This is a genomic window from Saccharopolyspora sp. NPDC045941, from assembly GCF_056431445.1.
In genome coordinates this window covers 35,848-93,518 of the sequence record NZ_JBWKKU010000024.1, presented here as the reverse complement: position 1 = coordinate 93,518, position 57,671 = coordinate 35,848, and the positions used below count along the sequence as shown (strand labels likewise).

The following is a 57,671-nucleotide window of genomic DNA, read 5'->3' as shown; positions in this document are numbered from 1 at the left end:
TTGTCGTCGCTGACCAGCACCAGGCTGCGGCGGCCGTCCGGGAGCCGCGGGCCCCAGGTCATGCCCTCGACGTTGTCGATCGTGCTCAGCCCCAGGTCGGCGAGGTCGGCCACCAGCTCCTTGCGGACCGGGCGCACCTCCGCGTCCGGCAGCGACGAGACGTGCTGCACGTCCGTCGCGCCGCGGGTGGTGATCCGGTAGATCCGGATCGAGTTGCCGACGCCGGTCACGAACGAGCGCTCCACCACCAGGTACCCGTCGCGGTCGGCCAGCAGCGCGCTGACGCCGTTGTTGGCGAAACCGCCGGTGGGGGACTCGGCGAACACCGGGTCCAGCGGGTAGGCGTACTGGCCCTGCACCCGGCCGGACCGGGACTGCACGGTGATCCGGGACAGCGCGCCGTGCTCGACGGTCGGCGACTCGCCGTCCTGCAGCAGCGGCCCCTCCATCGCGGTGACCACCCGGCTGCCGCCGGCGGCGAACGTCAGGCCCTCCAGCACCTCGTTCTGCTTCGGCCCGGCGGCCGGCTCCATCCGCAGGTTCGCCGGCAGCGGCAGTTCGTGGGAGGAGTGGCCGCCCGCGCCGACGCTGGAGATCGACGGGTCGATCAGCTGCGCGGCCCGCTCGCCCTCGCTGGTCCACCAGATCGTGCCGGACCACGGATCCCAGCGGACGTCCTCCGGATCCACGGTGCCCTTCGGGTAGGTCGTGCCGTCCGGCCGCAGCAACGGCTTGGTGGCGGTCAGACGGAAGCCGCCGCCGTCGAAGCGCGCGGTGTAGAACCGCGCGGGCTGCCGATCGGAGCGATCGTCGCTGATCAGCACCCATTCGCCGGTGCACGGGTCGTAGTCGATGCCGGAGAGGCCGCCGACCGTGGTGCCGTCGAACTCAATCGCGTGCGGCAGTGTCAGCTCGCCCACCAGGGCGACCTCGTCGGTCTTCGCCGCCGCCGGTGCCGCCGCGGCGACCAGCAGTGAAACGGCCAGCAGACCGGCCGGGACAATCTTCTTCGCCATGTGGGTCAGCACACCTGACCAGGGTGTCCGGCAGGTAGCGATGAGGTGGCGGCTTACGCTGTCGGGGTGTTCGCTGTTCAGGTGATCCTCTGCGCGCTCTTGGTCCTCGGCGGGGCGGCGCTGCTGTTCCTCGGCTTCCGCGGGCTGCGGGGCCAACTGGTCCGCAACCGCTACATCGGTGTCCGCACCCCCGCCGCCATGCGCAGCGAGGACGCTTTCGAGCTCGCCAACCGGGCCGCCGGGCCCGCGATGCTGGCGGGCGGCGCGATCGCGGTGCTCGCCGGTGTCTCGATGCCGATGCTGGCCGCCACCTCCAGCGTCGTGATGGTCGCGGTGTTCGGGCTGGTCGGTGCCTTCGCGCTGATGACCGTCGGCGGTGTCGTCGGCAACCGCGCCGCCGAGACGATGCCCGCGCCGGCGCCCGCCGCCGGCTGCGGTGGCTGTGCGGGCGGCTGCTGCGGCGTGCCCAAGCAGAGCTGACTCGCCGGCGAACACGGGCCACGGCTGCGCCGCGTCACGGCGAAGCCGTGGCAACGTGACCCCCATGCTGAGGTGCACCCGCTTCCGCGACGGCCGCCCCGAGGACATCCCGGGCGGCGAGGCTCTCGACGCGCTGCGCGACGTGCCGGCGGACGCCTTCGTCTGGCTAGAGGTGCCGCCGGAGCGGTTCGACCTGCTGCACGAGGCGGCGCGGCTGCTGGACCTGCCCGCGCTGGCCGTCGAGGACGCCGTGCGCGCCCACCAGCGCGCCAAGTTCGAGCGGTACCCGGGCTGCGAGTTCATCGTCCTCAAGGTCCTCGGATACGCCGAGGAGAGCTCGGCGGTCAGCACCTCGGAGCTGATGATGTTCCTGACCGAGCGGGTGCTGATCACGGTGCGGCACGGCGACCAGGACCCGGCCACCGAGGCCCACCGGCGGGCCGCCGACCGGCGAGACCTCGTCGCCATGGGCACGCGGGCGATGGTGTACCTGCTCACGGACTCGGTCGTGGACTCCTACCTGGTCATCGCGGCGGAACTCGGCGAGGACCTCATCGCGCTGGAGCAGCGGGTGTTCGCCCCGAACCGGGACGACCCGACCGAGGACCTGTACTCGCTGAAGCGCGAGGTGCTGGAGTTCCGCGACGCCGTCGAGCCGCTGCTGCCGGTGGCGCACCAGCTGATCCGGCAGGACAACGGCGTGCCCGGGCTGCTCGGCCAGCACTTCCGCAACGTGGCCGACCACGTGATCCGGGCCGAACGCCAGATCGTTTCCTGCGACGAGCTGCTCAACTCGGTGCTCGCCGCCCAGTTCTCCCGGGCCGGGCTGTGGCAGAACGAGGACATGCGCAAGATCTCCGCGTGGGCGGCGATCGCGCTGATCCCGACCATCGTCGGCGCGATCTACGGGATGAACTTCGAGAGCATGCCGGAGCTGCACTGGGCCTTCGGCTACCCGCTGGCGCTGCTGGTGATCGTCTGCCTGTGCTGCGTCCTCTACGTGATGCTCCGCCGGAACCGCTGGCTCTGACTTGTCCACAGGAAGCTGTCCACAACTCTGTGGATAACTTCGAGATCTGGGGATAACTCACCCATCAATCCACAGGCCCGGGGACGGGCGACGGCGATTCCGCGCGAAATCGCCGCCTTGCGGAGCTAGTTGAGCTTGACGTCGCCGGGGTGGGTGGCGAGGAAGGCCAGCGGCGGGCCCTGGCGACGGAGGACCCGGCCCCAGAGCTCGGTGCCCGGGTCGGCGATGACGTCGTCCGGCAGGGCCGGCACGACGATCCAGTCGCCGCGGTCGATCTCCCCGGCGAGCTGGCCGGGCTCCCAGCCGGCGTAGCCGGCGAAGAAACGGAGGCCGCGGGCCCGGGGGACCAGCTCGGCGGGATCGCCGTCGAGGTCGACCAGGCCGACCGGTCCGCGGACGCCGACCATGCCCGCGACCGCCCCGACGTCCTGGCCCGCGTGGAGCGTGGCCAGGCAGATCGCCGTGCGCTGCTCCACCGGCCCGCCGACGAACAGCGACTGCGGTTCGCTCGCGTGCTCGCCCCACTTCGGCAGCACGTCGTGCACCGCCACCTCGCTCGGCCGGTTCAGCACGACGCCCAGGGTGCCCTCGGCGCGGTGGTGGATCACGTAGACCACCGTCCGCCGGAAGTTCCGGTCCAGCAGCTGTGGGGCAGCGACGAGCAGCGTCCCCGGTTCCACGTCCGCGTCTGATCCCACCATCGCATGATCTCACTGGTTGCCCGTGCACGAACCACCCTGACCGAAACCGGGCCCGCCGGCACCGCCCGGAGAGCCCGGATTCCGGCAACAACGACTGATCAGCAATCAGCGATCGCAGGGAGATTTATTCATCACTAATATTAAAACACTCTGACCTGCGGAGATTTCTTCACGGGTCCGGCCAGCGGGGGCCGGGCACCGATGGCTCAGGGAACCTCGATGCCCTGTTCGCGGGCCCAGTTGAACAGCTCCTCGACGGCCTCGTCGTGGGACATCGGGCCGCGGTCCAGGCGTAGCTCTTTCAGGTGCTTCCATGCCTGGCCCACGACCGGTCCGGGCTCGACTCCGAGCAGCCGGATGATCTCGTTGCCGTCCAGGTCCGGGCGGACCTTCGCCAGGTCCTCCGCCGCGGCGATCCGCGCGATCCGCTCCTCCAGGTCGTCGTACGCCCGCTGCAGCGCCGACGCCTTGCGCTTGTTCCGGGTCGTGCAGTCCGCGCGCACCAGCTTGTGCAGCCGGGGCAGCAGCGGGCCGGCGTCGTTGACGTAGCGGCGCACCGCCGAGTCGGTCCACTGGCCGTCGCTGTAGCCGTGGAAGCGCAGGTGCAGGAACACGAGGTCGGCGACGTCCTTGATGACGTCCTTCGGGTAGCGCAGCGCGCGCAGCCGCTTGCGGACCATCTTCGCGCCGACGACCTCGTGGTGGTGGAAGCTCACGCCGCCGCCCGACTCGAACCGGCGGGTGGCCGGCTTGCCGATGTCATGCAGCAGCGCCGCCAGCCGCAGCACCAGGTCCGGCGCGCCGCCCGGATCGTCCGCCTGCTCCAGGTCGATCGCCTGGTCCAGCACGGTCAGCGAGTGCCGGTAGACGTCCTTGTGCTGGTGGTGCTCGTCGATCTCCAGCTTCATGGCCGGCAGCTCGGGCAGCACGTGGTCGGCCAGCCCGGTCTCCACCAGCAGCTCGATGCCGCGCCGCGGGTGCTCGCCGCACAGCAGCTTGGACAGCTCGACCTGAACCCGCTCCGGGGTGATCCGGGTGATCTGGATGGCCATGTCGGTCATCGCCGTCACCACCCGGTCGGCCGCGGTGAAGCCGAGCTGGGAGACGAAGCGGGCGGCGCGCAGCATCCGCAGCGGGTCGTCGGCGAAGGAGTCCTCCGGCGCGGCCGGGGTGTCCAGCCGCCGCTCGGCCAGGTCGGCCATCCCGCCGTGCAGGTCGACGAACGTGCGGGCCGGCAGCTCGATGGCCATCGCGTTCACGGTGAAGTCGCGGCGCACCAGGTCGCCCTCGATGGTGTCGCCGAAGGCGACGTCGGGATTGCGGCTGACCCGGTCGTAGGTGTCGGCGCGGAACGTCGTGATCTCCACGGTCGTGCCGTGCCGGTACGCGCCGAGCGTGCCGAACTGGATCCCGGTGTCCCAGATCGTCTCCGCCCAGCCGGTCAGCAGCTCGCGGACCTGCTCCGGGTGCGCGTCGGTGGTGAAGTCCAGGTCGGTGCCCAGCCGGCCCAGCATCGCGTCCCGCACGCTGCCGCCGACCAGGTACAGCCGGTGGCCCGCGGCGGCGAAGCGCTGCGCGAGCTCCTCGGCGATCGGTGCGACCTTCACCAGCTCCACGACGGCGTTGCGCTGCGCTTGGCGCTCCCGAGCCTGCAGCTCGGCGGGCGTGGCGGAGTCGTGGTGCGGCGAGGAAGGGGACACGATGTACCAGGGTATCGGCTGCTCAGGAGGTCCCCACCGGCTACCTGCGGCATGCGCGCATGCGCACTCGGCCACCCCGGCGCCGGACGAGCGGAGCAGCCGGTTGACCCGGCCGCGCGAACGGGATCGCGGGAGGTCGCCGGGCGGCCGTTCGCCGAGCGACCAGCTCCACTCGGAGGCGCTGATCGCACTACCATCGGCGGCATGCCCCCGTCGCCCGGCCGCTCCGGCGGTACCCAGCCGGGGCGTCGGAACCGGCGCCGGCGACGCAGGCTGCGGACCGTCGACGAGACCTCGGCCGGTGGGCTGGTGGTGAACGGCGTCGAAGGCCGCGCTGCGATCATCGGGAGGCTGGACCGCAAGGGACGACTGCTCTGGTCGCTGCCGAAGGGCCACATCGAGGCGGGCGAGACCGCGGAACAGACCGCGGTGCGCGAGGTCGCCGAGGAGACCGGCATCATCGGCCGGGTGGTGGCCCCGATAGGCACGATCGACTACTGGTTCGTCGCGGGCAACCGGCGCATACACAAGACCGTGCACCACTTCCTGCTGGATGCGGTGGGCGGAGAGCTTTCCGACGAGGACGTGGAGGTCACCGAGGTGGCGTGGGTGCCGCTTGGTGAACTGGACGAGGTACTGGCCTACGCCGACGAACGTCGGCTGGTGCGCCGCGCGCTGAGCTTGCGCGACGGCGAAGCGAACGAGGCGGGCGAGCGGCTCGGGGCCCGGCCGGCACGAGGTAGCGGAACGGAGCCGGGGTGAGGTTTCTGCTTGCCGCGCTGGTCGCGGTGTTGCTGTGCGCGTTGGTTCCGCTGGTCCCGGGCCCGCAGGCGGCCGCGCAGGGCGAGTCTCCGACCGTGCTCGACGTGACCAAGATCACGCCATCCGTGGTGAGCGCCGGTTCGCCCGGCGAGGTCGTCATCACCGGCCGGCTGACCAACACCAGCGATCACCAGATCAACAACGTCGAGGCCCGCGTCCAGCGCGGCAACGCGACCACCACCGAGCCCGCGGTCCAGCGCGCGTTGCGCGACGACCCGGCCACCGTCACCGAGCCCGCGTTCACCTCGGTCGCCGGCCGGCTCGCGCCCGGTCAGCAAATCCCCGTCGAGCTCCGCATCCCCCTGACCGGACCCAACTCCCTGCAGCTCAGCCAGCCCGGCGTGTACCCGCTGCTGATCAACGTCAACGGCGCGCCCAGCGGCGGCGGCCGCGCCCGCATCGCCCAGGCCCAGTTCCTGCTGCCGGTGCTCGCCACCCCGGGCGGCGAGCAGGCACGCCCGGAACGGCCGACCGAGACCAGCATGCTGGTGCCGATCGTCGACTTCCCGCGGCTGGAGCGGGAGGCCATCGGCGGCATGCGCGCGGTGCTGGTGGACGACCAGCTCTCCGCCTCGCTGGCGCCCGGCGGCCGGCTCTACGACCTGGTGCAGGCGGTGACCGACCGCGCGGGCCCCGGCTCGCCGGTGGGCAACGCCCTGTGCTTCGCGATCGACCCGGACCTGCTGATCACCGCCCGCGCCATGAAGGACGGCTACCTGGTGCGCCAGCCCGACAACTCGCTGGTCGAGGGCATCGGCGCCGGCGCCGCCGGCCTGTGGCTGAGCAAGCTGCGCGAGGCCACCAACGGGCGCTGCGTGATGGCGCTGCCCTACGCCGACGCCGACATCGTGGCGCTCGGCCGCGCCGGGCTCCCCGACCTGGTCAAGGGCGCGCTGGACGGCGCCAGCCTGTTGCGCGACCCCAACATCCTGGGCGTCGAACCGCGCGGCCTGCTCTGGCCGGCCGAGGGCGCGCTGGCCGATCCGGCGATCGCCGATCTGCCCCGCACCGCGCTGCTGGAGCCGCGGGCGCTGAACCTCCCCGCCGGATCGCTGTCGCCGGTCCGGGTGCGCGGCAAGGACATGGCCGCCGTCCCGATCGACCCGCTGCTGACCAGCGCGCTCGACCCGCTGCACGACACGGAGCTGAAGGTCACTTCGCTGTCGCCGCCGGAGAACGGGCTGCTGTCCGCTCAGAACGCACTCGGCGCGCTGGCGTTCCGCGCGACGCAGGGCCAGGTGCCGGGCGCCACCTCGGTGCTGGCGCCGCCGCGTCGCTGGAACCTCCGCGGCGACGACCTGCGCGCCCTGCTCGACGGCATGCAGCAGCTGAACGAGGCCGGGCTGATCCGGCTCACCCCGGTGCCCGAACCGAACCCGGCCACGCTGCCGGAGGCCGATCTCGACTACCCGGTGGACGCCGGTTCAGCGGAGATCCCGCAGCCGGTGCTCGACCAGCTCGCCGCGCAGAACTTCAAGGTCGGCGACCTGTACGTGTCCTCCCAGGAGGAGCGGTCCAGCCCCGTCCAGCGCGGCCAGGTCACCACGCCGCTGCGCAACGGCCTGCTCCGCGGCGCCGCCAGCGCCTGGCGCGGCAAGCCCGACGCCGCGCGCCAGTGGGTGGACCGGGCGACCGTCGCGATCAACGACGTGCTCGGGCAGGTCAGCGTCGAGTACTTCGAAGGCCAGCTCATGCGGACGGACTCGGCCGACAGCCCGATCCCGGTGACCGTGGTCAACGACCTGCCGATCACCGTGCACGTGGTGTTCCGGATCCCGCCGGTGCCCGGTGTCGAGATCCAGCAGGACTTCGGCGGCACGCTGTCCATCCCGGCCAACGGGCGGCGCCAGTTCTTGCTGCAGACCAACGCGCAGCGGGCCGGCAAGTTCACCATGGACGTGACCGTCACCACCGAGGCCGGCACCCAGTTCGGCACCACCAAGCGGCTGCAGATCGAGTCCACCAACTACGGCTCGCTGATCCCGATCCTCACCGGGATCGCCGCCGCGTTGCTGGTGCTGATGTCGACGATGCGGATCATCAAGCGGGCCCTGGCCAGGCGCCGCCGGACCGAGGCGGCCGCCTCTGCCGACGGCGCGGAGCCGGCGGAACCCACCGACGCGGCGACGAACGGCGCACCGCAGGACAGCACGGCGGAAACCGCCCACATCGCCACCACCGACGGTGATCGGAACCGGAACTGAGATCCTGAGCGGGGCCACGCCCATCACTCGTAGGTGTGGACCTCGATCGAACGACAGGACCGGTGCGTGCACTCGGTGTGCCGAGGGGCGAAGGATTTGAGGCAGTGAACCGAGACAGGGATGCCGGACGGTTCGGTGGTAATCCCGGGCCGCCCAGGCCCGCGCCGCGCCCGGCACCACGCCCCGATGCCCGCCCGACCGCGCCGATCCGCCGCCCCGGCGCGATGCCCCAAGCGCCGGGAGCACCGCGCGGCTGGCACGTCGCGGAGACCCAGCCGATCCCGGCGGTGCCGCCGGAGCCCGGCATCAGCCAGGCCGCGGAGCAGGCCACCGAGCAAACGCAGGTCATCCGCCCGGTCTCGCCGGGCAAGCCGTCGCTGCTCAAGGCCAGCGGATCGATGGCCATCGCCACCCTGACCAGCCGGATCACCGGCTTCCTGTGGAAGCTGATGCTGGCCGGGACGATCGGCTTCGCGGTCGAGAACGACTCGTTCAACGTGGCCAACACGATGCCGAACATGCTCTTCGAGCTGCTCATCGGCGGCGTGCTGACCAGCGTCGTGGTGCCCGTGCTGGTGCGGGCGAAGAAGTCCGACGCCGACGGCGGTGAGCGGTTCGTCCAGACGCTGATGACGCTGGCCACGGTGGTCCTGGCGCTCGGCACGCTGCTGGCGATGCTCTGCACGCCGATCCTGACCTGGGCGCTGGTCACCGATTCCGACGCCTCCAACCGGGATCTGGTCAGCGCCTTCGCGTACCTGCTGCTGCCGCAGATCTTCTTCTACGGCATCAGCGCGCTGGTCGGCGCGATCCTGCAGGCGAAGCAGATCTTCAGCCCGCCGGCCTGGGCGCCGGTGGTGAACAACCTGGTCGTGATCGCCACCATCGGCGTCTACGTGCTGCTGCCGGGGCGGCTCACGATCGACCCGGTGTCGATGACCGACGCGCACCTGCTCGTGCTGGGCGTCGGCGTCACCCTCGGCGTGGTCTGCCAGGCCGCGGTGCAGGTGCCGGCGCTGCGCAAGACCGGATTCCGGTTCCGCTGGCGGTGGGGCTGGGACCCGCGGTTGTCGGAGTTCGGCGGGCTCGCGCTGTGGATGCTCGGTTACGTGGCGGTCAGCCAGGTGGGGCTCTGGGCGCTCACCCGGGTGGCCACGGGTGCCGCTGGCGGCGCGCTGTCGACCTACACGTACGCGTGGATGCTGCTGCAGCTGCCCTACGGCGTGATCGGCTTCTCGATCATGACCGCGATCCTGCCGCGGATGAGCGCCGCCGCCGCGGACGGCGACAACGCCAAGGTGATCGACGACCTGTCGCTGGGCAACCGACTGTCCACTGTGACCTTGTTGCCGATCAGCGCGGTCATGACCGCGCTCGGCGTCCCGCTGGCGGTGGCCCTCTTCACGACGGCCAAGCCCGACCTGCTCGAACAGGCCAACACCCTCGGGCTCGGCCTGGCCGTCTCCGCGTTCGGCGTGCTGCCCTACGCGCTGACGATGATGCAGATGCGCACGTTCAACGCGTTCAACGACGCGCGCACCCCCACCCTGATCATGGTCGTGATGACCGTCGCGAAGGTGCTGATGGCCTTCGCGCTGCCCTCGGTGCTCGCGCCCGAGCACGTGGTGTTCGGCCTGTGCTTCGTCAACTCGTTCACGTTCGTGGTCGGTTGGCTGGTCGGCGAAGCCTGGCTGCGGCACCGGCTCGGCCCGCTGGGCAGCCGGCGTTTCCTTGTCACACTGGCAAAAACGTTGACGGCCTCGGTGCTGGGTGGGCTCGTCGCCTGGGCGAGCACGCTCGGCGTGGACGCGCTGATCCCCGGAACCGCCGGCGCGGGAACGGGATGGTTGCAGCTGATCGTCGGCGTGCTGGTCGGTTTCGCGGCGATCTTCGGCCTGATGTCCTTGCTGCGAGTGACGGAACTCCAGCCTGCGATCGGGCGGCTCACCGGTTTGCTGCGTCGTCGCTGACTTCCGCGTCACGTACCCTCGTTGGCGAAGTCTCCTTCCGTGGGGGATAGGGGTGGCACGCAACCCCTTGCAGACCGGGAGGAGCGGGAGAGGGAAGGTGACCAGCAAACCCACCGAGCAGATCGCGGCGGAACGCGACGAGTCCGGCGACGAGGGTTCGACCGAGCAGGCGCTGACCCCTGGCCGCGTACTGGATCATGGCCGGTATCGACTCCTTTCCCAGGTCGGCGTCGACGACCGCTGCAACGTGCAGCTGTGGCGGGCCAAGGACGGTGTGCTCGGACGGGATGTCGCGCTCACGGTCCTGGTCGGCGACCGCTCGGACGCCGAGGCGGCGTCGAACGCGCGCCGGACCCTGGAACGCGCGATGCACGCCAGCACCTTCAACCACATCGGCGTCGCGCGGGTGCTCGACGTCGTCACGCAGTCCTCCAGCGATCCGACCGGCGTGCTCGGCATCGTGATCGCCGAGTGGACCCACGGCACCGACCTGCTCGACCTGGTCGCCGAAGGCCCGCTGCCGCCCGGCACCGCGGCCCGGCTGCTGCAGCCGCTGGCCGCCGCGGTCGAGGCGGCGCACCACGCCGGGCTGGTGCTGGGCGCCGACCACCCGCAGCGGATCCGGGTCACGCCGGACGGCGAGATCCGGATGGCCTTCCCCGGCCCGATGGCGCAGGCCACCTCCAGCGACGACGTGCGCGGTCTCGGCTCCGCGCTGTACCTGCTGCTCACTGGCCGCTGGGCGCTCGGCCCCGCGCCGGAGGGCCTACCCGCCGCCCCGACCGGCCCCGACGGCAACCTGGTCGCGCCGCGCACGCTGCGCCCGACCGTACCGCTGGAGCTGTCCACGGTCGCGGTGCGCGCGCTGGGCAACCCCGACTCCACGGGCACCACCGGCGGTGTCCGCACCGGTGCCGCCGTGCTCCGCGTGCTGGAGCAGCACGCGACCTTCGAAACCACCAGCACGGTGGGGCAGAGCGGGCAGTCCACCGAGAGCAACGAGGTCTGGCGGCGCGAGGACCCCAAGCCGGACCAGGAGAAGCGCAAGAAGCTGATGATCAGCGTCGGCGTGCTCGCGGTGGCCACGCTGCTGGTGGTCGGCTGGATCGCGGCGTCCCTGATCGGCATGTTCACCGAGAACAGCGCGACCCGCGGCACGGGCCAGGTCATCGGCGAATCCGGCAACCACCCCGGCGGCCAGCAACCGCCACCCGCTCAGCCGCCGGCGGCCGCGACCCCGGTGAAGATCACCGGCGGCGTGTCGTTCAACACCAGCGGCGACGCCGATGCGCCTGGTCGCATCCCGAACCTGTTCGACGGCAACCCCGGCACCTGGTGGTCGACGTTCAACTACCGGCAGCAGCTCGGCCCGGGCGGCATCAGCAACGGCACCGGCGCGGTGCTGACGCTGGAGCGTGCGGCGGTGCTCCGCGAAGTCGTGATCAACTCGCAGAGCGCGGGAACCAAGGTGGAGATCCGGCAGGTCAACGGCACGCCGAGCATGGACGGCAAGCTGCTCGGGTCCGCGGTGCTCAACGCCGGGGACACCCCGATCCAGATCCAGGCCGATTCGCCCAGCCAGCAGATCCTGGTCGTGATCACCCAGCTGGTGCCCAACAACGGCGAGTTCGCGTCGCAGATCAGCGAGGTCACGGTCAGCGGCAGCGTCGCCTGATCGGTCGGGAGCGCGCGCGGGGTTCCGCCCGGGCGCGCTCGTGATCGTTGACCTGGCCCGATCCGTCACTCGTCAGTGGGGCGGGTGTGCCGGTTCACACGAACAGTAAAGTTCTGTTCCGTGTCTGTCCCCGTCAGCTCGGACGCCGAACTCATAGCGGCGCATACCAACGGAGATCCACATGCGTTCTCCGAGCTCTTCCGCCGACATCGGGATCGGCTGTGGGCGGTTGCGCTGCGGACCATGCGCGATCACGAAGACGCCGCGGATGCGCTTCAGGACGCGATGATCTCGGCCTTCCGCAACGCGTCATCGTTCCGCGCCGAATCCCAGGTGACCACCTGGCTGCACCGGATCGTGGTGAACGCCTGCCTCGACCGGATCCGCCGCCGCCAGGCCCGTCCCACCGTCCCCCTTCCGGAGACAGGCCCCACCGAACCGGCGGTGCCGCGCGACGCGATCGCCGAACAGGACACCAGGATGGCGGTCCAGGAGGCGCTCGCCGAACTCCCCGAAGATCAACGCTCCGCGATCGTCCTGGTGGACGTGGAGGGATACTCCGTGGCTGAGACCGCGGTGGTGCTGGGCGTTGCGGAGGGCACCGTCAAGAGCCGGTGCGCACGTGGTCGGGCCAAACTCGCCAAACTTCTGGGGCACCTGCGGAACCCAAGTGCAGATGCGAACGTCCCAGATGACGCGATGGCCATCCGTCGACGGGAGGGACGATGAGTGGTGAACAACGGCGCACGGGGGCGCCGCAGGGACCACCGTGGCCCCTGGACCTGCTGGCCGATCTGCACGCGGGGGTGCTGGACCAGCAGACCGCCGATCAACTGCGCGTCCAGGTCCAGGATGACCCGGAGGCACGGGAGATCCTGGCGGCGTTGGACGCCACCAGTTCCGATCTGGCGGCACTGCCGCCACTGACGATTCCGGACGACGTCGCGGCACGCATCGACGCCGCGCTGGAGGACGAGGTCCGGGCCTGGGCCCAGGAGCAGAGCGGTGCTGCGGCACCTGCCGAGCCCGTGGCCCCGCAGCCCGCACCAGCCGCCGAGGAAGGCGGCCAGGTGATCGACTTCGCGGCGGCCAAGCGGCGCCGCCGGCGGAAGTTCACGCTGGGCGCCGGACTGGTCGGCGTGGCCGCGGCGGCCGCCGCGGTGGTGTTCTCGGTCCTGCCGAACAGCACGAGCTCCGACAGCAACCAGGCGCAGCCCGGTGCGACGACCGGCAGACCCGCGCCGCTGGCGCTGCAGGGTGATCAGGTCACGCTGAACGGCGAGCAGTTCGGCGAGATCATGAAATCGGAGCAGTACAGCAGCGCGCTGGCCGATCCGCAGCTGCTCATCGGCTGCCTGCAGGCCAACGGCGTCACGGGCGGCAAGCCGCTCGGGGCGCGGGAGATCACGCTCAACGGGAACCCGGCCCAGCTGCTGATCCTGCCCGGGGGCGGCCTCGGCAAGTTCCGCCTCTTAGCGGTCGGACCCGACTGCGGTCCGGGCAACCCGGCCAAGATCTCGGACTCCACCTTCGGCGGCTGAGCCGCCGGAACGCAGCCGCGCCGGCTCCCGGCCCATGGGACGGGAGCCGGCTTCGCTGTGCCCTGCCGCACCGCCTCCCCATGATCGGGAACAGACCCGAATAGGATCGCGTTGAGCCGGATACGGTCGCGCGCCGAGCGCGGCGGAGACGCTACGACGGAAGGGGCGCGGTGACTGACGACGTCCGCAACGTGATCATCGTGGGCTCTGGCCCTGCCGGGTACACCGCTGCGGTGTACGCCGCACGGGCGGAACTCGAACCACTCGTCTTCGAGGGCACCCAGTTCGGTGGCGCGTTGATGACCACCACCGAAGTGGAGAACTTCCCGGGCTTCCGGGAAGGGATCATGGGCCCCGACCTGATGCAGGAGATGCGGTCCCAGGCCGAGCGCTTCGGCGCCGAGCTGCGGGCCGAGGACGTCGAACGCCTCGACCTGACGGGCCAGGTCAAGACCGTGCTGGCCAACGGTGTGGAGTACCGCGCGAAGGCCGTCATCCTGGCGATGGGCGCGGCCGCCCGCTACCTCGGCGTGCCCGGTGAGGAGCGGCTGCTCGGCCGCGGCGTCTCCGCCTGCGCCACCTGCGACGGGTTCTTCTTCCGCGACCAGGACATCGCCGTCATCGGCGGCGGTGACTCGGCGATGGAGGAGGCCACCTTCCTGACCCGCTTCGCGCGGTCGGTGACGATCATCCACCGCCGCGAGGAGTTCCGCGCCTCCAAGATCATGCTGGAGCGGGCCCGGGCCAACGAGAAGATCAAGTGGCTGACCAACAAGGCGGTCACCGAGGTCGTCGGCGACACCACCGTCAGCAGCCTCAAGCTGCGCGACACGGTCACCGGCGAGACCTCCGAGCTGGACGTGAGCGGCATGTTCGTCGCCATCGGCCACGACCCGCGCAGCGAGCTGGTGCGCGACCAGGTCAGCGTGGACGACGAGGGCTACGTGCAGGTCCAGCAGCCCACCACGCACACCGGCCTCCCCGGCGTGTTCGCCGCGGGCGACCTGGTGGACCACACCTACCGGCAGGCGATCACCGCCGCGGGTTCCGGCTGCTCCGCGGCCATGGACGCCGAGCGCTGGCTCGCCGAGCACGACGTGCCCCAGGCCGAGATGGCCGCAGAGCTCGTCGGCGGCGGCTACGGGCCCTCGGCGAACTGACTCCAGGCAGCACCAAACCGATAGGGAGAAGGAACATGGCCGACACCAACACGGTGGTCGTCGACGAGAGCACGTTCAAGGAAAAGGTCCTGGACAGCGACAAGCCGGTCCTGGTCGACTTCTGGGCCACCTGGTGCGGCCCGTGCAAGATGGTCGCCCCGGTGCTCGAGCAGATCGCCGGTGAGCACAAGGACAAGATCGTCGTCGCCAAGCTGGACATCGACGCCAACCCCAGCCTGCAGCGCGACTACCAGGTGATGTCGATCCCGACCCTGCTGCTGTTCGACAAGGGCCAGCCGGTCAAGCAGATCGTCGGCGCCAAGCCGAAGGCGGCGCTCGAGTCCGACCTGTCCGATTACCTGTGAAATCGGACTCCATCTGACGCAACCGAATAACGCGGTCCCGCCGTCTCTCCGATAGGACAGTGACGGCGGGATCGTGTTTTCGCGCACTCAACGAGATCACCCACCCACGGACCGTTGTCGCACGTCCGCCCCGGTGGCCGTGGGCCGCAGCGCCGGGTCCCGGTACACAAGGCACAATGACCCGACGGGTCCGCCTTCCGGACCCTGCACGCAGAACAGGACCCCGGGTATCCCCGGCCATCCTTCGCGTCGGTGCCAAAACCGGCGCCTGAATCGAGCGAGGAGTGCATGCAGCTGCTCCACCGCGGTGACGTCGGTCCGGCCGTTGCCGAGATCAAGAACACTCTTGCGGCGTTGGGTCTACTTCCGTCCAACGGTCGGACGGGACCGGTGATCTACGACGAAGCGGTGGAACAAGCGGTCCGGGTCTTCCAGCAACAACGCGGGTTGATCACCGACGGCGTCGTCGGCCCGGCGACGTACCGGGCGCTGACGGACGCGCGCTGGCGGCTCGGCGACCGCTCGCTGGCCTTCCTGGTGTCCAAGCCGATCAGCGGCGACGACGTCTTCGCGCTGCAGGAACGGCTGCTGGAGCTCGGCTTCGACGCGGGCCGCCCGGACGGCATCTTCGGCCGGGAGACCGAGCAGGCGCTGCGCAGCTTCCAGCGGGACTACGGGCTGAACCCGGACGGCATCTGCGGGCCGGGCACGCTGCGGGCGCTCAAGCAGCTCGCGCCGAAGGTCCGCGGCGGGCGACCGGTGTTCCTGCGGGAGCAGGAGAAGGTCCGGCGTGCTGGACCGCGGCTGCGTGGAAAGCGCATCGTGATCGATCCAGGGCACGGCGGTGCGGACCGCGGCGTCTGCCTGGGCAACGTGCACGAGGCCGACCTGACCTGGGACCTGGCCCGCCGGTTGGAAGGCCGGATGGTCGCCACCGGGATGGAAGCGCTGATCACCCGCGGCCCCAACGCGAGCCCGCCGGACGCCGACCGGGCCGGCTTCGCCAACGAGGCCGGCGCCGACATGTTCCTGTCGCTACACATCGACGCCAACCGCTCGCCGCTGGCGGAGGGCGTCGCCAGCTTCCACTTCGGCACCGGCAACGGCACCACGTCCACCGTGGGGGAGGCCCTGGCGGGCTTCCTGCAGCGCGAGATCGTCGCCCGCACGGGGCTGCGGGACTGCCACACGCACCCGAAGACCTGGGACGTGCTGCGGCTGACCCGGATGCCCGCGGTGCGGATGGAGATCGGCTACCTGACCAACGCCCGGGACCGCAGCCGGCTGCTGGACCCGGCGTTCCGGGACGTCGTGGCGGAGGGCCTGCTGGTCGCGGTGAAGCGGCTGTACCTGCTGGGCAAGGACGACCAGCCCACGGGCACCTTCACCTTCGACGACCTCCTGCGCCACGAGCTCGCCCGCGCCGAAGGCGCCTGACCACTCCTGGTCTCCCCGGTCGACCGCAATTTCAATGGAAATCGAAGGTCCGATTTCCATTGAAATTGCGGCGAACGAAACCCGGGTTCTGCGATGCGGAAGTTTTCGGTGGGGATTTGTCGACTTGGTGACTTGGCGGCTTGGCGGCTTGACCACTCCGGGCGCCGGGGCACCTGGGTCGCCGAGCCTGGGTCCCGGGGCACCTGGGTCGCGGGTGGTCTTGGGGGCGGTCAGGCGCCGCCGACCATCGGTTCCGCCGTTTTGATCGTCACCGAGCTCAGCAGCCGCTCCAGCGCCGCTTCCACGTCTTCCTTCCAGGAGATCGCGGTGCGCAGTTCCAGCCGCATCCGCGGCCACTTGGGGTGCTGGCGGACCGTCTTGAATCCCACCTGCTGCAGGAATCCGGCCGGGATCACGCAGCCCGAGGCCGAGCCCGTCAGGTCACCGAACGCCTCCACGGCCTTCACGCCACGCCGGGTCAGGTCCTTCGCCACGTTCTGCACCAGTACGCGCCCCAGCCCGCCGTGCTCGTACTCAGGCTGCACGCGCAGCGCCGTGAGCAGCACTGCATCGGCGCTCACCGGGGCGGTGGGGAAGGCTCCGCCACGCGGCACGGCCGCGGGAGGGGCGTACATGGCGTAGCCCGCCGGCACCCCGTCCACGTAGATGATGCGGCCGCAGGAACCCCACTCCAGCAGCACGCTGGAGACCCAAGCTTCCTTCTCCAGTTCGGTCTCGCCGAACTCCTCGGCCTGCTCCCGGACGTGCGGCGCCAACTCCCAGAAAACGCATCGGCGACACCGCTGGGGCAGGTGGTCGAGGTTGTCCAGCGTGACGCCGACGACGCGTCGCGACACCTGACCTCCTGGAAACCCGCACGAACCCGCGCACATCCGGCGGGAATGTCGCCAGGATAAGCCGCCGCAGGCCGCGACCGGAAGCGCCAGCGCTCACCGTCAGCACCCCAATGGGGTGAGATGGGTTACCGCCCAGTCGGTTTGGTGCCGGTGACCGGCACGACCATCGGCGCCACCCGCAACCCAACCCCGGAGCCATCTGAACAACCGCCGCCGCGACGCCCGGCGCAGCATGTGCGAGAGCCGCCGCAAGCGGCGCAGCCGCTTAACCCACTCCGCAACTCGCACCGCCGCGGGTTCTCAGACGTCGTCTGGCGAGGACAGCTCCGTGGTCATACGTAAGTCGGGGGATCCCGGAGTCCAGACGGCGGCCGTAACTCCCGCAGGGGGCCGCTACCCGCACCGCCACGCAAAACGAGTTCGGAGAAGGCGAGAGGTGCTGGTTACATGTCGAGGGGGTTGTGGCGATAGGACCTATAGAATCGCCCGATCGTCCCCATGGGACGACCAGAGCGCACAACCGAAACCGGAGCGCGATATGTCGGATCACGGAAGCCAGCCGGCCAAGCCGGAACAGCCCAGCTCGCCCGAGAAGCCCGCACGCAACCTGGACGCGTACCGGGCGCACTACGCCGAGCGGACCGCTGGGATGACCGCCTCCGAGATCCGAGCTCTCTTCGCCGTCGCCAGCCGCCCCGAGGTGGTATCCCTGGCCGGCGGCATGCCGAACCTCGCCGCGCTGCCGCTGGACTCGCTGGCCGCCGAGGTCGCCCGGTTGATCTCCGTCGACGGCCAGGTGGCGCTGCAGTACGGCTCCGCGCACGGCGTTCCGGAGCTGCGCGAGCAGATCTGCGACGTCATGGCGCTGGAGGGGATCTCCGCCCACCCGGACGACGTGATGGTCACCGCGGGCTCCCAGATGGCCCTGGACATGGTCACCCGGATCTTCTGCGACCCGGGCGACGTCATCCTCGCCGAGGGCCCATCCTACGTCGGCGCGCTCGGCTCGTTCGCCGCCTACCAGGCCGAGGTCGTGCACGTCGCGATGGACGACGACGGCCTGCAGCCCGACGCGCTGCGCCAGGCCATCGCCAACGTGAACGCGCAGGGCAAGCGGATCAAGTTCCTCTACACGATCCCGAACTTCCACAACCCGGGCGGCATCACGCTGGCCCTGCCGCGACGCGCCGAGATCCTGGAGATCTGCGCCCAGCACGGCATCCTGGTGGTGGAGGACAACCCGTACGGCCTGCTCGGCTTCGACGGCCAAGCGCTCCCGGCACTGCGCAGCATGGACGCGGACAACGTCGTGTACCTCGGTTCGTTCTCCAAGACCTTCGCCTCGGGCCTGCGGGTCGGCTGGGTGCTGGCGCCGCACGCGATCCGGGAGAAGCTGGTGCTGACCGCGGAGTCGGCCACGCTGTGCCCGCCCACGCTGAACCAGATGATCGTGTCCCGCTACCTGAGCACGCACGACTGGCAGGGGCAGATCAAGATCTTCCAGGAGCAGTACCGCGAGCGTCGCGACGCGATGCTCAGCGCGCTGGAGCAGTACATGCCCCCGGGCTGCACGTGGACGCGCCCGGACGGCGGCTTCTTCGTCTGGCTGACCGTGCCGGAAGGCGTGGACACGAAGGCGATGCTGCCGCGCGCGGTGACCCAGCGCGTCGCGTACGTGTCGGGCACCGGCTTCTACCACGACGGGTTCGGCAGCCGGCAGATGCGGCTGTCGTTCTGCTACCCGACACCGGAACGGATCCGCGAGGGCGTGCGGCGACTGGCCAACACGCTGACCGAGGAGATGGAGCTGGTGCGAACCTTCGGCACGGTGCCCCAGCGCAGCGTCCAAGGCCCGCAGGCTCCGTCGCCCGACACGGCGTAGAGTTTTCGCCGAATCCTGGCAGGAAAAGGGTTCGCTGGCTGATTTGCGCAGGTGGTCCCTCAGCGGAACCTCAGACGCCGTCTCGACTGCGGGATCCCCGACTTGTGCATGACCACGGGGCTGTCCTTGCGAGACGGCGTCTGAGAACCCGCGGGGGTGCCGGTTGCGTGCGTGGCGGCAAGCGGCTTCGCCGCTTGCCCTGCGGTGGGACGGATCTCGCCTGCCAATCCGCGTGATCCGAAACGAGAAAACGGTCCACTGTGCACCAGGAGTCCTCCTGAGCACAGTGGACTACTACTTTCCAGGGGTGTGCTGAGTGTCTGATCGCTGGGTTGCCGTGCTCGCCGGAGGGCTGTCGCACGAGCGCGAGGTGTCGTTGCGCTCCGGGCGCCGATTGTCCGCCGCGCTGCGCTCGGTCGGCTTGACCGTGGCGGAGTGGGATGCGGACGCCCGGCTGCTGTCCCGCATCGAGCAGGAGCGCCCCGATGCGGTCGTGGTCGCCCTCCACGGCGGGGAAGGGGAGAACGGCGCGGTTCAGGCCGTGCTGGACATGATCGGCGTCCCGTACGTCGGCACCGGCCCGCACGCGTGCCGCAGGGCGTGGGACAAACCCACCGCCAAGGCCGAGCTGGCGCGCGCCGGACTGGCCACCCCGGACTGGGTCGCGCTGCCGCACGCCACCTTCCGCGAGCTCGGCGCGCAGGCGGTGCTGGATGCGCTCGTGGCGAAGCTCGGGCTGCCGTTGATGCTCAAGCCGGACCAGGGCGGGTCGGCGCTGGGCGCGCACGTCGTGCGCGCCGCCGCTGAACTCCCGTCGGCGATGGTGGGCGCGCTGTCCTACGGGGACGCGGTGCTCGTCGAGCAGTTCGTGGAGGGCACCGAGGTGGCGATCACCGTCATCGACGGGCCGGACGGTCCGGAGGCGCTGCCCGCGGTGCAGATCGAACCGGCGGACGGGGTTTACGACTACACCGCCCGATACACCGCCGGGCTCACGAGCTACCGCGCACCCGCCGAGGTCTCGCCGGAGGCCGCCGCCGCTGCGGGCGAGTTGGCGATCGCCGCGCACCGACTGCTCGGGCTCCGCGACGTCTCCCGAACCGACGCGATCATCGACCGCAACGAGACGCCGCACTTCCTCGAAGTCAACGTGTCGCCCGGACTGACTGAGACCTCTCTGCTGCCGATGGCGGTCGAGGCCGCCGACCGGTCGCTGGGGGAGGTCTTCGCGACTCTCGTAGAGCGGGCGATCGCGCGATCGCAATGATCCGCCGTTTCACGTGAAACAAGAGGGCCGGTCTCCGATGAGACCGGCCCACTTGTTTTGGTCACCAATAGTGATTTTCAATCACTCAAAGTCATCGTCACCGTGACGAAAGACCCCGGTGTCATTGATCGTCGAGTCCGCGGGCACGTTCACCCAAGATCAACTCCGTGACCCGTTCAAGATCGTCCACGGACCCGAACTCGACGACGATCCGCCCCTTGCGCTTGCCGCGCTCCACCTTGACCCTCGTGTCGAAGTGGTTGGACAGCCGATCGGCCAGCCGCTCGAAGCCAGGGGCCTGGATCGGCTTCTTCGCCGCCGGCTTCTCCTTCGCGGGCGCTGCCGACTTCTGGAGCGTCACCGCTTCCTCCGTCGCGCGGACCGACATGCCCTCCGCGACGATCCGCTTCGCGAGGTCCTCCTGGGCTCCGGCGTCCTCCAGGCTGAGCAGAGCGCGGGCGTGCCCGGCCGAGAGGACCCCGGCCGCCACCCGGCGCTGCACCGCCATCGGCAGCCGCAGCAGACGGATGGTGTTCGAGATGACCGGGCGGCTGCGGCCGATCCGGTCGGCCAGCTCGTCGTGCGTCACGCCGAACTCCTCCAGCAGCTGCTGGTAGGCCGATGCCTCTTCGAGCGGGTTGAGCTGAACCCGGTGGATGTTCTCCAGCAGCGCGTCGCGGAGCAGCTCGTCGTCCTGCGTCTTGCGGACGATGGCCGGGATGAACTCCAGCCCGGCCAGCTGCGAGGCGCGCCACCGGCGCTCGCCCATGATCAGCTCGAACTGATCGGCTTCGAGCTCGCGGACCACGATGGGCTGCATCAGGCCGAACTCGCGGATGGAGTGCTGCAGCTCCTGCAGCGCCTCCTCGTCGAAGACCTGACGCGGCTGCTTGGGGTTCGGCGTGATCGAGGAGATGGCGATCTCGCGGTAGACCGCACCGGCCACGGTGCCGCCGGTTTCACGTGAAACCGGCTCCTCCGCCTGCTCGGTGCTCGGCGCACCGCGGAGCACCGGACTGCGCAGCGCGGCGCCGTCGGCTCCCACTGGGGGAGCGCCGGCCGGGGGACCGCTGGGGATCAGCGCGGCGATGCCACGGCCGAGACCGCCTCGACGCTCGGTCATGCTGTCTTCCTCTCGGCCCCCCGCTCGGCGATCTCCCGAGCGGCGTCCAGGTAGCTCATCGACCCGCGCGAGCCCGGGTCGTACGTCAGCACTGTCTGGCCGAAGCCGGGCGCCTCGGAGATCTTCACGCTGCGCGGGATGACCGTCCGCAGCGCCAGCTCGCCGAAGTGCCCGCGCACCTCGGCGGTCACCTGATCCGCCAGCTTGGTGCGCCCGTCGTACATCGTCAGCAGGATCGTCGAGACCCACAGCGCCGGGTTCAGGTGCGCCTGCACCAGCTCGATGTTGCGGAGCAGTTGCCCCAGGCCCTCCAGCGCGTAGTACTCGCACTGGATCGGGATCAGCACCTCGTGCGCGGCGACCATCGCGTTCACCGTGAGCAGGCCCAGCGACGGCGGGCAGTCGATGAAGACGTAGTCGGGCGCGAGCTGCTCCACCGCATCGGAGCTCAGCGCCTCCTTCAGACGGCCCTCGCGCGCCACCATGGTGACGAGCTCGATCTCCGAGCCCGCTAGGTCGATCGTCGCCGGCACGCACCACAGGTTCTTCGACTGGGTGCTCTGCGCCGCCGCGTCGGCGATGTTGATTTCGCCGAGCAGCACCTCGTACACCGACGGCACGCCGGAGCGGTGTTCGACGCCCAGCGCGGTGCTCGCGTTGCCCTGCGGGTCGAGGTCGATGACCAACACCTTGAGCCCGTGCAGCGCGAGCCCGGCGGCGAGGTTCACCGTGCTCGTCGTCTTGCCGACGCCGCCCTTCTGGTTCGCCACGGTGATGATCCGCCGGCGGCTGGGGCGGGGGAGTTCCAGGGCCTCCGGGTGCAGCACCCGGGTCGCCCGCTGGGCCTCCTCCATGATCGGCGTCCAGCCGATGTCGTCCCTGCCGAAGCTGCTCATCGACGGGTCGCTACCCGGCCCGGAAGGAAACCGCAGCCCGCCCATTGCACGCCCCTTCGTTTCACGTGAAACACGACCCGCTCCGTTTGACTCCGGATTCACCGTCCACGATCCTTTCTCGTTCGACGTGCACCGTCACGACGCCGACCGGACGCATTTCGGGCCGCCGAGACCCGCTCCACCACGACGACGGTCGTCGGCACTTCGAGAACGCCGACGCCGCACGAAACCACCTCGCCGGGGCCGCCACCGACCGCGGCGATCGCCGCGGCGTCCCGTTCGAGTTCCTCCGCCGCGCTCTCGCCCTTCATGGCGAGCAGCCGGCCGCCCGTCCGCAGCAGCGGGACGCACCACTTCGCGAGCCGTTCCATCGGTGCCACGGCGCGCGCGGTCACGGCGTCCTGATCGGCCAGCCGTTCGCGCACCGGACCCTCCTCGGCACGTCCGCGCACCACCTCGACGGTGAGCGCCAACTCGGTGATGACTTCCTGCAACCACGTCACCCGTCGAGCCATCGGCTCCAACAGGGTCAGGCTGAGATCCGGGCGGGCGATCGCCAACGGGATGCCCGGCAGCCCCGCCCCAGAGCCTACGTCCAACACCCGGCAATTCGGTGGCAGCAACTCCGCAATGACCGCAGAGTTCAACAAATGTCTTTCCCAGAGCCGGTCCAACTCGCGCGGACCAATCAATCCGCGGCGGATCCCGTGCTCCTGGAGCAGGTCGTAGAACCGTTCGGCCAACGCCACTCGCTCACCGAACACGACCTGCGCCGCCGCCGGCACACCTTCGGTCAAAGCATTCACCCCGATGTTTCACGTGGAACCAGGTGTCTGACCTAAGCCTGCCGGATTGCGCTCCGCAGCCAAGCATCAACCCACGTTTCACGTGAAACCCACCGCTTCGGGCTCGCAGGCCTGCGGGGAAGGATGCGCTTTCGGCGATGTTTCACGTGGAACACGGCCCAAACACACCGGTGCTCCTGCCGCATCGGACAGGAGCACCGGCTCAAGATATTCAGTTCAACCAACCGCGACTGCGAAGCTCAACTCGCACCGCCACGCAGAACGAGCCGTCTGTTCTCCTAGCTCTTGAAGACGACGACCTTGCGGTTGGGCTCTTCGCCTTCGCTCTCGCTGTGGACACCGTCGACGGCCGCGACCGCGTCGTGGATGATCTTCCGCTCGAACGGGGTCATCGGGCGCAGTCGCGCCTCCTTGCCGCTCTCCAGCACGCCCTCGGCGGTCGACCGCCCGAGCTCCGTCAGCTCCTGCCGACGGCCCGCCCGCCAGCCGGCGACGTCCAGCATCAGCCGGCTGCGGACACCGGTCTCCTGCTGCACCGCGAGCCGAGTCAGCTCCTGCAGCGACTCCAGCACCTGACCGCGGGTGCCGACCAGCTTCTCCAGGTCTTCGCCGCCGTCGATGCTCACCACCGCACGGCCGGCCTCCACGTCGAGGTCGATGTCCCCGTCGTAGTCCAGCAGGTCGAGCAGCCTCTCGAGGTAGTCACCCGCGATGTCGCCCTCCTGCACCAGGAGCGCCTCGGTGTTCGACACCTCGGACTTCTCGGCGGTCTCTTCGTTCTGGGGCTCGGCCGCGGACGGGCTCGACTCCTGCACGGTTTCGGACACTGGGTGTCTCCTCTCCAGGGTTCGCGACGAATTCAGCGGGACTCGCCCGGCTTGTCCGCGTCGCGAGAACGGTCTTCGATCACCCCGGGGATCTCACCGGGTTCGTCCTTGGCCACCGGGTCCGCGCTGCGCGTGGTGTCGGTCTCCACCGCGGTGGATTCGACGACCGCGGGCGCGCCGGCCAGCGCAGCCTCCTCGCGGTCGATCCGGCTGTACACCACCCGCTGCTGACCCAGCGTCCAGAAGTTGTTGGCCAGCCAGTAGATCAGAATGGCCAGCGGCAGGAACGGACCACCGATGATCGCGAACATCGGGAAGATCCACAACGTCATCCGGTTCATGATCGCCGTCTGCGGGTTGGCCGCGGCGTCCGCGGTCTGCCGCTGCACGGAGTGGCGCGCGGTGAAGTGCGTGGCGATCGCGGCGGCGATCATCAGCGGCACGCCGACCAGCATCATGTCCCAGCGGTCGGTGCCGAACGTCGCGAGCACCTCGGGGGCCTGGCTGATGGTGTTCGACAGCTTGGCGCCGAACAGGTCGGCCGCCACGAACGAGGCGACGTCGTCGGCGTTGAAGATGAAGTTCGAGGGCGCGCCCGGCTTGAACCCGCTGAGCACGTGGAAGAGCCCGATGAACACCGGGACCTGGACCAGGACCGGCAGGCAACCGCTGATCGGGTTGAAGCCCTGCTCGGCCTGCAGCTTCTGCATCTCGGCGGCCAGCTTCTGCCGGTCGTCGCCGTACTTGGCCTGCAGCTCGCGGATCTGCGGCGCGAACTCCTGCATCTTCTTCATCGACCGCACCTGGTGCACGAACGGCTTGAACAGCAGTGCGCGCAGCGTGAAGACCAGGAAAATGACCGCCAGTGCCCAGGCGTAGCCGCTGGCCGGATCCAGCACGAAGCCGAACACCTTGTGCCAGAACCACAGGATGGCCGACACCGGGTAGTAGATGAAGTCCAGCACGCGGGCTACTCCTCGGCAGGTTTCTCGGGTACGCGGCCACCCGCCGCGGACCGCTCACGGGGCGGTGGGACCGGGTCCAGGCCTCCAGGGTGCCAGGGGCCGCAGCGCAGCAACCTGCGCAACGTCAACCAGCCGCCGCGGAACAGGCCGTGCACGGTGAGCGCCTCGACCGCGTAGGTGCTGCAGCTCGGGTAGAACCGGCACGAAGGCGGCAGCAGTGGCGAGATCACCTTGCGGTAGACGTGCACCGGACCGAGCAGCACCCAGGCGAGCGGGCTCGGGCGCCGAGCGGGGGCGCGGAGCCTGTCGTCCTGCTGCTCGTCCGGAGCCATCACCTGGAACCTGTCGCCGGAACATCGGGGGCGATGACGCGGAGCTTGCGCAGTGCCGCGTCGAGGTCCGCACCGAGTTCACGGCTGGACGCACCTGCAGCCGGTGGCAGGGCGCGGACCACCACCAGTGTGCCAGCGGGAAACGCGGGCAGGAGGTCGCGCATCAGGTGCCGGAGGCGGCGGGTGACCCGATGCCGGATCACCGCGGTGCCCACGGCCTTGCTCACGACAAAACCCACCCGGGTCGTGATATCCGATTTCCGGGTGGGTGCCGTATTCGCCTCGGCTTCCGGTAAGGCCTCGCCGGTGCGATGCGGGCCGAGGTCCCGTGCCTGGTCCGCGCGCAGAACGTGGACCACCAAGCGGGACCGACCGGCCCGACGACCACGACGGACCACCAGGCGGAACTCCTGGTTCTTGGTCAGCCGGGCTGCCGCGGGAAGCACGGCCGGACGCGATCAGGCAGTCAGCTGCGCGCGACCCCGGCGACGGCGCGAGGCCACGATGGCCCGGCCGGCCCGAGTGCGCATGCGCAGCCGGAACCCGTGCTTCCTGGCACGGCGGCGGTTGTTCGGCTGGAAAGTGCGCTTGCCCTTGCTCACGGTCGGATCTCCCGGTTACTACAGGCACCGATGGCCACGGTGAACCACGGTTCGGTCAAGGTGTCCCTGCCTCGCGAGCCGCAGTCGCCGGACGTGCGGCGATCGGCAACACCGAGCGGTGCACGGCGCCGGAATCTCGGCGCAGCGACATGCCCGCTCAGGAAGCGGGGGACTGTACGAGGGTACGCACTGGCGGCGAGGGGCGCTTAACCGGGGTCGTCATGTGGAAGCGACAGCCCGCGCGCGACGGTCCACAGGCTGCCACATCGCGATCTTCCTGGCGTCTCCGGGACTCGCTTGTAAGCGTGGCGTGACCTTGTTAGCGTGCCCCCCTGCGATTCGCGGACCGGTGGGTGGGAGCACCGGACTCTGTGGGGATGCCCTGACCTGGATCGCAGCGGTACGACGGCCCCAGGGGGGATCACCGGACCGGCCTGCCGTACCTTCATACACAAGTTGTGGACAACTCTGTGGACACCTGCTCGAACAGGTGTCCACAGGAGTCTGGCCCCATCGTCCCGTGACACCGAACGCGCCCGAGCATCGTGGGGGCCAGGCCCCGGGACCGCACCGGGGGCTGCGCGAGCGAGGGGAGGGGAGCAAGGCGGTGTCCGACCACCAATCCGATCTCGGTCGAGTTTGGGAAGAGGTGGTGCAGGAGCTGTCCTCCGGCACCCTCTCACCACAGCAGCGCGCCTGGATGCGGGTGACCCGGCCAATCGGGCTGCTGGACGGTACGGCACTACTCGCCGCGCCCAGTGATTTCGCCAAGGAAGCCATCGAGCGCGCGCTGCGCGATCCGATCACCGACGCGCTGTCGCGCCGCCTCGGCCGCGCCGTGTCGCTCGCGGTGAAGGTGGACACCGCGGTTCCCGCGCCCACCCGCCCGGTCGCGGCGCCCGCGCCGGCCGACTCCTGGTCCGGCCGCGCCACACCGCCCGGCGCCGATCAGCCCACGCCCGGTTACGTCCCCGCGACGGGCTTCGGCCGGGGCACCGACACGTTCGGCCACACCGCGCACACCGGCTCGATCCCGCCCGTCGTCGAAGGGCGGCACGCCGCGCCGGACCCGAAACCCGAGATCGACTTCCCGACCGCCGAGTTCAAGTGGCCGGGCGGCGACGTCCCGCAGCCGCTGGAGGCCGACGAGGCGGATGCCGAGCCGGAGAGCGCGCCCGAGCCGGAAGCCGAGGAGAACGGCAACGAGATCTGGCCGACCTTCGGCCGGGGCGAGCCGCCGCAGGGCCAGCCGTTCACCGCGCCGAAGCACGCGCCGCCGACCTCGCAGACCAGGCTGAACGCGAAGTACACCTTCGACACGTTCGTCATCGGGTCCTCGAACCGTTTCGCGCACGCTGCCGCCGTCGCCGCGGCGGAAGCGCCGGCCCGCGCATACAACCCGCTGTTCATCTGGGGCGAGTCCGGGCTCGGCAAGACGCACCTGCTGCACGCGGTCGGGCACTACACCCAGCGGTTGTTCCCCGGGATGCGCGTCCGCTACGTGTCCACCGAGGAATTCACCAACGACTTCATCAACTCGCTGCGCGACGACCGGCAGGTGGCGTTCCAGCGCCGGTACCGCGACGTCGACGTGCTGCTGGTGGACGACATCCAGTTCCTGGAGGGCAAGGAAGGCACCCAGGAGGAGTTCTTCCACACCTTCAACACCCTGCACAACTCGAACAAGCAGATCGTGGTGTCCTCGGACCGGCCGCCGAAGGGGCTGCGGACCCTGGAGGACCGCCTGCGCACCCGGTTCGAGTGGGGCCTGATCACCGACATCCAGCCGCCCGAGCTGGAGACGCGGATCGCGATCCTGCGCAAGAAGGCCGCCCAGGACCGGATGAACGCGCCGGCCGACGTGCTGGAGTTCATCGCGTCCCGGATCGAGCGCAACATCCGCGAGCTGGAGGGCGCGCTGATCCGGGTCACGGCGTTCGCGTCGCTGAACCGGCAGCCGGTCGACCTGCAGCTGGCCGAGATCGTGCTGCGCGACCTGATCCCGGACTCGCAGACCCCGGAGATCACGGCGCCGACGATCATGGCCGTGACCGCGGACTACTTCAGCGTGACCATCGACGACCTGTGCGGCCCGGGCAAGACCAAGGCGCTGGCGCAGGCCAGGCAGATCGCGATGTACCTGTGCCGGGAGCTAACCGACTCGTCGCTGCCGAAGATCGGCCAGTACTTCGGCGGCCGCGACCACACCACGGTGATGTACGCGGACAAGAAGATCCGCAAGGAGATGGCGGAGCGGCGCCGCGTGTACGAGCACGTCCAGGAGCTCACCGCCCGCATCAAGCAACAGTCCCGCTGACGAGCCCATTTCCAGGCTCGTCTTGCGTAGCGGTGCGGGTAGCGGCCCCCCTGCGGGATTTACTGCGGCCTTCTCGACTCGGATCCCCGACTTACGCATGACCAATACGCGGCATCGGGACTGTCCTCGCTGGGAGAACCCCGGAGGGGTGGGCACCGTGAACCCGCGGCGGTGCGAGTTGCGTAGGTGGGCTAAGCGGCTTCGCCGCTTGCGGCAGCTCCGCGCGTACGACGTTGAGCGTCGCGGAGGCGGTTGTGCTTGAGGAAAAGAAGTAACGGCGGCGGCTTGGCCTAGCGCCTCGGCTTTTGCCCAGGTCAGAGAGGCTGACCCGCTCAGATGCCCTGTGCCGGGCTATCTCGGGGCTCCCGGTGTGATTCCTTCGGCCCACGCGGCGAATCTTTCTGCCCACCCACCCCGCCGCGAGCCACCCCCGTCAGCAGAAAGCTCTCCGGTCGAGCGCGTAGGGCATCGGTCCGGCGAGTCGTCGCCGAGTCCGCAGCGAGACGCCGTCCGGGCGTGGATGGCAGCCGCGCCCCTCCGATCGCTTCGGGATTCGGGGGGTATCTCCGGGGTCCACCGGGCGCGGCGAGAGGTTTCTGTTGGTCCGCCCGGCCCGGATCAGACCGCTCTGACAGAAAACTTCGGGGCTCGCGTCGGGCTCCGGAGGCCGCTAAACGCGCGATTCGAGCCGTCGCCGGCCGCGCCGGGACAGCAAATCACCACGTTCCGAGGTCGATCAAGCGCGCTCCGCAGTTGTGGAAGGAGTTGGCGCGCCGAACTTTTCTGGGGACCAGGATGGTCTTCGCCTCACCCCTCCGGCAAAAAAGTCCACCGGAGCGCTGGCTGTCCACAGATTTTCCATCCCCAGGCCTGACCTGGAGTTTTCCCCAATCCATCCACAAGCTGTGCACAAGTTGAAGCGGTCTGCCCACAGAGCGGAGCCGGGTTGACCACAACGCTCTCACAGCTTTGCCCACAGCCCGATCGGTGGAGGGGCCCAAAACCGGCAGGGGATGGGTACAACTGGGTCGACAGCTGTGGATGGAACTGTGGACAACTGGGGATGGTTGTGGACTGATTGAGATGGGGCAGAAGTTGTCCACCACCCGGTTGCCGTAGTCCCCGGTTACATCCCGTGCTCATCCACACCCGACCACGCCACCCGACCAGCCCAAACGCCACTTGTCCCCACAACTCACAGCCCTTACTACTACTGCTCTCATTTCTTCTCTTTGAAGAAAAAAGAAAAAGAGAAGAAGGCTCGGTGGATAAGTGGACAACTCGGCCCGGACCGCCAGGACGGCCTGACGAACTGCTCGGACCCGGATGCGGAGATCGCGTCGCACGCTCTACGGTGGAACTCCCGCGGAGACCGCCGGCGTGAACTCCGGATCGAGCTCGGGCCGAACTTCGCGTGCACGGCGCTCGTGGGGGATCGCTTCGCCCTCATTGCGGGGACACGAGGCACAACGACCCGATGAGCTGCTTCGCTCCAGCTCGACACACAGTTCTCGGCAGCCGAGCCACGGCTGGAACCGAAAGGACACCCATGAAGATCCGCGTGGAACGTGACGGTCTCGCCGACGCCGTCGCCTGGGTCGCGCGCAGCCTGCCGTCGCGGCCACCGGTTCCGGTGCTGGGCGGAGTGCTGCTCGACGCGAGTTCCGGAGAGGCGCTGACCATCTCCGGGTTCGACTACGAGGTCTCGGCCCAGGTCACCATCGACGCCGCGATCGACAACAGCGGGCGGACCCTCGTTTCCGGGCGGCTGCTGGCGGACATCACCAAGGCGCTCCCGGCCCGCCCGGTGGAGCTCACCGTCGACGGCTCCCGCGTCACCATCACCTGCGGCAGCTCCCGGTTCAGCCTGCCGACCATGCCGGTCGAGGACTACCCGGAACTGCCCGCGATGCCCGAGCACGCCGGTTCCGTCCCGGGCGATCTGTTCAGCGAGGCCGTCGGCCAGGTCGCGGTGGCGGCCGGCAAGGACGACACGCTGCCGATGCTCACCGGCATCCGGATGGAGATCAACAACGACAAGCTGACCATGGTCGCCACCGACCGGTTCCGCTTGGCGATGCGCGAGATCACCTGGGAGCCGGGCACCTCGATGGACGACACCGCGGTGCTCGTCCCGGCCAAGACGCTCGCCGACTCCGCGAAGACGCTGGGCGCCGGCGGCAGCAAGGTGGAGATCTCGCTGGCTTCCGGCGACGGCCTGCTCGGGCTGTCCGGGACCGCGCGCCGCAACACCACCCGGTTGCTCGACGCCGAGTTCCCGAAGTACCGCCAGCTGCTGCCCGCCGAGAGCGCGGTGACCGCCAACGTCGACGTCGCCCCGCTGGTCGAGGCGATCAAGCGCGTGTCGCTGGTCGCCGAGCGCGGCACCCAGGTGCGCCTGGAGTTCTCCGACCGGGTGCTGCGGCTGACCGCCGGCGGCGACGACGAGGGCAGCGCCGAGGAAGAGCTCGCGATCGAGCTCTCCGGTGAGCCGCTGACCATCGCGTTCAACCCGGCCTACCTGCTCGACGGCCTGGGCGCGATGAAGACCGAACGCGCCCAGCTGCAGTTCACCACCGCCAACCGCCCCGCGCTGGTCAAGCCGGTCGGCGAGGATGGCGAAGTGGCGGAGGGCTACCTCTACCTCCTGATGCCGGTCCGCCTCCCGGGCTGATCTGGGTCACATCCGGCGCACTGCCCGGCCGGAGCCGCGGCTGTCGATGGCTAGGCTCCGGTCGGATCGATTCAGCTGGTGAAGGTCCTCACCCCGCGGCCGGCCATCCGCGCCGACCAACCAGTCGATACACAGCTCGCAGAGGGAGATCCGGTGCAACTCGGACTTGTCGGTCTCGGCCGAATGGGTTTCAACATGCGTGAGCGGCTGCGCGCCGCCGGTCACGACGTCGTCGGTTACGACCGCAACCCGGACGTCAGCGATGTCGCGTCGATCGCGGAGCTGGTGCAGAAGCTGGCCGGCCCGCGGATCGTCTGGATCATGGTGCCGCACGGCGACCCGACCCGTCAGACGGTCGAGGAGCTGGCCGGGTTGCTGTCCGCCGGTGACCTGGTGATCGAGGGCGGCAACTCGAAGTTCACCGACGACCAGGCCAACGCGGCGCTGCTCGCCGAGCACGGCATCAAGTACCTCGACGTCGGGGTTTCCGGTGGGGTGTGGGGCGCCAAGAACGGCTACGGCCTGATGGCCGGTGGCGACGCCGAGGACGTCGAGCGCGCCATGCCGATCTTCGACGCGCTGCGCCCGGAAGGGCCGCGCGAGGAGGGCTTCGCGCACGCCGGCCCGGTGGGTGCCGGGCACTACGCGAAGATGGTGCACAACGGCATCGAGTACGGCCTGATGCAGGCCTACGCCGAGGGCTTCGAGCTGCTGTCCGCGTCGGGTGTGGTCACCAACGTGCCGGAGACGATCAAGGCGTGGAGCCGCGGCACCGTGGTCCGCTCCTGGCTGCTGGACCTGCTGGTCCGGGCGCTGGAGGAGGACCCGGAGCTGGCCGAGCTGCGCGGCTACGTCAGCGACTCCGGCGAGGGCCGGTGGACGGTCGAGGAGTCGATCAACAACGCCGTGCCCACCCCGGTGATCACCGCCTCGCTGTTCGCGCGGTTCGCCTCGCGGCAGGAGGACTCGCCGGCGATGAAGGCGGTCGCGGCGCTGCGCAACCAGTTCGGCGGCCACGCCGTGCAGAAGACCGAGGACTGATCGCGGCCTTCGCGGACCGGGTCGATTTGTCGACAAATCACCCCACCCGCGAAGGGGTGCACGTCGTCAGATCGCCTTGTCGACAAATCGCCAGATGCAGGTCGACGGCCGCTCGGCGCCGTTATTCCGGTGCGAACGTCCCGTTCGCCCGCGCCGGACCACCTGCCGGCTCGGTGTGAACGGACCGTTGACCTCGTAGAACGTGGCGAACAGGCCGTTCGCTCCACCTCACCGACCGACCGGGCAGCAGGGCTCCGGCCGGCGCGGGCCGACCTCTAAGTTGGATCGTCGTGTACGTCCGTCATCTGCAAGTGACCGACTTCCGGTCCTGGCCGCACGCCGACCTGGCCCTGGAGCCGGGCGTCACCGTGCTGGTCGGGTCCAACGGACAGGGCAAGACGAACCTGGTCGAGGCGATCGGGTACGTCGCGACCCTCGGCTCGCACCGCGTCGCCACCGATGCGCCGCTGGTCCGCGACGGCGCGGCCCGCGCGGTGGTGCGGGCCGCCGTGGTCAACAGCGGGCGTGAGCTGCTGGTCGAGATGGAGATCACGCCGGGCAAGGCCAACCGCGCGCGGATCAACCGCGGCGCCGTCGCGAAGCCGCGCGACGTGCTCGGCATCCTGCGCACCGTGCTGTTCGCGCCGGAGGACCTCTCGATCGTCCGCGGCGACCCGGGCGAGCGCCGCCGGTTCATGGACGACCTGCTGGTCTCGCGGTCGCCCCGGTACGCGGGCGTTCGCGCCGACTACGACCGGGTGCTCAAGCAGCGCAGCGCCCTGCTGAAGTCCGCGGGAGCGACGCGGCGGGGCGGCGGTTCGGCGGACGTGCGGACGCTGGAGGTCTGGGACGGTCACCTGGCCCGCTGCGGCGCCGAGCTGCTGGCCGGCCGGCTCGACCTGGTCGCCGCCATCGCACCGCACGTGACCAGCGCATATGCCAACGTCGCCGCCACCGACGAGGCCACCTTGCCGTCCGGTCGGGTGGCCGACGTCCGCTACCGCAGCAGCCTCGGCGAGTCGCTTCCCGCCGGTTACGGCGTGCCGCTGGGCAAGGCCGCCGACCCGGCCGAACTGGAATCGGCCCTGCTCGCCGAACTGGAGCGGGTCCGGCCGCAGGAGATCGAGCGCGGCGTGTCGTTGGTCGGGCCGCATCGCGACGACCTGGAACTGCTGCTCGCCGACCTGCCCGCGAAGGGATACGCCAGCCATGGAGAATCTTGGTCCTTCGTACTGGCGTTGCGGCTGGCTTCCTACCACCTGCTCACCGAAGATGGCGCGGAGCCGGTGTTGATCCTGGACGACGTCTTCGCCGAGCTCGACCGCCGCCGCCGGGCCCGGCTGGCCGACCTGGTCGCCGGCGCCGAGCAGGTGCTGGTGACCGCGGCGGTGGCGGAGGACGTGCCGCCGGAGCTCATCGGCGCCCGATTCGACGTCCGCGAAGGCGAGGTGCGACGTGTCGAGTAAACGTTCGCGGTCGTCAAGTACACGCAGAGTGACCGCAGAGGCGGGAAAAGTCGTCGATCTGCCCACATCTGGGGATAACTCTGTGGATGGTGTGGATAACCCGGCGGCGTCAACACAGGTCCCGGTCGGGTCCGATGGCGCCGCGCTGTCCGGGCCGGACCTCGCCCGGGCCGCCCTGCAGGCCGCCCGCGAGCAGTCCGCCGCCCGCCGCCGCGACGCCAAGAAGAAGGGTGGTGGCGTCCGGACGCGTCGCCGTCGTGGCTGGTCGGGGCCTCGCCCGGACGACCGCGACCCGCAGCCGCTGGGGCGGCTGGCCGCGCGGATCGCCAGCGAGCGCGGCTGGACCGAGCACCTCTCCGGCGGCCAGGTCTTCGCCCAGTGGGCCACCCTGGTCGGCGGCGACGTCGCCGAGCACACCAAGCCGGTGGCGCTGAAGGACGGCGAGCTCACCGTCCAGGCCCAGTCCACCGCGTGGGCCACCCAGCTGCGACTGCTCCAGCGCCAGATCCTGAAGCGGATCAGCGACGGCGTCGGCCGCGACGTGGTGCGCCGGATCAAGGTGCAGGGCCCGGCCGCCCCCAGCTGGCGACACGGCCCCCGGCACGTTCCCGGACGGGGCCCGCGGGACACCTACGGCTAGTAGCCTCGCGGTGCGCGCCGTCCTCCGGACGCGCGGGCGACCGGCCGATCGCGGCAGAGATCCCCCGGCGGTCGCTCGCGGCTCTCGGATGGTGGATTGATTCGAGTTCTCCGCTCTGTGAGGAAGTCAGGGGTGTCCTTGCCCTACTTCTGTCACGGGGGGCCAGTAGAATCGGAAAAGGGTGTGGCCGATGCCTTCGATCGCCGTGGTCGTCGAGGCGCGCAGGCGCCGGCACGCATCAGGGTGCGGCCCCGACGGACGAGTCGCCCCGAAGTGGTCCGCGGTGCGGTGCGGGGCGTGAACGAACCGGCACCGACCGATCACCCTGCCAGCACAGTCGGCTCAAGGAGAAATCGAGGCCCGTGGCACCGAAGAAGAGCGATTACAACGCTTCATCCATCACCGTTCTTGAGGGCCTTGAGGCCGTCCGCAAGCGTCCCGGCATGTACATCGGTTCCACCGGGGAACGCGGTCTGCACCACCTGATCCAGGAGGTCGTGGACAACTCGGTCGACGAGGCGATGGCCGGGTACGCCACCAGGGTCGAGGTCACCCTCCTCGCCGACGGCGGTGTGCGCGTCGTCGACGACGGCCGTGGCATCCCCGTCGGCATCCACCCGGTGGAGAAGAAGCCGACCCTCGAGGTCGTGCTCACCGTGCTGCACGCGGGCGGCAAGTTCGGCGGCGACTCCTACGCGGTCTCCGGTGGTCTGCACGGCGTCGGCGTGTCGGTCGTCAACGCGCTGTCCACCGGCCTGGAGGCGGAGATCCACCTCGACGGCCACGTGTGGCGCCAGCGCTACAAGGACTCCAAGCCGGTCTCCGACGTCGAGCGCGGTGAGGCCACCGACCGGACCGGCACCACCATCACCTTCTGGGCCGACCCGACGATCTTCGAGACCACCAGGTACAACGCCGAGACGGTGGCCCGCCGCCTGCAGGAGATGGCCTTCCTGAACAAGGGCCTGACCATCGTCCTCCGCGACGAGCGCGCCGCCGAGGAAGACGAGTCCGGTGAGGACGCGACCGGCACCGCCGCGCGCGCCACCGAGCGCACCTTCCACTACCCGGGCGGCCTGGAGGACTTCGTCCGGCACATCAACGCCACCAAGGAGCCGATCCACAAGAAGGTGGTGTCCTTCAACGCGTCCGGCAGCGGCTCCGAGCTGGAGATCGCGATGCAGTGGAACTCCGGCTACAACCAGTCGGTCTACACCTTCGCGAACACCATCAACACCCACGAGGGCGGCACCCACGAGGAGGGCTTCCGGTCGGCGCTGACCCGCGTGGTCAACAGCTACGCCAAGGAGAAGAAGCTCCTCAAGGAGAAGGACGGCAGCCTCACCGGCGACGACGTCCGCGAGGGTCTCGCCGCGATCGTCTCGGTGAAGGTCCGCGAGCCGCAGTTCGAGGGCCAGACCAAGACCAAGCTGGGCAACACCGAGGTCAAGTCGTTCGTGCAGACCACCGCCTTCGAGTGGCTCACGGACTGGTTCGAGCGCAACCCCGCCGAGGCCAAGGTGATCGTCAACAAGGCGGTGTCCTCGGCGCAGGCGCGGATGGCCGCGCGCAAGGCCAAGGAGCTGGTGCGGCGCAAGAGCGCGATGGACATCGGCGGCCTGCCGGGCAAGCTGAAGGACTGCCAGTCCAACAACCCGGAGGAGTGCGAGCTCTACATCGTGGAGGGCGACTCCGCGGGCGGCTCCGCGAAGGAGGGCCGCGAGTCGCGCTTCCAGGCGATCCTGCCGCTGCGCGGCAAGATCATCAACGTGGAGAAGTCGCGGATCGACAAGGTCCTCAAGAACAACGAGGTCCAGGCGATCATCACCGCGCTGGGCACCGGCATCCACGACGAGTTCGACCTGTCCAAGCTGCGGTACCACAAGATCGTGCTGATGGCCGACGCCGACGTCGACGGCCAGCACATCCGCACCCTGCTGCTGACGCTGCTGTTCCGCTTCATGCGCCCGCTGATCGAGAACGGCCACGTGTTCCTCGCGCAGCCGCCGCTGTACAAGATCAAGTGGCCGCGCTCGGAGCCGGAGTACGCCTACAGCGACAAGGAGCGCAACGCGTTGCTGGAGCAGGGCGCCGCCGCGGGCCGCAAGCTGCCCAAGGACGACGGCATCCAGCGTTACAAGGGTCTCGGCGAGATGAACGCCGACGAGCTGTGGGAAACCACCATGAACCCGGAGACCCGGCTGCTGCTGCAGGTCTCGCTGGACGACGCGGCGACCGCGGACGAGCTGTTCAGCGTGCTGATGGGTGAGGACGTCGAGGCCCGGCGCTCGTTCATCACCCGCAACGCCAAGGACGTCCGCTTCCTCGACGTGTGACGCCACGCGCCGCTAAGCCCCCGAACTTCCCGGAAAGCGAAGGACGAGCATGACGGAAATCCTGCCGCCGGAACACGGCCGGATCGAGCCGGTCGACATCCAGCAGGAGATGCAGCGCTCCTACATCGACTACGCGATGAGCGTGATCGTGGCCCGCGCGCTGCCAGACGTGCGCGACGGCCTCAAGCCGGTGCACCGGCGCGTGCTGTACGCGATGTACGACTCGGGCTTCCGCCCGGACCGCGGTTACGTGAAGTGCTCCCGCGTCGTCGGCGACGTGATGGGCAACTACCACCCGCACGGCGACTCGGCGATCTACGACACCCTGGTCCGCCTGGCCCAGCCGTGGTCGATGCGCCACCCCCTGATCGACGGCCAGGGCAACTTCGGTTCGCCCGGCAACGACCCGGCCGCGGCGATGCGGTACACCGAGTCGCGGCTGGCCCCGTTGGCGATGCACATGCTCGCCGACATCGAAGAGGACACCGTCGACTTCGCCGACAACTACGACGGCCGCACCCAAGAGCCCACCGTGCTGCCGTCGCGATTCCCGAACCTCCTGGTCAACGGCGGTGGCGGGATCGCGGTCGGCATGGCCACCAACATCCCGCCGCACAACCTGCGCGAGGTCGCCGCCGGCGTCGTCTGGGCGCTGGAGAACCCGGAAGCCGATGACGAGCAGCTGCTCGAAGCGCTGATCGAGCGGATCAAGGGCCCGGACTTCCCGACCCGCGCGCTCATCCTCGGCACCACCGCGATCGCCGACGCGTACCGCACCGGTCGCGGCTCCATCAAGATGCGGGCCGTCGTCGACGTCGAAGAGGACAACAAGGGGCGCACCACGCTGGTCGTCACCGAGCTGCCCTACCAGGTCAACCCGGACAACCTCATCGAGAACATCGCCTCGATGCACCGGGAGGGCAAGCTCACCGGCATCTCCGACATCGCCGACGAGTCCAACAGCCGGCGCGGTATGCGGATCGTGGTCACGCTCAAGCGCGACGCGATCCCGAAGGTCGTGCTGAACAACCTCTACAAGCACACCCAGCTGCAGACCACCTTCGGCGCCAACATGCTGTCCCTGGTCGACGGCGTGCCGCGCACCCTGCGGCTGGACCAGATCATCCGGTACTACGTCAAGCACCAGGTCGAGGTCATCGTCCGGCGCACCAAGTTCCGGCTGAAGAAGGCCGAGGAACGCGCCCACATCCTGCGCGGTCTGGTCAAGGCGCTGGACATGCTGGACGAGGTCATCGCCCTGATCCGCCGGTCGCCCACGGTGGACGACGCGCGCACCGGGCTGATCGAGCTGCTCGACGTCGACGAGATCCAGGCCAACGCGATCCTGGAGATGCAGCTGCGCCGCCTGGCCGCCCTGGAGCGGCAGAAGATCGTCGACCAGTTGGCCGAGATCGAGCGGGAGATCGAGGACCTCAAGGACATCCTCGCCAAGCCGGAGCGGCAGCGGCAGATCATCCGCGACGAGCTCATGGAGATCGTCGACAAGTACGGCGAGGACCGCCGCACGAAGATCATCCCGTTCGAGGGCGAGGTCTCCATGGAGGACCTCATCGCCGACGAGGACGTGGTCGTCACGATCACCCGCACCGGCTACGCCAAGCGGACCCGCACCGACCTGTACCGGGCGCAGAAGCGCGGCGGCAAGGGCGTGCAGGGCGCGCAGCTGAAGCAGGACGACATCGTGTCGCACTTCTTCGTGTGCTCCACGCACGACTGGATCCTGTTCTTCACCAACAAGGGCCGGGTCTACCGGGCGAAGGCCTACGAGCTGCCGGAGGCCAACCGCACCGCGCGCGGCCAGCACGTGGCGAACCTGCTGGCGTTCCAGCCGGACGAGCAGATCGCCCAGGTCATGCAGATCAAGGACTACACCGCGGCGCCGTACCTGGTGCTGGCCACCCGGAACGGGCTGGTGAAGAAGTCCCGCCTGACCGACTTCGACTCCAACCGATCGGGTGGTCTGATCGGCGTCAACCTCAAGGACGACGACGAGCTGGTCGGCGCGGTGCTGTGCTCCGCCGATGACGACCTGCTGCTGGTGTCCGCCGAGGGCCAGTCGATCCGGTTCCACGCCACCGACGAGGCGCTGCGGCCGATGGGCCGGGCCACCTCGGGCGTGCTGGGCATGCGGTTCAACGACGGCGACGAGCTGCTGGCGATGGGCGTGGTCCGGGAGGACCGGTACGTGCTGGTGGCGACCGACGGCGGCTACGCGAAGCGCACCCCGATCGATGACTACCCCGTGCAGGGCCGCGGCGGAAAGGGAGTGCTGACTCTCCAGTACGACAACAAGCGTGGCAGGCTGGTGGGGGCTCTCATCGTCGAGATCGACGACGAGCTCTATGCGATCACCTCGACCGGTGGGGTCATCCGGACCACCGCCAAGGAGGTGCGCAAGGCCGGCAGGCAGACGAAGGGGGTTCGTCTGATGAACCTGGACGAGGGGTCCGCGCTGGTGGCGATCGCGCGCAACGCCGACGAGGCCGCCGACCCGGACGCTGCGGGGCCGGAGCAGCAGCAGTAAAACCGTGGGAGACCACGTCGCACACCGCCGCCGACGATCATCGAAGGATCGCTCGTGACACCTTCCGAGAAGCCGGAGCAGGCTGATCCGCAGCAGGATGCGGACGGGGCTTCGGTCAGCACCCAGACAGCCGACGACAGCACCGGGGGCGAGGGCACCGAGTCCGGCTCGGCCGCCAAACCGGACGCCGAAGGCAACGGGGAGGCCCTGCACGGCACCGAGGCACCGCCACCGTGGCAACGCGCCTCGGCGACCGCGCCGGGCGAGGCCGGTACCCCGGTGGCGGCCACCGCCTCGGGGCCGGACGTCGCCGACACGCAGAGCATCCCGAAGCAGGTGCAGGACCAGGAAACGGTGCGCACCAAGGTGCCGCAGGCCGCGCGGACGACCGTGTCGTTCACCGGCGGCGCCACCGGTGCCGCCGGGGCCGCCCGCACCTCGGCGCGGCGGCCGAGCAGAGGCCCGCGGCGGGCCAGCCTGCAGGTGAAGCGGTTGGACCCGTGGTCGGTGCTGAAGCTCGCCCTGGTGCTCAGCGTCGCGCTGTTCTTCGTGTGGATGATCGCGGTCGCGGTGCTGTACGGCGTGCTCGACGGCATGGGCGTGTGGGACCAGCTCAACGGCACGTTCACCGAGCTGACCCAGCCCGACGACGCGGCCAGCGAGCCGCTGATCAGCGCCGGCCGGGTGTTCGGCGTCGCGTCCATCATCGGCGCGATCAACATCGTGCTGGTGACCGCGCTGGCGACGGTGGCCGCGTTCATCTACAACGTGGCGGCCGACTTCGCCGGCGGCGTCGAGGTCACCCTCTCCGAGCGGGAATGAGCCGCTGACGTGGCGATTCCGGTCCCCGACCGGGATCGCCACGTCCGGGGAGATCCCAACGGGGACCCCCCGTTTCGGGTGCCGGAAGGCGTCCTGTAGTGTTTGAAGCACACCAAGGGCCTATAGCTCAGGCGGTTAGAGCGCTTCGCTGATAACGAAGAGGTCGAAGGTTCAAGTCCTTCTAGGCCCACTGGAATTTTTCCCAGCTCCGAGAACTGCTCGGGCTGACGCCGTGCTAGGAGGCGACCGGAAGTGAAGAAGCTGCTCGCACTCGCCGCAGTTGCTGGAGTCGTGCTGTTCGTCATCCGGCGCAACCGGGCCGCCAAGGCTGAGGCCGACCTGTGGCGCGAAGCCACCGCCGAGGCCTGATCGCTTCTCCGGGCGCTTGAGCCGGCCGTTGAGCCGGCAGCCATCGCGCGTCACCGGTCAGCAGACCTGAGTGGGGCTGCGATAGCCGGGGACGTAGCTCAATTGGCAGAGCACCGCCTTTGCAAGGCGGGGGTTAGGGGTTCGATTCCCCTCGTCTCCACGCGTTAGTTCGGTGGAGTGTGCCCACGGAAAGCGTGGGCCTTTACTACCGCGTCATTATTTCGCGGGGGCCGAGCCCCCGCAGACCCCCACGGTGTGGGGGTCTTTTTTTGTCTGCTCCTCACCCTGAGAGCGTTCCCGGCCTGCTCACGGCCCAGCCTTTTCGTGGGTTTTCTCCAGCCTTCGGCTGTCGGCGTGCTCGGCGGCTTCTTACCGTTCGGGGCGTTCGGCTTTGTTCCGCCTCTGCTTGTGGGGTAGCGCCTGTTCGTCCTGTTGCGGGCTTTTGGTCAGCCTTCGGCTGTGTTTGGGTATTGGCAGCCTTCGGCTGTCCGTGCCTTTTCTGGTTGCTGGTCCGCCTTCGGCTGTGTTGTTCTTGTTGTCAGCCTTCGGCTGTGATGGCTTTTGCGGCCTTGGCTGTGACAGCTCGTGCTCGTGCCGGTTCCGTGTTGGTCGGCTTGGCTCTGGTTCGGCTGCTGGTGTCTCGGGCATTGGTGGCTTCGTCTTCTCCGGGGCTGCTCCCCGCCTCCGCCTCCGCCTCGGCGTCCGCCTTCGCCTTCGGCTTGTTCTTCCGCTTGGCTTGGTTGTCCTCTTTGGACATTTGGTTTCGTTGGTCTTGGTTTCGTTGCGGGTTTGGTCCTGGTTTCGTGGTGGTTTGGTTTTCGGGGTCGTTACCTGGGGATTCGTCATCCTTCCTGGTTCGGGGGCCGAGTGACGGTTTTGCTTCGATTCCGTCCAGTGGAAGTCCCTGTGATTGGTCGGGCCTCTGCGCCGGGGAGCATTCGCGCATTCCGGTTCTGCGACGGTGCAGTGGAGGTGGCATGTCGAGCCAGATCGATGCCGGGCGGGCCCGTTGGGTTCTGCCCCTGTGCTGGACCGCCGTGTTGCTGGACGGGTTCGACCTGGTCGTGCTCGGCAGCGTGTTGCCCGTGCTGCTGGACGCGAAGCAGTGGGGGCTCACCGCCGCGAGCGCTTCCGTCGTTTCCACCGTCGGCCTGGTGGGCATGACCATCGGCGCCCTGGCCATCGGCACCATCACCGACGTCGTCGGCCGGCGGAAGGCGCTGATCTTCTCCGTCGCCAGCTTCTCCGTGTTCACCGCGCTGTGCGCGCTCGCGCCTTCGGTCTTCGTCTTCGGGTTGCTGCGGTTCCTCGCCGGGCTCGGGCTCGGCGGGTGCCTGCCGACCGCGATCGCGCTGGTCACCGAGTACGCCCGCGCGGGCAAGGGCGGCAGCGCCACCACCACGATCATGACCGGCTACCACGTCGGCGCCGTGCTCACGGCGCTGCTCGGCATCGCCGTGCTGCCGAGCCTCGGGTGGCGCGCGATGTTCGTGATCGGGGCCGCGCCCGCGCTCGTGCTCGTTCCCCTGATGCTGCGCTACCTGCCGGAATCGGCTTCCTTCCTGCGCGCCGCCGCTCCGGAGCGCAAGCTCAGCGGCGGCGCCAGCGCGGTGGCCTCGCTGTTCCGCGGCGGTTTCACCCGCGCGACGCTCGCGTTCTGGGTCACCTCGTTCATGGGGTTGGTGCTGGTCTACGGGCTCAACACCTGGTTGCCGCAGATCATGAAGTCCGCCGGGTATCCGCTGGGCGCCGCGCTGGGACTGCTGCTGACCCTGAACATCGGGGCCGTGATCGGGCTGGTCGTCGCCGGGGCGGTGGCCGACCGGGTGGGGCTGCGGCTTTCGACGATCGGCTGGTTCGCGGCCTCGGCCGTGTTCCTCGCCGCGCTGAGCGTCAAGCTCCCCGGCATCGGCGTGTACGTGGCGGTGCTCATCGCGGGCTGCTTCGTGTTCAGCTCGCAGGTGCTTGTCTACGCCTACGTCGGGCGCGTGTACCCGGCGGAGGGCCGGGCGACCGGGCTCGGCTGGTCGGCGGGGATCGGGCGCATCGGGGCGATCTGCGGTCCGCTGCTCGGCGGCGCGATGCTCACGGCCGGCATCGCGTACCCGTGGGGCTTTTACGCATTCGCGGTGGTCGGCGTGCTGGGTGCGATCGGCGCTGCAGCGGTCGGCCGCCCCGCAACCGCGGAGGAGTTCGAGGCCGAGCTGACCCAGCAGGCGTCGTAGCGCTTTCCCGGTTCAGGCCGCGCTGCGCAGGGACGCGCGAACGCCTCGGTAGGTCATGCCGTGGCGTTCGAGCAGCTCTGCGGCGACTCCCTTGCCGAGCAGCAGCGCGAGCAAGAGGTGTTCGTCGCCGATGCGGCGGTCGCCGAGCTCGATGGCCTCGCGCAGCGTGGCTTCGAGCAGGCGCTTGCCTGCGGTGCTGAACGGGATGTGCGACTTGAAGAAGCGCCGCCGTCGGCTGGGCCGGCGGGAGAGGACGTCCGCGCCGAGGGAGCGCTCGATGCTGGCGACGACGTCGTGCACGTCGATGCCCAGTTCGCGGAGCGCTTCCGCATCGGACGTGCTCAGACCGCCGAGCCGGCGCGCCTGCTGGTAGGCCGTCGTGACGGCATCGCGCTGCACTTCGTGCGCGGCCAGCAGGCGCCCCGCCGCGGTGTTCGGGTCGTCGACGAGTGCGAGCAGCAGGTACTCGTCGGTGACTTCCGGGGCGCCGTGCTGCTCGGCCTCGTGCACCGCGCGGACCACCGCCTGCCGGGTGGTCGGGGCGAACTTCTCGAACATGATCAGGACCTCCCGTGTTTCTTGTGCACGGCTTGCCGGGAAACGCCGAGCTCCGCGGCGATCTCCTGCCACGACCAGCCCTGGTTGCGGGCGTTGCGGACCTGGACGGATTCCAGTTGTTCGAGCAGCTTCCGCAGCGCCGAAACGGCTCGCAGGCCGATCCGCGGATCGTGGCTGCTCGCCGCGGAGGCGAGTTCCGTCGCTTCTGCCATGCCGTCAACTTATGTTGACAATCGGGAGGTGTCAACGCTGGTTGACGTCAGCGCTGGACGGCGTCCCGGATCGCGTCGACGGTCTGCTGCATGGCCTGCTGCAGCCGCGATCGGCGGAACTCGTAGAAGGTGGCGGCCCGGTCGGCGGGCAGGCTCTCCTTGATCGACGCCAGCCGGCTGGGCGGCTGCTTCATCTGGAAGCGCTGGGTCAGGGTGCAGCCGTCGCCGTCGGGTTCGATCTCGAAGGACCACACCGAGTTGTCCGGCGTCGGCTGGTAGCTCCGCACCGCCCAGGCGAACCGGCGGCCGGGCTCGGCCGCGGTCACCTCGCACTCGGTCGTCCAGACGTCGTCGCGGTGCCGGTTGTGGCCCTTGAAGGTGGCGCCGGCGGTGCCCGGTTCGCCGGACGCCCACTCGCCACCGGTGCACTCCGGGCTCCACTCGCCCATCCGCGTGATGTCGCTGGCGACTCGGTAGACCGCGTCCGGCGTGGCGGACACGTGCGTGGAGGCGTGCAGGTCGTAACTGGTCGGTTCGCTCATGTCAGCATCGTGACCACCGGACCAGCCGGTCGGAACGTGACGTGCAACACGCCGAAAGGCGGGAGGCCGGGCCGAACCGGCCCGGCCTCCCGCGCGTGCGAGGTCAGTGGGATCGTTCCGGTGCGATGTGCGACTGGCCGTCGGTCTGCGCGGGCACGTCGGGGCGCTCCGCGCGGTGGCGGGCCGGGGTGTCCCGCTTGGGGAAACCGTCGTTGGCCTCCGCGATCGGCAACTCCTCCGGGCGGCGGGAGAACGCCACCGCCACCGCGGCGCCGAGGCCGCCCAGCACCAGCAGCACCCACGGCCACTTGCGCCGCCGCTTCGGCTTGCTCGGCTCGATGATCGCGGCCAGCTCCTTGCGGGCCGCGGTGGTGTTCTTGGCGAGCTGCCTGCGGGACTTCTCGGTCTTCTTCTCCCATTGCTTGCGCGCCTTGCGGCTGCGCTTGGCGAGCTCCTTGCGGGACATCCCGGTGGTCGCCTGGGCGATGCGCTCCTGCAACTCGTCGGCGGAGTAGCCGTGGTTGGCGAGCTCCTGCTCGGCGCGGGCGGCGGCCTGCTTGGACAGCGCCACCCCGACCTCACCGGCGCGTTTCGCGCCGTGGCGGGCGGACTTCAAGCCCGTCCCGACCGCCTTGCCCACGCTTTCGCCAGCTCGGGCCATCGCCTTCACCTCGTCCATCGTGTGCCTCCTCGGCCCGGCGTTCGCCGGTCGACTTACTCGGCCCACGCCCGCGGCGTGGGCACCGCCCGGCAGGCGGCGATCAGCCCCATATTGCACCCAGACACGGCGTTCGGCCTCTTCGATGGCAGGATGGTCTGGTGGCTGAAGACAACGGATCGCTCGTTGGGACGACGGTGACCGCGACCCTGCACACCTCGCAGGGCGACATCCGGATCAACCTGTTCCCCGACAAGGCGCCCAAGACAGTGGCCAATTTCGTGGGCCTGGCCGAAGGAACCAAGGAGTACACCGAACCCAACGCCAAGGGTGAGCGCTCCGGGCCGTTCTACGACGGGGTGATTTTCCACCGCGTCATCTCCGGCTTCATGATCCAGACCGGGGACCCGACCGGCACCGGCCGCGGTGGCCCGGGCTACCAGTTCGGCGACGAGTTCCACCCCGAGCTGCAGTTCACCAAGCCCTACCTGCTGGCGATGGCGAACGCCGGGCCGAACACCAACGGCTCGCAGTTCTTCATCACCGTCGGCGCCACGGACTGGCTGAACTACAAGCACTCCATCTTCGGTGAGGTCGCCGACCAGGACTCGCGCAACGTCGTCGACGCGATCGGCAACACCGCGACCGGCCGGCTGGACCGCCCGGTCAACGACATCGTCATCGAGAAGGTCTCGATCGACCGCGGCTGAAACCCGGCCTACTAGGCTTGCTTTAGGGAGCGGCGTCAGCCGCTCGCGGCGTGAGGCTCGGCTTGCGCCGTCGCGGGTCCTCGGGCGTCGTCCACCCAGTCGGGGCTGTCCCCGGCGAGACGATGCCCGAGGTTCCGCTGCCCGCGCCGCCGCCAGGGCCATTCGAAGCGGTCTCGACCGGAGAGCAGGTCTGACGTGACTGTTCCGCCCGGATCTCTGCCCGGATCGGACGGGGCTCCGCCGCAGCTGCCGACCTGCGTCCGGCACCCCGACCGCCCCACCGGGCTGCGCTGCACCCGGTGCGAGCGGCCGTCGTGCCCGGAATGCCTGCGCGATGCCGCCGTCGGCCAGCAGTGCGTCGACTGCGTTGCGCAGGGGCAGCGCGGCATGCGGCAGCCGGTGACGGTGGCCGGTGCCCGGCTGCCCGCGAAGCCGATCCTGGTGCCGGTGCTGATCGCGATCAACGTGGCGGTCTTCGCGCTCACCGCGGTGCAGGCCGGCAGCATCCCCGGCAACTCCACCGCCGCGCTGTTCACCGACTTCGCGCTGTGGCCGATCCTGGTCGCGGGCGGGCAGTGGTGGCGCCTGATCACCGCCGGGTTCCTGCACATCGGGCTGCTCCACCTGGCGATGAACATGATCGCGCTGTGGGTGATCGGCCGGGACCTGGAGCTCCTGCTGGGGCGGGTGCGGTTCGGCGCCGTCTACCTGCTGTCGCTGCTCGGCGGCAGCACCGCGGTGTTCCTACTCGGCGACGAGCTGCAGCCGGTGGCCGGCGCGTCCGGCGCGGTGTACGGCCTGATGGGCGGCATCGCGATCGCCGCGCTGCGGCTGAAGGTCAGCCTGCGGCCGGTGCTGGTGGTGATCGCGCTCAACATCGTGGCCAGCGTGGTGATCCCGGGCATCTCCCTGCTGGGCCACATCGGCGGGCTCGTCATCGGCGTGATCGCGACCGCCGCGCTGGTCTACGCCCCGCGCGAGCGGCAGGTGCTGGTCCAGGCGGGTGCGCTGGCGGCGCTGCTGGTGGTGCTGATCGCGATGCTGGTGACGCGCGACCTGCAGTTCGGCAACGTCGTGTGCTTCGGCTCCGGCGAGGAAACCCGCTGCGGCCTGGGCAGCTGACGGATCAGCGGCGCAGGCCGCGGAGCTCGTCCTCGACATCTTGCGGGTCGGCGCCCAGGTCGAGCCTGGTCAGCACGATCAGCTGCGGGTCTGCGTCGAGCTCTAGGGTCCGCACCGTGCGGCCGAGGCGGCGGTCCTGCCGGACCCGGATCGTCACCGCGGCCCAGGCCCAGTGCCGTCGGCCCAGCAACGTCCGCACGGTGACGCCCTCGACGTCCGCGCGCAGTCGCGGTCGGCAGATGCTGCCGTGCGCGGAGACGGCGGCCAAGGCCAGCACTAGCACGCCGATGAACAGCCGGTCGACCGGCTGTTCGGCGAGGAGCCACCACAGCGCCGCGGCCGCGGCGAGCGCCCAGCCGCAGGAGACCAGTCCGATCGGCGTCGACCACTGTCGGGAACCGCTCGCATCCACCGTTATCCACCCGCTACCGATGAGTTATCCACAGGAGTTATCCCCACTGGGGATGAGTTACACCTGTGTTGTTCGCTGACCGAACGTCAAGAGGTCGACGAGATGAGTGAGGTCCGAAGGGATTGACCCCTTCGGACCTCGACCACATTCAGCTAACGTGCTACAGGTCAGCGCCAGCGCATCGTCATCAACAGGCCGATGATCATGAACGCGAAACCGACGGCGAAGTTCCACCCGCCCAGGTCGACCATGAACGGGATCTTGTCGCCGGCGATGTAGTTGACCACCAGCCAGAGCAGGCCGATCACCATCATCCCCAACATCACGATGACGTAGATCGGGTGCGACGGGCCGACCGCCTTCGCCTTCACCGGCGTGCGGCGATCGGTCACCGGGGTGGGGGAGTCCTTCTTGCGGACCTTGGACTTCGGCATGGTGTCCTCGCCAGGTGGTGCGGCATCGTGCGCCGCGTGCTCGGGCGGTCACCGCACCCCGGGCTGCGGCGCCCGAGGGCGCGCGCAACTTCTCGCGATGCGGCTCGTTTTCCAGCTACCACGTTAACGTAATCACAGCGTTGATCTACCCCGTGGTCCAAGCCGTGACCGGAGAGGAACACCGTGGCTTCTTCGGAGCTGATGGTGGCACCACCGCCGGAGAGCCGGCCCGCTCGGCTGCGCACGGCGCTGCACGTCCTGGGAGAACTGCTGATCACCGCGGGGCTGGTGTTGCTGCTGTTCGTCTTCTACGCGGTGTACGTCACGGACTGGTTCACCGCGCAGAAGCAGGCCGAGGCCACCGATCAGCTGAAGGTCCAGTGGCAGCACCCGCCGCCGGCGGCGGAGCCGCCCGCACCGGTCGCCGGCGCCGGGTTCGCGCAGTTGCACATCCCGGCCTTCGGCCCGGACTTCCGTTTCGCCGTGCTCGAGGGCACCGACGCGAAGACGCTGGCCGCCGGGCCTGGGCACTACGTCGGCACGGCGTGGCCCGGCGAGCAGGGCAACTTCGCCGTCGCCGGGCACCGGATCGGCAAGGGCGCGCCGTTCAACGACCTCGACCAGCTGAGCTCCTGCGACGCGCTGGTCGTCGAGACCGCGACGCACTGGTACGTCTACCGCGTGCTCCCGATGACCGCCGAGGTCGCGGGCTGGAACGGGCGCGCGGCGGACCCGAAGTGCGCGGGCGTGGCGCCCATCGGCGGGCCGTACGAGCAGGTGGTCGGCCGGAGCATCGTCCTCCCGGAGCAGGGTGAGGTGATCTTCCCGGTGCCCGGGCAGCCGCCGGAGCTGCTGCCGCGCGACCAGCAGACCCGGCTGATCACCCTCACCACCTGCCACCCGGAGTTCTCCGCCGCGCAGCGGCTGATCGTGCACGGCGTGCTGGTCAAGCAGTACCCCAAGGACCCGGCGCATCCCGGGCTGCGGCCGGCCGAGCTGGAGGAACGCTGATGTACGCGTGGATCTGGCGGCGCCTGCCGGGCGGCACCGCAGCGGGTTCTCAGGGGTCTTCTCGAGAGGACAACCCCCGATGTGGTGAATTGGTCATTCATGATGTCGGGGATCCCACAGCGAGAAGCCGCCTGAGTTCGGCTACCTGCGCCGCGATGCAAGGCGAGTCTGGAAACGGCTTTTACCCTCCGCGTACTCTGGCGGGGTGCGCGTACTCGTCGTCGACAATTACGACAGCTTCGTCTACAACCTCGTGCAGTACCTCGCTCAGTTGGGCGCGGACTGCGTCGTGCGCCGCAACGATGTCGTCACCGACGACGACGTTGCCGCCGCCGACGGCGTCCTGCTCAGCCCGGGTCCGGGGACGCCGGATCGCGCCGGGCGCACGATGGAGCTGATCGAGCGCTGCGCCGCCGAGCGCAAGCCGGTGTTCGGCGTGTGCCTCGGGCATCAGGCCGTCGGCGCCGTGTGGGGCGGGGTCGTCGAGCGGGCGCCGGAGCTGCTGCACGGCAAGGTCAGCGAGATCCACCACTCCGGGACCGGCGTGTTCGCCGGGCTGGCGGAGCCGTTCATCGCGACCCGGTACCACTCGCTGATCGTCCGCGCGGACACCATCCCGGACGACTTCGAGATCACCGCCAAGACCGCGACCGGCATCGTGATGGGCATGCGGCACCGGGAACTCCCGGTGGAGAGCGTCCAGTTCCACCCCGAGTCGGTGCTCACCGACGGCGGCCACCGGATGCTGGCGAACTGGATGGCCTCGGCCGGTCACCAGGTGGACGGGCACCTGGTCGACGAGCTCGAACAAGGCATGCGCCAGGTCGCCGCCGCCGCGCGGCGCTGACCGCCGTCACCCGATGCCCGCGGCCTCCAGGCGCAGACCCAGCTGGGCTTCGTCGAGTCCCAGCTCGGCAGCGGTCCGCCCCAGGTGCGAATCGTTGGCGCCCAGCCGGCTGAGGAGATGACCTCGACGAACCTGGTTCTCCGAGAGCCGGAACGTCTTGAGGTACGCGGTCAGCGGATTTTCCAGTCCTGAAAGGCGGAAGGGCACCTGCGCCCGGTCGTGCCGGTGGCAGGTGCCCTTCGCGTCGAAGCGGTCAGCCGAACGGTGGGAAGAGCCCGCCGTCGGCAGGTGTGCTGGTGGTCGGACTCGAGGTGTAGTCGCCCACGTACAGCGTCACCGGCTGGTCCTTGCCCACCTTCTGCCCGGCGGACGGCGACGAGCCGACCACCTTGCCGTCCATGTTCTTGTCCGTGGTCGACTGGTCGGACTCGATGATGCTGCCGTTCCAGCCGCGTTCCCGCAGGGCCTGCTCGGCTTGGCTGGGCGTCATGCCGACCAGCGACGGGATGCTGATCTGCCCGCCGTTGGACACCACCAGGACGATCTCGCTGTTCGGCTTCGCCTTGCTGCCGCCCGACGGCGACTGCTCCAGCACGGTGCCCGCGGGCTGGTCGGAGTCGCGGTCCTGCTTGCTGACCTTGAACCCGGCGCCGACCAGGTAGGCCTTCGCCGTGTCGAAGGGCTGGCCGACCACGTTCCGGACGTCGACCATCCTGGGTGCCTCGCCGATCACGACGGAGATCGTGGTGCCCTGGGTGACGGTCTCGCCCCGCTTGCTCCAGTCCATGACCTTGCCGACCTGCTTGGAGTCGTCCGTCTCGCGGTACTCCGGCGTCAGCCCCAGCTTCAGCCCGGCCTCTTCCAACTTCTTCTGGGCGTCGTCGATGTTCAGGCCGGTCAGGTCCGGCACCTGCACGCTCCCCGGCCCGGTTCCGGCGCAGAGCCTGATCGACTGGGTCTCTTTGACGATCGGCGTCCCCGGCTGCGGGTTCTGCTCGACGATCTTGTCCTTGTCGTCGACGCTGGACGGGGCCAGGCACCAGTTGACGCGCCACTGCTCGGATTCGGCCTTGACTCGCGCTGCCGCCTGGGTCATGGAGGTGAAGTTCGGCACCGCCTCCGTCTTCGGCTCCGAGGTGAACACCCACGTCGCCAGCCAGGCCGCGAGCGCGAACACGAGCACGCAGGCCGCCGTGACCAGCGCGATCATCCGGTGCTTCCGGCGCTTGCGGTCGGCTTCGACGTCGACCTCTTCCGGCTCCCGCTCCACCGACCGGTGGCGGCCCGGTGCCAGCAGTTCGGTCGCCGAGGTCTGCGTGAGCATCGCCGTGCGCTCGTCCTCGGACATGATCATCGGCGCCTTCGGGCGCTGCCCGGAGAGCACCCGCACCAGGTCGGCCCGCATCTCGGCGGCCGACTGGTAGCGGTTCGCCGGGTTCTTGCTCAACGCCTTGAGCACCACGGCGTCCAGCGAGGCCGGCGTCGTCGGGTTGACGTCGGAGGGCTTGCGCGGCTCCTCACGGACGTGCTGGTAGGCCACCGCGACCGGCGAGTCACCGGTGAACGGCGGCTCCCCGGTGAGCAGCTCGAACAGCACGCAGCCGGAGGCGTAGACGTCGCTTCGCGCGTCCACCGCCTCGCCGCGGGCCTGCTCCGGCGACAGGTACTGCGCGGTTCCTATCACCGCGGCGGTCTGCGTCACCGCGGCCTGCCCGTCGGCCAGCGCACGGGCGATGCCGAAGTCCATCACCTTCACGGCGCCGCCGCGGGTGATCATGATGTTGGCGGGCTTGACGTCCCGGTGCACGATGCCGTGGCGATGGCTGAAGTCCAGCGCGGCCGACGCGTCCGCCATGACCTCCATGGCCCGGCGCGGCGACAGCGGGCCCTCGGTCTTGACGATGTCGCGCAGCGTCCGGCCGTCGACGTACTCCATCACGATGTACGGCAGCGGCCCGCTCTCGGACTCGGTCTCGCCGGTGTCGTAGACGGCCACGATCGCCGGGTGGTTCAGCGCGGCCGCGTTCTGCGCCTCGCGGCGGAACCGCAGCTGGAACGTGGGGTCGCGGGCGAGGTCGGCGCGGAGGATCTTCACCGCCACGTCGCGGCTCAGCCGGGTGTCGCGGCCGCGGTGCACCTCGGACATACCGCCGTAGCCGAGAGTCTCACCGAGCTCGTAGCGGTTGGACAGAAGTCGAGGTGAACTCATCGAAGCGTCGTTCCGATCCTTGTCAACGATCGTCCCATCATGCCGATTCGCCCGATCCGATCGGTACCGGCTGGGCGACCAGCGGTGTTCCCCCGAGTTCCGTGTCCGGCCACCCCGCCGGTGCCGCCCCGATCCCGGGCGCGAGCCGTAGCGAAGTCTGGCCCAAAGCAGCTGCCGAATCCAGGTTGTGCGTTGTCACAGTGCCGGATTCGACCAATCCCTCGTTGAAGTTGACCACCCAGTACGTGGCCACCCCGACGGCGACCAGCAAGGCTATCGCGAGCACCGCCACCAGCAGCCAGACGATGATCTTGTTCGTGCGCGGTGCCGCCGCCTGCGGAGGCGGCAGTTGCGGGGCCGGCGCCTGCGGCGGGATCAACCCCGGTGGGTACGTGTTGCCCATCGGCGGCAGCTGCGCGGGCATCTGGTGGACGCCCGTGTTCGGCACGGCGACGTTGAGCTGCTGCCGCTGCTGCGGCACCACCAGTGAGGACGGCGTGGGAAGCGGCCGGCCCGCGCGCACCGCGGCGACGGCGTTGGCGAACTCGCCGCCGTCGGCGTATCGCCGCCGCGGGTCCTTCGCCAGCGTCGCCTCGATCAGCGCCCGCACACCCGGCGGCACGTCCGGCGGCAGCGGCGGCGCGATCTCGCGGATGTGCATCATCGCGACCGTCACCGCGTTGTCGGACAGGAACGGGCGGTGACCCATCAGGCACTCGTAGCCGACCACGGCCAGCGAGTACACGTCGCTGGACGGCGTCGCGTCGTCGCCGAGCGCCTGCTCCGGCGCGATGTAGTGCGCGGTGCCCATCACCATTCCCGAGCGGGTCACCGGTGCCGCGTCGGCCGCCTTCGCGATGCCGAAGTCGGTCAGCTTCACCTTGCCCTCGGGCGTGATCAGGATGTTGCCCGGCTTGACGTCCCGGTGCACCAGGCCGCGTTCGTGCGCGGCCTGCAGCGCCCGCCCCGCCTGCTCCAGCATGTCCAGCGTGTGGTCGGTGTTGATCCGGCGCTCGCGGGCCAGGATCGCGGCCAGCGGCTCGCCCTCGACCAGCTCCATCACCAGGTACGCGGTGTCCTCCGGCCCGTCCGGGATCGCGGCGGTCTCACCGTAGTCGTGCACCGCGGCGATCCCCGGGTGGTTCAGCGACGCGGTGGTGCGGGCCTCGGTGCGGAAGCGGTGCAGGAACTCGGCGTCGCCGCACAGCTCCGCCTTGAGCACCTTGATGGCGACGGTCCGGTCCAGCCGGACGTCCACCGCCTGCCACACCTCGCCCATTCCGCCGACGGCGATCCGCTGGCCTAGCCGGTACCGGTCGGCGAGTAACTGGCCGGTGGTCAGCACGGGTCAGCCACCCCCCTGCAGACCGGCCCGGATGACCGCGCGGCCGATCGGGGCGGCGATGGAGCCACCCGTGGCCTCGGTGCCCTCGTCGCCGCCGTTCTCGACGATCACCGCGACGGCGATGGTCGGGTTCTCCGCCGGGGCGAACGCGACGTACCAGCCGTGCGGCTGGTCCTTGGCGTCGCCGTGCTGGGCGGTACCGGTCTTCGAGGCGATCTCGACGCCGGAGATCTTGCCCTCGCCCTTGGTGTTCTTCTCCGACTGGATCATCATGTCGCGCAGCATCGCGGCGACCTGCGGGGAGACGGCCTCGCTCATCTCCTCCGGCCGGAGGGTGTCCAGCTCCGACATGTCCGGCGCTCGGGTCGCCTTCACCAGCTGCGGCTGCATCAGCTTGCCGCCGTTGGCGATCGCGGCGACCATCATCGCGTTCTGCATCGGCGTGACGCGGACGTCGCGCTGGCCGATGCCGCTCTGGTACAGCGAGGCCGCGTCGGCCATCGGGCCGAGGTCCGACTTGGCGACGGTCATCGGGATCTGCAGGTCCTGGCCGAAGCCGAACGCGGCGGCGGTCTTGCGCATCTTGTCCGGTCCGAGCTCACCGGCGATCTTGGCGAACGCCGTGTTGCAGGAGTGCGCCAGCGCCTGGGTCAGGGTGTTGCCCGCGCACTGCTTGCCGCCGTAGTTCGGCAGCTGCGTGCTGGTCTGGGGCAGCGTGATCGACGCGGCGTCCTCCACCCGGCTGTTCGGGTTGTACCCGTTCTCCAGCGCGGCGGCCGTGGTGATCAGCTTGAACGTCGAACCGGGCGGGTAGATCTCGGATACCGACCGGTTCGCCATCGGCCGTTCCTTGTCGGCGTCCAGCTTGTTCCACTCCGCGGCGACGGCGTTGTTGTCCGCCGAGGCCAGCGGGTTCGGGTCGTAGGACGGCGCGTTGACCATCGACAGGATCTCGCCGGTCGACGGGTTCAGCGCCACCACCGAGCCCTGGAAGCCCTTCTTGGTCAGCTGGTCGTAGGCGACCTGCTGCATCGCCGGGTTGATGGTCAGCTCAACGCTGCCGCCGCGCGGCTCGCGCCCGGTGATCATGTCGGACAGCCGGTCGAACGCCATGCTGTCGTCCGTGCCGTTGAGGATCTTGTCCTCAGCGCGCTCGATGCCGTTGGAGCCGTAGTAGAACGAGTAGAACCCGGTCACCGGCGCGTACAGCGGCCCGTTCGGGTAGTTGCGCAGGAACTTGAAGCGGTCGTGCTCGTTGGGGACCGAACTGGCCAGCGACTGGCCGCCGGCGGTGATCTGCCCGCGCTCCCGGGCGTACTCCTCGTACAGCGTCCGCTTGTTGAGCGCGTGGTCACGCAGCTCGTCGGCCTGGATGACCTGCACGTACGTCGCGTTGCCCATCAGCAGCACGACCATCACCATCATCGCCAGCGCCACCCGGCGCAGCGGCTTGTTCATCGGGGACGCTCCACCAACTCGGTATGTGCCTCCGCGATCGGGGCCTGCTTGGCCTTCGGCTTCGCGGGTGCCTGCGGGCGACGCGCGGCGTCGGAGACCCGGAGGAGCAGCGCGATCAGCATGTAGTTCGCCAGCATCGACGAACCGCCTGAGGCGAGGAACGGCGCGGTGAGACCGGTCATCGGGATGAGCCCGGTGGAACCTCCGGTGACCACGAACAGCTGCAGCGCCACGGTGAACGACAGACCGCCGGCGAACAGCTTGCCGAACGAGTCGCGCACCGCCAGCGCGCTGCGCAGCCCGCGCATCATCAGCAGCAGGTACAGCATCAGCAGCGCCATCAGCCCGGTCAGGCCGAGCTCCTCGGCCAGCGACGGGATGATGAAGTCGCTGAACGACAGCGGGGTCAGGTTCGGCATGCCCGAGCCCAGCCCGGAGCCGCCGATCCCGCCGTTGGCCATGCCGAAAAGAGCGGAACGCAGCTGGTCGTTCGCCGCCCCCTCGGCCAGCGGGTCCAGCCAGGTGTTCACCCGGGCTTGGACGTGGTCGAACAGGTTGAAGGCGATGATGCAGCCGAGCGCGAACATCGACAGGCCCAGGAAGACCCACACCGCGCGCTCGGTGGCGATGTAGATCATCACCAGCACGATGCCGAAGAACAGCAGGGACGTGCCCAGGTCCTTCTCCAGCACGACGATGCCGATGGACAGCAGCCACGCCGCGATCACCGGGGCCAGGTCCCGCGGGCGCGGCCAGTCCACGCCGAGGAACCGCTTGCCGGCCGTGGTGAACAGCTCCCGCTTCGACACCAGGAACGAAGCGAAGAACACCAGCAGCAGGAGCTTGGCGAACTCGTTCGGCTGGATGGACACGAAGCCGAGGTTGATCCACAGCTTCGCGCCGTTGGCCTCGGAGATGCTCGACGGCAGCAGGCCGGGCAGCGCCAGCAGCGCCAGCCCGACGAAACCGCACGTGTAGCCGTACTGCGCCAGCGTCCGGTGGTCCTTGACGAACACCAGCACCAGGATGAACAGCACCACGCCCGCCGTGGTGAACACGATCTGCTTGGGCGTGTACGGGGCGCCGACCACCGGTGCCAGGTCGAGCCGGTGCAGCATCACCAGGCCCATCCCGTTGATCAGCGACACCAGCGGCAAGATCAGCGGGTCGGCGTACGGCGCCCAGCGGCGCACGCCGAAGTGCGCAGCGCCGTAGAGCGCGAGGAACGCGAACCCGTAGTAGAAGAGCTCCCGGGAGATCGTCTGCTCCTGCGCGAGTTCCACGAGGATCAGCGCGAAGGTGACGATCACCGCCGAGCAAACCAGCATGAACAGCTCGGTGCCCCGCCGAGTATCGACTCGGGGGGCCCCGCTGGCAGCTCCGGTCGTAGCGGCCGGTTGTGCCATCAACTCACCATCCGGCAGGTCACGCCCGGTTTCTGCTCCTCCGTCTGCAGCGGGGTGGCGTCCGGAGTGGACTCGGGCGGCGGCTGGGGCTGGCCTGGCGGCACCTGAGGTTGCTGAGGCTGCTGCGGCTGCTGCGACGTCGGGGGTTCCGGTTGCTGGCATTCCGGCAGCAGCGCCGTCATCCGGAGCCGCCGCATCGCGTCACGGGCCTCCTGCAGCCCGTTGACCTCGGTGATGCCGTTGCGGACGTCCGGCCGCTGGGCCTCCTGCAGGTCGGTCACCTTGATCGGCGTGCAGTCCTGCGCCGAGTCCACCGGGCAGGAGGTCTCGACCTGCCAGTTCAGCGAAACGCCGAGCATGCTGCCCTGCACGCCTTGGTAGATCACCACCTCGTCGGCGCGGTTCGCACCGATGTAGTACTGGTTGAGCACCCACCAACGCCCGACCAGTGCGATTGCGGCCAACACGATGAGCACGCCGCACGTCACCAACAGCGAACGCAGCCAGCGACGCTTGCGCGGCCGCTCCGCCGGAGGTGAGGTGGGCTCGAAACGCTGCGGCTGCGGCCGCGGCATGGTCACCGCGGATGCGCGCGCCGCCGACGAATCGGGTTGCGGATGCTCATCGCCATTTCCCGCCGCGCCCCCGACGATCGGGGCGTCGTCGCCGAACTCGACGTCGACGACGTCGGCGATGATCACGGTCACGTTGTCCGGACCACCGCCCTTGAGGGCGAGCTCGATCATCCGGTCCGCGCATTGCTGCGGGTCCGGGATGCGCAGCGCCTCCGCCATCGTCTCGGTGCTCACCGGCCCGGTCAGGCCGTCCGAGCAGAGCAGGTAGCGGTCGCCGGCGCGGGCTTCCCGGATCGCCAGGCTCGGTTCCACCTCGTGGCCGGTCAACGCGTGCAGCAGCAGCGAGCGCTGCGGGTGGTTGGCGGCCTCCTCCTCGGTGATCCGGCCTTCGTCGATCAGCGACTGCACGAAGGTGTCGTCGTGGGTTATCTGGGTCAGCTCGCCGCCGCGGACCAGATAGGCCCGGGAGTCGCCGATGTGCACCAAGCCCAGCTTGCTGCCTGCGAACAGCACAGCGGTGAGCGTGGTGCCCATCCCCTCCAGGTCCGGGTCGTTGGCCACCAGCTCGGCGATCGCACCGTTGCCGGCCAGCACCGCACCGCGGAGCTGCCCGAGCAGGTCGTCGCTGGGCTCGTCGTCGTCCAACGGCGCCAACGCCGCGATGACGACCTTGCTGGCGACCTCACCGGCGGCATGTCCACCCATGCCGTCCGCGAGGGCGAGTAGTCGTGGGCCGGCATAGACCGAGTCCTGGTTGTTGGAGCGCACCAGGCCGCGGTCGCTGCGGGCTGCGTAGTGAAGGACGAGGGTCATGAGCGCAGCTCGATCACCGTCTTGCCGATTCTGATCGGAACGCCGAGCGGGACCTTGGTCGGCCCCGTGACCTTCGCCCGATCGAGGTATGTGCCGTTAGTGGAGCCTAGATCCTCCACGTACCAATCGGAGCCTCGAAGCGACAATCTCGCGTGTCGTGTCGACGCGTAGTCGTCGTCGAGGACCAACGTGGAGTCGTCGGCGCGGCCGATCAGGATCGGCCGGCCGTCCAGGGAGATGCGGGTGCCGGCCAGAGCGCCGTGCGTCACCACCATCTGGCGGGGCGCCTTGCTCTTGCCCCGGGCCTGCTTGCCCGGGAGCCGACTCGCACCTGGAATCGGGACCCGCATCCCGGACGCCGAGTAGAGATCCGAGCGAACCACGCGAAGCGCAGCCAGCACGAACAACCAGAGCAGGGCGAGAAACCCTGCTCTGGTCAGCTGAATCACCAGCTCTGGCACTTGTTGTGAACGCTCCTACTCGTGTCCGGACGCGGTTTTCCGCGCTCAGGCCTGCTGAGCCCGGAAGACCAGGGACGAGTGGCCCACCCTGATCACGTCGCCGTCTGCCAACTGCCAAGTCTGCACCGGCGTGCCGTTCACCGTGGTGCCATTCGTCGAACCGAGATCGGCCAACATCGCGCTCTGGCCGTCCCAGGTGATCTCGATGTGCTTGCGCGACACACCGGTGTCCGGCAGGCGGAACTGGCCCTCCTGGCCCCGGCCGATGATGTTCGAGCCGTGCTGCAGCGTGTACGAGCGGTTCGAACCGTCGTCGAGGTGCAGCGTCGCGGTCATCTGCCCGCGCGGGCCGCCCGCGGCGAAACCGCCGCTCTGCGGGAAGGCGCCACCGGGCTGCTGGCCGTAGCCGCCCTGGTCCGGGAAGCCGCCGGACTGCGGGTACGCCCCACCCGGCTGCTGGCCGTAGCCCTGGTCGAAACCTGGCTGGCCGTAGCCCTGGTCGTAGCCCTGCTGCGGCTGCTGGCCGTAACCCTGGTCGTAGCCCTGAGGCTGCTGACCGTAGCCCTGGTCGTAGCCGCCGGGCTGGCCGTAGCCCTGGTCGTAACCCTGCTGCGGCTGCTGGCCGTAGCCGCCCTGGTCGTAACCGGGCTGCTGCGGCTGCTGGCCGTAACCCTGGTCATAACCGGGCTGCTGCGGCTGCTGGCCATAGCCCTGGTCGTAGCCCTGAGGCTGCTGACCGTAGCCCTGGTCGTAGCCGCCGGGCTGGCCGTAGCCCTGGTCGTAACCCTGCTGCGGCTGCTGGCCG

At 69.6% G+C, this 57,671-nt stretch carries 53 protein-coding genes, 2 tRNA genes and 1 pseudogene (1 of these 56 running past the window's edge); 29 read left to right on the top strand and 27 right to left on the bottom strand.

Going from position 1 to position 57,671, the window contains the following annotated elements; genetic code table 11:
• A protein-coding gene (locus tag AC07FN_RS20935; RefSeq protein ID WP_478397097.1) for an esterase-like activity of phytase family protein crosses the window boundary here: on the bottom strand, positions 1-1,016 show its 5' portion. 49 nt of this gene lie to the left of the window's left edge; 1,016 of the gene's 1,065 nt are visible here — the first part of the coding sequence; it begins with the start codon at positions 1,014-1,016; its stop codon lies off the left edge, out of view.
• A gap of 66 nt (positions 1,017-1,082) precedes the next feature.
• Here AC07FN_RS20935 and AC07FN_RS20930 point away from each other — a divergent pair, with 66 nt between their 5' ends.
• Positions 1,083-1,496, top strand: coding sequence for an SdpI family protein (locus tag AC07FN_RS20930; protein WP_478397096.1), 414 nt, complete (start codon positions 1,083-1,085; stop codon positions 1,494-1,496).
• A 64-nt stretch (positions 1,497-1,560) separates the two neighbouring features.
• Positions 1,561-2,526, top strand: a complete 966-nt coding sequence (locus tag AC07FN_RS20925) for a magnesium and cobalt transport protein CorA (protein WP_478397095.1) — start codon at positions 1,561-1,563, stop codon at positions 2,524-2,526.
• 125 nt (positions 2,527-2,651) lie between these two features.
• Here the strand turns inward: AC07FN_RS20925 and AC07FN_RS20920 are convergent, their stop codons facing one another.
• Together AC07FN_RS20920 and AC07FN_RS20915 are read right to left on the bottom strand one after the other, a co-directional pair.
• Entirely contained in the window at positions 2,652-3,227 is a 576-nt protein-coding gene (locus AC07FN_RS20920; RefSeq protein ID WP_452616114.1) for a YqgE/AlgH family protein, read from the bottom strand.
• Between the two features lie 206 nt (positions 3,228-3,433).
• Positions 3,434-4,882 carry a CCA tRNA nucleotidyltransferase gene (locus AC07FN_RS20915; protein ID WP_478397124.1) on the bottom strand — a complete coding sequence of 483 codons (1,449 nt, stop codon included), beginning with the start codon at positions 4,880-4,882 and terminating at the stop codon, positions 3,434-3,436.
• Between the two features lie 249 nt (positions 4,883-5,131).
• Between AC07FN_RS20915 and AC07FN_RS20910 the strand changes: the two genes are divergently transcribed.
• From AC07FN_RS20910 to AC07FN_RS20870, 9 genes are all read left to right on the top strand, one after another.
• Entirely contained in the window at positions 5,132-5,689 is a 558-nt protein-coding gene (locus tag AC07FN_RS20910; protein WP_358568268.1) for an NUDIX hydrolase, read from the top strand.
• Entirely contained in the window at positions 5,686-7,953 is a 2,268-nt protein-coding gene (locus tag AC07FN_RS20905) for a DUF6049 family protein (RefSeq protein ID WP_478397094.1), read from the top strand. Before AC07FN_RS20910 ends, AC07FN_RS20905 begins: the two co-directional genes overlap by 4 nt.
• A 224-nt stretch (positions 7,954-8,177) precedes the next feature.
• Positions 8,178-9,923, top strand: coding sequence for a murein biosynthesis integral membrane protein MurJ (murJ, locus tag AC07FN_RS20900; RefSeq protein WP_478397123.1), 1,746 nt, complete (start codon positions 8,178-8,180; stop codon positions 9,921-9,923).
• A gap of 97 nt (positions 9,924-10,020) precedes the next feature.
• A complete protein-coding gene (locus AC07FN_RS20895) occupies positions 10,021-11,598 on the top strand; it encodes a protein kinase family protein (protein ID WP_478397093.1) in 1,578 nt (525 codons plus the stop codon).
• A gap of 120 nt (positions 11,599-11,718) precedes the next feature.
• Positions 11,719-12,327 (top strand): RNA polymerase sigma factor SigM, encoded by a 609-nt coding sequence (gene sigM, locus AC07FN_RS20890; protein ID WP_478397092.1) that lies wholly within the window; start codon positions 11,719-11,721, stop codon positions 12,325-12,327.
• Positions 12,324-13,139 (top strand): anti-sigma factor, encoded by an 816-nt coding sequence (locus AC07FN_RS20885; protein ID WP_478397091.1) that lies wholly within the window; start codon positions 12,324-12,326, stop codon positions 13,137-13,139. Before sigM ends, AC07FN_RS20885 begins: the two co-directional genes overlap by 4 nt.
• A 170-nt stretch (positions 13,140-13,309) precedes the next feature.
• Positions 13,310-14,299 carry a thioredoxin-disulfide reductase gene (gene trxB, locus AC07FN_RS20880; RefSeq protein WP_478397090.1) on the top strand — a complete coding sequence of 330 codons (990 nt, stop codon included), beginning with the start codon at positions 13,310-13,312 and terminating at the stop codon, positions 14,297-14,299.
• 35 nt (positions 14,300-14,334) lie between these two features.
• Positions 14,335-14,664 (top strand): thioredoxin, encoded by a 330-nt coding sequence (trxA, locus tag AC07FN_RS20875; protein WP_358568250.1) that lies wholly within the window; start codon positions 14,335-14,337, stop codon positions 14,662-14,664.
• 288 nt (positions 14,665-14,952) lie between these two features.
• Positions 14,953-16,101: an N-acetylmuramoyl-L-alanine amidase gene (locus AC07FN_RS20870; RefSeq protein ID WP_358313089.1), complete on the top strand. Its 1,149-nt coding sequence runs from the start codon at positions 14,953-14,955 to the stop codon at positions 16,099-16,101.
• A gap of 230 nt (positions 16,102-16,331) precedes the next feature.
• Here AC07FN_RS20870 and AC07FN_RS20865 read toward each other — a convergent pair whose 3' ends face one another.
• Positions 16,332-16,958, bottom strand: coding sequence for a GNAT family N-acetyltransferase (locus AC07FN_RS20865; RefSeq protein WP_358568247.1), 627 nt, complete (start codon positions 16,956-16,958; stop codon positions 16,332-16,334).
• A 538-nt stretch (positions 16,959-17,496) separates the two neighbouring features.
• Here AC07FN_RS20865 and AC07FN_RS20860 point away from each other — a divergent pair.
• Positions 17,497-18,840 carry an aminotransferase-like domain-containing protein gene (locus AC07FN_RS20860; protein WP_358568244.1) on the top strand — a complete coding sequence of 448 codons (1,344 nt, stop codon included), beginning with the start codon at positions 17,497-17,499 and terminating at the stop codon, positions 18,838-18,840.
• 316 nt (positions 18,841-19,156) lie between these two features.
• A complete protein-coding gene (locus tag AC07FN_RS20855) occupies positions 19,157-20,107 on the top strand; it encodes a D-alanine--D-alanine ligase family protein (RefSeq protein WP_478397089.1) in 951 nt (316 codons plus the stop codon).
• A 121-nt stretch (positions 20,108-20,228) separates the two neighbouring features.
• On the opposite strand, the gene AC07FN_RS20850 is transcribed toward AC07FN_RS20855, so the two are convergent.
• The 8 genes from AC07FN_RS20850 to rpmH form a co-directional block, all read right to left on the bottom strand.
• Positions 20,229-21,230, bottom strand: a complete 1,002-nt coding sequence (locus tag AC07FN_RS20850; RefSeq protein WP_478397088.1) for a ParB/RepB/Spo0J family partition protein — start codon at positions 21,228-21,230, stop codon at positions 20,229-20,231.
• Positions 21,227-22,126 carry a ParA family protein gene (locus AC07FN_RS20845; RefSeq protein ID WP_478397087.1) on the bottom strand — a complete coding sequence of 300 codons (900 nt, stop codon included), beginning with the start codon at positions 22,124-22,126 and terminating at the stop codon, positions 21,227-21,229. The genes AC07FN_RS20850 and AC07FN_RS20845 overlap by 4 nt, the downstream gene beginning before the upstream one ends.
• A gap of 98 nt (positions 22,127-22,224) precedes the next feature.
• Positions 22,225-22,923 carry a 16S rRNA (guanine(527)-N(7))-methyltransferase RsmG gene (gene rsmG / locus AC07FN_RS20840; RefSeq protein WP_397527314.1) on the bottom strand — a complete coding sequence of 233 codons (699 nt, stop codon included), beginning with the start codon at positions 22,921-22,923 and terminating at the stop codon, positions 22,225-22,227.
• 287 nt (positions 22,924-23,210) lie between these two features.
• The gene (locus AC07FN_RS20835; protein WP_452616124.1) at positions 23,211-23,759 is read right to left on the bottom strand and encodes a Jag family protein; all 549 of its coding nucleotides are present in this window, start codon (positions 23,757-23,759) and stop codon (positions 23,211-23,213) included.
• 32 nt (positions 23,760-23,791) lie between these two features.
• Positions 23,792-24,724, bottom strand: coding sequence for a membrane protein insertase YidC (gene yidC, locus AC07FN_RS20830; protein WP_452616125.1), 933 nt, complete (start codon positions 24,722-24,724; stop codon positions 23,792-23,794).
• A 5-nt stretch (positions 24,725-24,729) separates the two neighbouring features.
• Complete coding sequence (yidD, locus tag AC07FN_RS20825; protein WP_093260838.1) at positions 24,730-25,056, bottom strand: membrane protein insertion efficiency factor YidD; 327 nt, start codon at positions 25,054-25,056, stop codon at positions 24,730-24,732.
• Positions 25,056-25,502 carry a ribonuclease P protein component gene (rnpA, locus tag AC07FN_RS20820; RefSeq protein WP_478397086.1) on the bottom strand — a complete coding sequence of 149 codons (447 nt, stop codon included), beginning with the start codon at positions 25,500-25,502 and terminating at the stop codon, positions 25,056-25,058. The genes yidD and rnpA overlap by 1 nt, the downstream gene beginning before the upstream one ends.
• 12 nt (positions 25,503-25,514) lie before the next feature.
• Entirely contained in the window at positions 25,515-25,658 is a 144-nt protein-coding gene (rpmH, locus tag AC07FN_RS20815; protein ID WP_083822226.1) for a 50S ribosomal protein L34, read from the bottom strand.
• Between the two features lie 607 nt (positions 25,659-26,265).
• Between rpmH and dnaA the strand changes: the two genes are divergently transcribed.
• The 11 genes and pseudogenes from dnaA to AC07FN_RS20760 all read left to right on the top strand — a co-directional run bounded on the left by dnaA (position 26,266) and on the right by AC07FN_RS20760 (position 40,028).
• Positions 26,266-27,975: a chromosomal replication initiator protein DnaA gene (gene dnaA, locus AC07FN_RS20810; protein ID WP_478390566.1), complete on the top strand. Its 1,710-nt coding sequence runs from the start codon at positions 26,266-26,268 to the stop codon at positions 27,973-27,975.
• Positions 27,976-29,524: 1,549 nt separating this feature from the next.
• Entirely contained in the window at positions 29,525-30,649 is a 1,125-nt protein-coding gene (gene dnaN / locus AC07FN_RS20805) for a DNA polymerase III subunit beta (RefSeq protein WP_358568219.1), read from the top strand.
• 153 nt (positions 30,650-30,802) lie between these two features.
• A complete protein-coding gene (gene gnd, locus AC07FN_RS20800) occupies positions 30,803-31,690 on the top strand; it encodes a phosphogluconate dehydrogenase (NAD(+)-dependent, decarboxylating) (protein ID WP_452616128.1) in 888 nt (295 codons plus the stop codon).
• Between the two features lie 290 nt (positions 31,691-31,980).
• Positions 31,981-33,156, top strand: coding sequence for a DNA replication/repair protein RecF (gene recF / locus AC07FN_RS20795; protein WP_478397085.1), 1,176 nt, complete (start codon positions 31,981-31,983; stop codon positions 33,154-33,156).
• A 91-nt stretch (positions 33,157-33,247) separates the two neighbouring features.
• Positions 33,248-33,796, top strand: a complete 549-nt coding sequence (locus tag AC07FN_RS20790; protein ID WP_478397122.1) for a DciA family protein — start codon at positions 33,248-33,250, stop codon at positions 33,794-33,796.
• Positions 33,797-34,158: 362 nt separating this feature from the next.
• A complete protein-coding gene (gene gyrB / locus AC07FN_RS20785; protein WP_132479423.1) occupies positions 34,159-36,132 on the top strand; it encodes a DNA topoisomerase (ATP-hydrolyzing) subunit B in 1,974 nt (657 codons plus the stop codon).
• Positions 36,133-36,181: 49 nt separating this feature from the next.
• Positions 36,182-38,677 (top strand): DNA gyrase subunit A, encoded by a 2,496-nt coding sequence (gyrA, locus tag AC07FN_RS20780; RefSeq protein WP_478397084.1) that lies wholly within the window; start codon positions 36,182-36,184, stop codon positions 38,675-38,677.
• A 54-nt stretch (positions 38,678-38,731) separates the two neighbouring features.
• Positions 38,732-39,499, top strand: a complete 768-nt coding sequence (locus tag AC07FN_RS20775; protein WP_478397083.1) for a DUF3566 domain-containing protein — start codon at positions 38,732-38,734, stop codon at positions 39,497-39,499.
• 116 nt (positions 39,500-39,615) lie between these two features.
• Positions 39,616-39,689: transfer RNA gene (locus AC07FN_RS20770), tRNA-Ile, on the top strand.
• A gap of 62 nt (positions 39,690-39,751) precedes the next feature.
• A pseudogene (locus tag AC07FN_RS20765) lies at positions 39,752-39,859 on the top strand (DLW-39 family protein); the annotation flags it as partial.
• Between the two features lie 96 nt (positions 39,860-39,955).
• A tRNA-Ala gene (locus AC07FN_RS20760) sits at positions 39,956-40,028 on the top strand.
• Positions 40,029-40,406: 378 nt separating this feature from the next.
• On the opposite strand, the gene AC07FN_RS20755 is transcribed toward AC07FN_RS20760, so the two are convergent.
• Positions 40,407-40,625 (bottom strand): hypothetical protein, encoded by a 219-nt coding sequence (locus AC07FN_RS20755; RefSeq protein WP_478397082.1) that lies wholly within the window; start codon positions 40,623-40,625, stop codon positions 40,407-40,409.
• A 220-nt stretch (positions 40,626-40,845) separates the two neighbouring features.
• Here AC07FN_RS20755 and AC07FN_RS20750 point away from each other — a divergent pair, with 220 nt between their 5' ends.
• Positions 40,846-42,093 carry an MFS transporter gene (locus tag AC07FN_RS20750; protein ID WP_478397081.1) on the top strand — a complete coding sequence of 416 codons (1,248 nt, stop codon included), beginning with the start codon at positions 40,846-40,848 and terminating at the stop codon, positions 42,091-42,093.
• Between the two features lie 12 nt (positions 42,094-42,105).
• Here AC07FN_RS20750 and AC07FN_RS20745 read toward each other — a convergent pair whose 3' ends face one another.
• The 4 genes from AC07FN_RS20745 to AC07FN_RS20730 form a co-directional block, all read right to left on the bottom strand.
• The gene (locus tag AC07FN_RS20745; protein WP_478397080.1) at positions 42,106-42,651 is read right to left on the bottom strand and encodes a Clp protease N-terminal domain-containing protein; all 546 of its coding nucleotides are present in this window, start codon (positions 42,649-42,651) and stop codon (positions 42,106-42,108) included.
• Positions 42,652-42,653: 2 nt separating this feature from the next.
• Positions 42,654-42,863, bottom strand: coding sequence for an HTH domain-containing protein (locus AC07FN_RS20740; RefSeq protein ID WP_478397079.1), 210 nt, complete (start codon positions 42,861-42,863; stop codon positions 42,654-42,656).
• A 47-nt stretch (positions 42,864-42,910) separates the two neighbouring features.
• Positions 42,911-43,405: an SRPBCC family protein gene (locus AC07FN_RS20735; protein ID WP_452616137.1), complete on the bottom strand. Its 495-nt coding sequence runs from the start codon at positions 43,403-43,405 to the stop codon at positions 42,911-42,913.
• A gap of 103 nt (positions 43,406-43,508) precedes the next feature.
• Positions 43,509-44,084, bottom strand: a complete 576-nt coding sequence (locus AC07FN_RS20730; RefSeq protein ID WP_478397078.1) for a hypothetical protein — start codon at positions 44,082-44,084, stop codon at positions 43,509-43,511.
• 140 nt (positions 44,085-44,224) lie between these two features.
• Between AC07FN_RS20730 and AC07FN_RS20725 the strand changes: the two genes are divergently transcribed.
• Positions 44,225-44,773: a peptidylprolyl isomerase gene (locus AC07FN_RS20725; RefSeq protein WP_478397077.1), complete on the top strand. Its 549-nt coding sequence runs from the start codon at positions 44,225-44,227 to the stop codon at positions 44,771-44,773.
• A 195-nt stretch (positions 44,774-44,968) separates the two neighbouring features.
• Positions 44,969-45,895 carry a rhomboid family intramembrane serine protease gene (locus AC07FN_RS20720; RefSeq protein WP_478397076.1) on the top strand — a complete coding sequence of 309 codons (927 nt, stop codon included), beginning with the start codon at positions 44,969-44,971 and terminating at the stop codon, positions 45,893-45,895.
• Between the two features lie 4 nt (positions 45,896-45,899).
• Here the strand turns inward: AC07FN_RS20720 and AC07FN_RS20715 are convergent, their stop codons facing one another.
• Both AC07FN_RS20715 and crgA read right to left on the bottom strand, forming a co-directional pair.
• Positions 45,900-46,307 carry a PH domain-containing protein gene (locus tag AC07FN_RS20715; protein ID WP_478397075.1) on the bottom strand — a complete coding sequence of 136 codons (408 nt, stop codon included), beginning with the start codon at positions 46,305-46,307 and terminating at the stop codon, positions 45,900-45,902.
• A 167-nt stretch (positions 46,308-46,474) separates the two neighbouring features.
• Positions 46,475-46,741 carry a cell division protein CrgA gene (crgA, locus tag AC07FN_RS20710; RefSeq protein ID WP_132479410.1) on the bottom strand — a complete coding sequence of 89 codons (267 nt, stop codon included), beginning with the start codon at positions 46,739-46,741 and terminating at the stop codon, positions 46,475-46,477.
• 183 nt (positions 46,742-46,924) lie between these two features.
• On the opposite strand from crgA, the gene AC07FN_RS20705 reads away from it, so the two are divergent.
• Both AC07FN_RS20705 and AC07FN_RS20700 read left to right on the top strand, forming a co-directional pair.
• A complete protein-coding gene (locus AC07FN_RS20705) occupies positions 46,925-47,752 on the top strand; it encodes a class E sortase (RefSeq protein WP_478397074.1) in 828 nt (275 codons plus the stop codon).
• A 205-nt stretch (positions 47,753-47,957) separates the two neighbouring features.
• The gene (locus AC07FN_RS20700) at positions 47,958-48,599 is read left to right on the top strand and encodes an aminodeoxychorismate/anthranilate synthase component II (RefSeq protein WP_478397073.1); all 642 of its coding nucleotides are present in this window, start codon (positions 47,958-47,960) and stop codon (positions 48,597-48,599) included.
• 6 nt (positions 48,600-48,605) lie between these two features.
• Here the strand turns inward: AC07FN_RS20700 and AC07FN_RS20695 are convergent, their stop codons facing one another.
• The 8 genes from AC07FN_RS20695 to AC07FN_RS20660 form a co-directional block, all read right to left on the bottom strand.
• Positions 48,606-48,806 (bottom strand): hypothetical protein, encoded by a 201-nt coding sequence (locus AC07FN_RS20695; RefSeq protein ID WP_478397072.1) that lies wholly within the window; start codon positions 48,804-48,806, stop codon positions 48,606-48,608.
• 46 nt (positions 48,807-48,852) lie between these two features.
• Positions 48,853-50,808 (bottom strand): Stk1 family PASTA domain-containing Ser/Thr kinase, encoded by a 1,956-nt coding sequence (gene pknB, locus AC07FN_RS20690; RefSeq protein WP_478397071.1) that lies wholly within the window; start codon positions 50,806-50,808, stop codon positions 48,853-48,855.
• Positions 50,809-50,845: 37 nt separating this feature from the next.
• Entirely contained in the window at positions 50,846-52,153 is a 1,308-nt protein-coding gene (locus AC07FN_RS20685; RefSeq protein WP_478397070.1) for a protein kinase domain-containing protein, read from the bottom strand.
• A gap of 3 nt (positions 52,154-52,156) precedes the next feature.
• Complete coding sequence (locus tag AC07FN_RS20680; protein WP_478397069.1) at positions 52,157-53,611, bottom strand: peptidoglycan D,D-transpeptidase FtsI family protein; 1,455 nt, start codon at positions 53,609-53,611, stop codon at positions 52,157-52,159.
• Positions 53,608-55,017 carry an FtsW/RodA/SpoVE family cell cycle protein gene (locus AC07FN_RS20675; RefSeq protein ID WP_478397068.1) on the bottom strand — a complete coding sequence of 470 codons (1,410 nt, stop codon included), beginning with the start codon at positions 55,015-55,017 and terminating at the stop codon, positions 53,608-53,610. The genes AC07FN_RS20680 and AC07FN_RS20675 overlap by 4 nt, the downstream gene beginning before the upstream one ends.
• Positions 55,017-56,405, bottom strand: coding sequence for a PP2C family protein-serine/threonine phosphatase (locus AC07FN_RS20670; protein WP_478397067.1), 1,389 nt, complete (start codon positions 56,403-56,405; stop codon positions 55,017-55,019). Before AC07FN_RS20670 ends, AC07FN_RS20675 begins: the two co-directional genes overlap by 1 nt.
• Positions 56,402-56,866 (bottom strand): FHA domain-containing protein FhaB/FipA, encoded by a 465-nt coding sequence (locus tag AC07FN_RS20665; protein ID WP_132479402.1) that lies wholly within the window; start codon positions 56,864-56,866, stop codon positions 56,402-56,404. Before AC07FN_RS20665 ends, AC07FN_RS20670 begins: the two co-directional genes overlap by 4 nt.
• A 45-nt stretch (positions 56,867-56,911) precedes the next feature.
• On the bottom strand, positions 56,912-57,671 hold a 760-nt coding region (locus tag AC07FN_RS20660), incomplete at its 5' end, for an FHA domain-containing protein (protein WP_478397066.1).

Excerpts from the sequence above, each read along its gene's own strand:
- AC07FN_RS20925 (WP_478397095.1), top strand. The coding sequence starts at position 1,561 with ATGCTGAGGTGCACCCGCTTCCGCGACGGCCGCCCCGAGGACATCCCG.
- AC07FN_RS20920 (WP_452616114.1), bottom strand. The coding sequence starts at position 3,227 with ATGGTGGGATCAGACGCGGACGTGGAACCGGGGACGCTGCTCGTCGCT.
- AC07FN_RS20910 (WP_358568268.1), top strand. The coding sequence starts at position 5,132 with ATGCCCCCGTCGCCCGGCCGCTCCGGCGGTACCCAGCCGGGGCGTCGG.
- murJ (WP_478397123.1), top strand. The coding sequence starts at position 8,178 with ATGCCCCAAGCGCCGGGAGCACCGCGCGGCTGGCACGTCGCGGAGACC.
- AC07FN_RS20885 (WP_478397091.1), top strand. The coding sequence starts at position 12,324 with ATGAGTGGTGAACAACGGCGCACGGGGGCGCCGCAGGGACCACCGTGG.
- trxA (WP_358568250.1), top strand. The coding sequence starts at position 14,335 with ATGGCCGACACCAACACGGTGGTCGTCGACGAGAGCACGTTCAAGGAA.
- AC07FN_RS20870 (WP_358313089.1), top strand. The coding sequence starts at position 14,953 with ATGCAGCTGCTCCACCGCGGTGACGTCGGTCCGGCCGTTGCCGAGATC.
- AC07FN_RS20860 (WP_358568244.1), top strand. The coding sequence starts at position 17,497 with ATGTCGGATCACGGAAGCCAGCCGGCCAAGCCGGAACAGCCCAGCTCG.
- AC07FN_RS20850 (WP_478397088.1), bottom strand. The coding sequence starts at position 21,230 with ATGACCGAGCGTCGAGGCGGTCTCGGCCGTGGCATCGCCGCGCTGATC.
- AC07FN_RS20845 (WP_478397087.1), bottom strand. The coding sequence starts at position 22,126 with ATGAGCAGCTTCGGCAGGGACGACATCGGCTGGACGCCGATCATGGAG.
- yidD (WP_093260838.1), bottom strand. The coding sequence starts at position 25,056 with ATGGCTCCGGACGAGCAGCAGGACGACAGGCTCCGCGCCCCCGCTCGG.
- dnaN (WP_358568219.1), top strand. The coding sequence starts at position 29,525 with ATGAAGATCCGCGTGGAACGTGACGGTCTCGCCGACGCCGTCGCCTGG.
- gyrA (WP_478397084.1), top strand. The coding sequence starts at position 36,182 with ATGACGGAAATCCTGCCGCCGGAACACGGCCGGATCGAGCCGGTCGAC.
- AC07FN_RS20755 (WP_478397082.1), bottom strand. The coding sequence starts at position 40,625 with ATGTCCAAAGAGGACAACCAAGCCAAGCGGAAGAACAAGCCGAAGGCG.
- AC07FN_RS20750 (WP_478397081.1), top strand. The coding sequence starts at position 40,846 with ATGTCGAGCCAGATCGATGCCGGGCGGGCCCGTTGGGTTCTGCCCCTG.
- AC07FN_RS20745 (WP_478397080.1), bottom strand. The coding sequence starts at position 42,651 with ATGTTCGAGAAGTTCGCCCCGACCACCCGGCAGGCGGTGGTCCGCGCG.
- AC07FN_RS20740 (WP_478397079.1), bottom strand. The coding sequence starts at position 42,863 with ATGGCAGAAGCGACGGAACTCGCCTCCGCGGCGAGCAGCCACGATCCG.
- AC07FN_RS20735 (WP_452616137.1), bottom strand. The coding sequence starts at position 43,405 with ATGAGCGAACCGACCAGTTACGACCTGCACGCCTCCACGCACGTGTCC.
- AC07FN_RS20730 (WP_478397078.1), bottom strand. The coding sequence starts at position 44,084 with ATGGACGAGGTGAAGGCGATGGCCCGAGCTGGCGAAAGCGTGGGCAAG.
- crgA (WP_132479410.1), bottom strand. The coding sequence starts at position 46,741 with ATGCCGAAGTCCAAGGTCCGCAAGAAGGACTCCCCCACCCCGGTGACC.
- pknB (WP_478397071.1), bottom strand. The coding sequence starts at position 50,808 with ATGAGTTCACCTCGACTTCTGTCCAACCGCTACGAGCTCGGTGAGACT.
- AC07FN_RS20680 (WP_478397069.1), bottom strand. The coding sequence starts at position 53,611 with ATGAACAAGCCGCTGCGCCGGGTGGCGCTGGCGATGATGGTGATGGTC.
- AC07FN_RS20675 (WP_478397068.1), bottom strand. The coding sequence starts at position 55,017 with ATGGCACAACCGGCCGCTACGACCGGAGCTGCCAGCGGGGCCCCCCGA.
- AC07FN_RS20670 (WP_478397067.1), bottom strand. The coding sequence starts at position 56,405 with ATGACCCTCGTCCTTCACTACGCAGCCCGCAGCGACCGCGGCCTGGTG.